This window comes from Paenibacillus sp. RRE4 (assembly GCF_031844205.1).
GTDB lineage: Bacteria > Bacillota > Bacilli > Paenibacillales > Paenibacillaceae > Paenibacillus > Paenibacillus xylanexedens_B.
This window is the reverse complement of record NZ_JAUZUT010000001.1, coordinates 1210208-1267878: the sequence shown is the minus strand read 5'-3', so window position 1 is coordinate 1267878 and position 57671 is coordinate 1210208. Positions and strand designations below refer to the sequence as shown.

At 45.3% G+C, this 57671-nt stretch carries 50 protein-coding genes, 1 tRNA gene and 1 riboswitch (1 of these 52 cut by a window edge); of the genes, 11 read left to right on the top strand and 40 right to left on the bottom strand.

What is annotated here, in order from left to right:
- Both Q9R46_RS05860 and Q9R46_RS05855 read right to left on the bottom strand, forming a co-directional pair.
- Nucleotides 1–991: the 5' portion of a response regulator transcription factor gene (locus Q9R46_RS05860; protein WP_311279282.1), read on the bottom strand. 623 nt of this gene lie to the left of the window's left edge; the window shows 991 of its 1614 coding nt (coding positions 1–991); the start codon lies at nt 989–991; its stop codon lies beyond the left edge, outside the window.
- The gene (locus Q9R46_RS05855) at nt 966–2762 is read right to left on the bottom strand and encodes a sensor histidine kinase (protein WP_311279281.1); all 1797 of its coding nucleotides are present in this window, start codon (nt 2760–2762) and stop codon (nt 966–968) included. The genes Q9R46_RS05860 and Q9R46_RS05855 overlap by 26 nt, the downstream gene beginning before the upstream one ends.
- A gap of 299 nt (nt 2763–3061) precedes the next feature.
- Between Q9R46_RS05855 and Q9R46_RS05850 the strand changes: the two genes are divergently transcribed.
- Nucleotides 3062–4477: a hypothetical protein gene (locus Q9R46_RS05850; RefSeq protein WP_311280956.1), complete on the top strand. Its 1416-nt coding sequence runs from the start codon at nt 3062–3064 to the stop codon at nt 4475–4477.
- On the opposite strand, the gene Q9R46_RS05845 is transcribed toward Q9R46_RS05850, so the two are convergent.
- From Q9R46_RS05845 to Q9R46_RS05830, 4 genes are all read right to left on the bottom strand, one after another.
- Complete coding sequence (locus Q9R46_RS05845; protein WP_311279280.1) at nt 4470–5081, bottom strand: DUF4269 domain-containing protein; 612 nt, start codon at nt 5079–5081, stop codon at nt 4470–4472. The two genes, Q9R46_RS05850 and Q9R46_RS05845, sit on opposite strands and share 8 nt — an antisense overlap.
- A complete protein-coding gene (locus tag Q9R46_RS05840; RefSeq protein ID WP_090924399.1) occupies nt 5078–5290 on the bottom strand; it encodes a YwbE family protein in 213 nt (70 codons plus the stop codon). Before Q9R46_RS05840 ends, Q9R46_RS05845 begins: the two co-directional genes overlap by 4 nt.
- A 284-nt stretch (nt 5291–5574) precedes the next feature.
- Nucleotides 5575–6366 carry a polysaccharide deacetylase family protein gene (locus Q9R46_RS05835; protein ID WP_311279279.1) on the bottom strand — a complete coding sequence of 264 codons (792 nt, stop codon included), beginning with the start codon at nt 6364–6366 and terminating at the stop codon, nt 5575–5577.
- Between the two features lie 89 nt (nt 6367–6455).
- A complete protein-coding gene (locus Q9R46_RS05830; protein ID WP_311279278.1) occupies nt 6456–8486 on the bottom strand; it encodes a Na+/H+ antiporter in 2031 nt (676 codons plus the stop codon).
- A gap of 208 nt (nt 8487–8694) precedes the next feature.
- On the opposite strand from Q9R46_RS05830, the gene Q9R46_RS05825 reads away from it, so the two are divergent.
- Nucleotides 8695–8994: a hypothetical protein gene (locus tag Q9R46_RS05825; protein WP_311279277.1), complete on the top strand. Its 300-nt coding sequence runs from the start codon at nt 8695–8697 to the stop codon at nt 8992–8994.
- Between the two features lie 95 nt (nt 8995–9089).
- On the opposite strand, the gene Q9R46_RS05820 is transcribed toward Q9R46_RS05825, so the two are convergent.
- Nucleotides 9090–9572, bottom strand: a complete 483-nt coding sequence (locus tag Q9R46_RS05820; RefSeq protein WP_145329522.1) for a MarR family winged helix-turn-helix transcriptional regulator — start codon at nt 9570–9572, stop codon at nt 9090–9092.
- A gap of 284 nt (nt 9573–9856) precedes the next feature.
- On the opposite strand from Q9R46_RS05820, the gene Q9R46_RS05815 reads away from it, so the two are divergent.
- Nucleotides 9857–10987, top strand: coding sequence for an FAD-dependent monooxygenase (locus tag Q9R46_RS05815; RefSeq protein WP_311279276.1), 1131 nt, complete (start codon nt 9857–9859; stop codon nt 10985–10987).
- A gap of 104 nt (nt 10988–11091) precedes the next feature.
- Here Q9R46_RS05815 and Q9R46_RS05810 read toward each other — a convergent pair whose 3' ends face one another.
- From Q9R46_RS05810 to Q9R46_RS05760, 11 genes are all read right to left on the bottom strand, one after another.
- Nucleotides 11092–13671, bottom strand: coding sequence for a beta-mannosidase (locus Q9R46_RS05810; protein ID WP_311279275.1), 2580 nt, complete (start codon nt 13669–13671; stop codon nt 11092–11094).
- Nucleotides 13672–13691: 20 nt separating this feature from the next.
- Nucleotides 13692–15293: a helix-turn-helix domain-containing protein gene (locus tag Q9R46_RS05805; RefSeq protein ID WP_311279274.1), complete on the bottom strand. Its 1602-nt coding sequence runs from the start codon at nt 15291–15293 to the stop codon at nt 13692–13694.
- A complete protein-coding gene (locus Q9R46_RS05800) occupies nt 15290–17107 on the bottom strand; it encodes a sensor histidine kinase (protein ID WP_311279273.1) in 1818 nt (605 codons plus the stop codon). The genes Q9R46_RS05805 and Q9R46_RS05800 overlap by 4 nt, the downstream gene beginning before the upstream one ends.
- Before the next feature lie 30 nt (nt 17108–17137).
- The gene (locus tag Q9R46_RS05795; protein ID WP_311279272.1) at nt 17138–18013 is read right to left on the bottom strand and encodes a carbohydrate ABC transporter permease; all 876 of its coding nucleotides are present in this window, start codon (nt 18011–18013) and stop codon (nt 17138–17140) included.
- 15 nt (nt 18014–18028) lie between these two features.
- A complete protein-coding gene (locus Q9R46_RS05790) occupies nt 18029–18910 on the bottom strand; it encodes a carbohydrate ABC transporter permease (RefSeq protein ID WP_311279271.1) in 882 nt (293 codons plus the stop codon).
- Between the two features lie 147 nt (nt 18911–19057).
- A complete protein-coding gene (locus Q9R46_RS05785) occupies nt 19058–20371 on the bottom strand; it encodes an extracellular solute-binding protein (RefSeq protein WP_311279270.1) in 1314 nt (437 codons plus the stop codon).
- A 303-nt stretch (nt 20372–20674) separates the two neighbouring features.
- Nucleotides 20675–22771 carry an acyltransferase family protein gene (locus tag Q9R46_RS05780; protein ID WP_311279269.1) on the bottom strand — a complete coding sequence of 699 codons (2097 nt, stop codon included), beginning with the start codon at nt 22769–22771 and terminating at the stop codon, nt 20675–20677.
- Nucleotides 22772–23264: 493 nt separating this feature from the next.
- Nucleotides 23265–23981: a hypothetical protein gene (locus Q9R46_RS05775; RefSeq protein ID WP_311279268.1), complete on the bottom strand. Its 717-nt coding sequence runs from the start codon at nt 23979–23981 to the stop codon at nt 23265–23267.
- On the bottom strand, nt 23978–24829 hold the full coding sequence (locus Q9R46_RS05770) for an ABC transporter ATP-binding protein (RefSeq protein ID WP_311279267.1): 852 nt from the start codon (nt 24827–24829) through the stop codon (nt 23978–23980). Before Q9R46_RS05770 ends, Q9R46_RS05775 begins: the two co-directional genes overlap by 4 nt.
- A gap of 23 nt (nt 24830–24852) precedes the next feature.
- Entirely contained in the window at nt 24853–25029 is a 177-nt protein-coding gene (locus Q9R46_RS05765) for a hypothetical protein (protein ID WP_311279266.1), read from the bottom strand.
- A gap of 314 nt (nt 25030–25343) precedes the next feature.
- Complete coding sequence (locus Q9R46_RS05760) at nt 25344–27980, bottom strand: adenosylcobalamin-dependent ribonucleoside-diphosphate reductase (RefSeq protein WP_311279265.1); 2637 nt, start codon at nt 27978–27980, stop codon at nt 25344–25346.
- Nucleotides 27981–28207: 227 nt separating this feature from the next.
- Between Q9R46_RS05760 and Q9R46_RS05755 the strand changes: the two genes are divergently transcribed.
- The 3 genes from Q9R46_RS05755 (at nt 28208) to Q9R46_RS05745 (ending at nt 32185) form a co-directional block, all read left to right on the top strand.
- Nucleotides 28208–29968, top strand: coding sequence for a DEAD/DEAH box helicase (locus Q9R46_RS05755; RefSeq protein WP_311279264.1), 1761 nt, complete (start codon nt 28208–28210; stop codon nt 29966–29968).
- Between the two features lie 3 nt (nt 29969–29971).
- Nucleotides 29972–31102 (top strand): YqhG family protein, encoded by a 1131-nt coding sequence (locus Q9R46_RS05750; protein ID WP_311279263.1) that lies wholly within the window; start codon nt 29972–29974, stop codon nt 31100–31102.
- Nucleotides 31103–31294: 192 nt separating this feature from the next.
- Complete coding sequence (locus tag Q9R46_RS05745) at nt 31295–32185, top strand: hypothetical protein (protein ID WP_311279262.1); 891 nt, start codon at nt 31295–31297, stop codon at nt 32183–32185.
- Nucleotides 32186–32388: 203 nt separating this feature from the next.
- Here Q9R46_RS05745 and Q9R46_RS05740 read toward each other — a convergent pair whose 3' ends face one another.
- Nucleotides 32389–32586, bottom strand: a complete 198-nt coding sequence (locus tag Q9R46_RS05740; protein ID WP_090924381.1) for a YqzE family protein — start codon at nt 32584–32586, stop codon at nt 32389–32391.
- Nucleotides 32587–32779: 193 nt separating this feature from the next.
- Here Q9R46_RS05740 and Q9R46_RS05735 point away from each other — a divergent pair, with 193 nt between their 5' ends.
- Nucleotides 32780–33529: an N-acetylmuramoyl-L-alanine amidase family protein gene (locus Q9R46_RS05735; protein WP_311279261.1), complete on the top strand. Its 750-nt coding sequence runs from the start codon at nt 32780–32782 to the stop codon at nt 33527–33529.
- Here the strand turns inward: Q9R46_RS05735 and Q9R46_RS05730 are convergent.
- The 6 genes from Q9R46_RS05730 to Q9R46_RS05705 form a co-directional block, all read right to left on the bottom strand.
- On the bottom strand, nt 33504–34376 hold the full coding sequence (locus Q9R46_RS05730) for a divergent polysaccharide deacetylase family protein (RefSeq protein WP_311279260.1): 873 nt from the start codon (nt 34374–34376) through the stop codon (nt 33504–33506). The two genes, Q9R46_RS05735 and Q9R46_RS05730, sit on opposite strands and share 26 nt — an antisense overlap.
- 198 nt (nt 34377–34574) lie before the next feature.
- On the bottom strand, nt 34575–35546 hold the full coding sequence (locus Q9R46_RS05725) for an alpha/beta hydrolase (protein ID WP_311279259.1): 972 nt from the start codon (nt 35544–35546) through the stop codon (nt 34575–34577).
- A 192-nt stretch (nt 35547–35738) separates the two neighbouring features.
- The gene (locus Q9R46_RS05720; RefSeq protein WP_311279258.1) at nt 35739–36731 is read right to left on the bottom strand and encodes a LacI family DNA-binding transcriptional regulator; all 993 of its coding nucleotides are present in this window, start codon (nt 36729–36731) and stop codon (nt 35739–35741) included.
- Between the two features lie 97 nt (nt 36732–36828).
- Nucleotides 36829–37653: a carbohydrate ABC transporter permease gene (locus Q9R46_RS05715; protein ID WP_154983989.1), complete on the bottom strand. Its 825-nt coding sequence runs from the start codon at nt 37651–37653 to the stop codon at nt 36829–36831.
- Nucleotides 37653–38534, bottom strand: a complete 882-nt coding sequence (locus Q9R46_RS05710; protein ID WP_090924368.1) for a carbohydrate ABC transporter permease — start codon at nt 38532–38534, stop codon at nt 37653–37655. The genes Q9R46_RS05715 and Q9R46_RS05710 overlap by 1 nt, the downstream gene beginning before the upstream one ends.
- A gap of 116 nt (nt 38535–38650) precedes the next feature.
- Nucleotides 38651–39997: an ABC transporter substrate-binding protein gene (locus Q9R46_RS05705; RefSeq protein WP_311279257.1), complete on the bottom strand. Its 1347-nt coding sequence runs from the start codon at nt 39995–39997 to the stop codon at nt 38651–38653.
- Between the two features lie 367 nt (nt 39998–40364).
- On the opposite strand from Q9R46_RS05705, the gene xynC reads away from it, so the two are divergent.
- Nucleotides 40365–41765, top strand: a complete 1401-nt coding sequence (gene xynC / locus Q9R46_RS05700) for a glucuronoarabinoxylan endo-1,4-beta-xylanase XynC (RefSeq protein WP_311280955.1) — start codon at nt 40365–40367, stop codon at nt 41763–41765.
- A 91-nt stretch (nt 41766–41856) separates the two neighbouring features.
- On the opposite strand, the gene Q9R46_RS05695 is transcribed toward xynC, so the two are convergent.
- From Q9R46_RS05695 to Q9R46_RS05675, 5 genes are all read right to left on the bottom strand, one after another.
- A tRNA-Leu gene (locus Q9R46_RS05695) sits at nt 41857–41941 on the bottom strand.
- Nucleotides 41942–42143: 202 nt separating this feature from the next.
- Nucleotides 42144–43097 carry a pectate lyase gene (gene pelA / locus Q9R46_RS05690; RefSeq protein WP_311279256.1) on the bottom strand — a complete coding sequence of 318 codons (954 nt, stop codon included), beginning with the start codon at nt 43095–43097 and terminating at the stop codon, nt 42144–42146.
- Nucleotides 43098–43265: 168 nt separating this feature from the next.
- The gene (locus Q9R46_RS05685; protein ID WP_311279255.1) at nt 43266–43661 is read right to left on the bottom strand and encodes a hypothetical protein; all 396 of its coding nucleotides are present in this window, start codon (nt 43659–43661) and stop codon (nt 43266–43268) included.
- A gap of 132 nt (nt 43662–43793) precedes the next feature.
- Nucleotides 43794–44969 carry a hypothetical protein gene (locus Q9R46_RS05680; protein WP_311279254.1) on the bottom strand — a complete coding sequence of 392 codons (1176 nt, stop codon included), beginning with the start codon at nt 44967–44969 and terminating at the stop codon, nt 43794–43796.
- A 196-nt stretch (nt 44970–45165) separates the two neighbouring features.
- Nucleotides 45166–45729, bottom strand: a complete 564-nt coding sequence (locus Q9R46_RS05675) for an RNA polymerase sigma factor (protein WP_311279253.1) — start codon at nt 45727–45729, stop codon at nt 45166–45168.
- Nucleotides 45730–46028: 299 nt separating this feature from the next.
- Nucleotides 46029–46160: riboswitch (cyclic di-AMP (ydaO/yuaA leader) on the top strand.
- Between the two features lie 5 nt (nt 46161–46165).
- On the opposite strand from Q9R46_RS05675, the gene Q9R46_RS05670 reads away from it, so the two are divergent.
- Complete coding sequence (locus tag Q9R46_RS05670; RefSeq protein ID WP_145329456.1) at nt 46166–46630, top strand: C40 family peptidase; 465 nt, start codon at nt 46166–46168, stop codon at nt 46628–46630.
- Between the two features lie 135 nt (nt 46631–46765).
- Here Q9R46_RS05670 and Q9R46_RS05665 read toward each other — a convergent pair whose 3' ends face one another.
- The 4 genes from Q9R46_RS05665 to Q9R46_RS05650 form a co-directional block, all read right to left on the bottom strand.
- Nucleotides 46766–47095: a carboxymuconolactone decarboxylase family protein gene (locus tag Q9R46_RS05665; RefSeq protein WP_090924755.1), complete on the bottom strand. Its 330-nt coding sequence runs from the start codon at nt 47093–47095 to the stop codon at nt 46766–46768.
- A 182-nt stretch (nt 47096–47277) separates the two neighbouring features.
- The gene (locus Q9R46_RS05660) at nt 47278–47496 is read right to left on the bottom strand and encodes a hypothetical protein (RefSeq protein ID WP_090924754.1); all 219 of its coding nucleotides are present in this window, start codon (nt 47494–47496) and stop codon (nt 47278–47280) included.
- A gap of 118 nt (nt 47497–47614) precedes the next feature.
- A complete protein-coding gene (locus Q9R46_RS05655) occupies nt 47615–47944 on the bottom strand; it encodes a hypothetical protein (protein WP_110893402.1) in 330 nt (109 codons plus the stop codon).
- Between the two features lie 98 nt (nt 47945–48042).
- Complete coding sequence (locus Q9R46_RS05650) at nt 48043–48624, bottom strand: xanthine phosphoribosyltransferase (protein ID WP_090924753.1); 582 nt, start codon at nt 48622–48624, stop codon at nt 48043–48045.
- Nucleotides 48625–48828: 204 nt separating this feature from the next.
- On the opposite strand from Q9R46_RS05650, the gene Q9R46_RS05645 reads away from it, so the two are divergent.
- Together Q9R46_RS05645 and catA are read left to right on the top strand one after the other, a co-directional pair.
- Nucleotides 48829–49887: a YkvI family membrane protein gene (locus tag Q9R46_RS05645; RefSeq protein ID WP_311279252.1), complete on the top strand. Its 1059-nt coding sequence runs from the start codon at nt 48829–48831 to the stop codon at nt 49885–49887.
- A gap of 148 nt (nt 49888–50035) precedes the next feature.
- Nucleotides 50036–50686, top strand: a complete 651-nt coding sequence (catA, locus tag Q9R46_RS05640; protein ID WP_311279251.1) for a type A chloramphenicol O-acetyltransferase — start codon at nt 50036–50038, stop codon at nt 50684–50686.
- 71 nt (nt 50687–50757) lie between these two features.
- On the opposite strand, the gene Q9R46_RS05635 is transcribed toward catA, so the two are convergent.
- The 6 genes from Q9R46_RS05635 to Q9R46_RS05610 all read right to left on the bottom strand — a co-directional run bounded on the left by Q9R46_RS05635 (nt 50758) and on the right by Q9R46_RS05610 (nt 57507).
- Complete coding sequence (locus Q9R46_RS05635; RefSeq protein ID WP_311279250.1) at nt 50758–51882, bottom strand: glycosyltransferase family 4 protein; 1125 nt, start codon at nt 51880–51882, stop codon at nt 50758–50760.
- Between the two features lie 371 nt (nt 51883–52253).
- A complete protein-coding gene (locus tag Q9R46_RS05630; RefSeq protein WP_311279249.1) occupies nt 52254–52802 on the bottom strand; it encodes a GNAT family N-acetyltransferase in 549 nt (182 codons plus the stop codon).
- A 201-nt stretch (nt 52803–53003) separates the two neighbouring features.
- On the bottom strand, nt 53004–54098 hold the full coding sequence (locus Q9R46_RS05625; protein ID WP_311279248.1) for a hypothetical protein: 1095 nt from the start codon (nt 54096–54098) through the stop codon (nt 53004–53006).
- Between the two features lie 130 nt (nt 54099–54228).
- Nucleotides 54229–55032 (bottom strand): Cof-type HAD-IIB family hydrolase, encoded by an 804-nt coding sequence (locus tag Q9R46_RS05620; protein WP_311279247.1) that lies wholly within the window; start codon nt 55030–55032, stop codon nt 54229–54231.
- 22 nt (nt 55033–55054) lie between these two features.
- Nucleotides 55055–55816, bottom strand: coding sequence for a pseudouridine synthase (locus Q9R46_RS05615; protein WP_311279246.1), 762 nt, complete (start codon nt 55814–55816; stop codon nt 55055–55057).
- Nucleotides 55813–57507: an RsmB/NOP family class I SAM-dependent RNA methyltransferase gene (locus Q9R46_RS05610; protein WP_311279245.1), complete on the bottom strand. Its 1695-nt coding sequence runs from the start codon at nt 57505–57507 to the stop codon at nt 55813–55815. Before Q9R46_RS05610 ends, Q9R46_RS05615 begins: the two co-directional genes overlap by 4 nt.
- Nucleotides 57508–57671 lie beyond the last annotated feature (164 nt).

Sequence of the window (57671 nt, the reverse complement as noted above, 5' to 3'; positions counted from 1 at the left end):
ATAGCTCCGGGAACCATGGGATAGGCAAAAACCGATCCTCCTGATCCCGATTCCGCTCATCATACACAAAAACCTCTTCCAGCTCTTTAATGTTGCGGCGCTCCATGTCCATAAGTTCATTCAACATGCCTTGCAATTCGGTTACAGCTACCGGTGCGCCAACATAACAGGATAACCGGCAGTAGAAGTATGTGCCGCACTCTTGAATGTAGCGCTGACATCGCTGCTCTGCTTCATCGGTTGCAAGGATAACTCCATCTTGTTCGTAGGCAAGCACAATATTTAAGCCACTATGATCTTGGAACACTTCACCCGGTTTGTCTCCAAGCAATATTTCTCTGGCTGCGTTACGCAGAGCGTATTCCAGTACCTCTTCATCGCGCAGGTTAAATTCACGTACCCACTCTTCAACGGAGATCACAATAGGAAGAACACGCACTGCGGGATCAATCTCTGCACCATATAGCTCAGCAAGTTGCTGCAACCGTTGTGGCGTAAGTGTACTTCGCTGAGACACAGCATCCTTCCAAAAACGTTCTGTCAGGAGTGGTTTATGGGTTTTCCACCGTTTGTATACGGTCTCGTAAACTTCATTCGTTCGGGTGCGCTGCTCTCCGTCCCTGATCTTCTCCAATGCCCGTGTAACGACTTTAAGCAGCTGGTCTGCAGGAGCAGGTTTTAACAAATAATCAAAGCTGTTCAGTTTGATAGCCGTCTGTGCATAATCGAACAACGCATGACCTGTCAGAAAAATCGTCAGGATGCCAGGGTCATGCTTCAATACCCAGCTCTGCAGGTCAAGCCCCGTTTCCCCAGGCATCTCGATGTCGCAAATCAGAATGTCGATAGCATGGGCTCGAATGACCTGCCTTGCTTCCTCCACATCACAAGCGCCGAATACCTGGTCAATTCCGGCTGCATTCCAGTCCACCCCCTCCAGCATCGCTTGCAGGGCATACACTTCATCATCCACGATCAACAGGTTCCGCATGAGTTCCTCCTTCTTGCTCCTCGGTCTGAGCAGGCAGATAAATGCTTACTGCAGCGCCTCCGTCTATCCTATTTTCAAACGTTAACCCGGCCTCAGGGCCATACTTGACCAATAGCCGATGTGCAACATTCCATATTCCAATGTGTTGTCCTCCAGGATCTTTGGCATATTCTCCCCTTTTCAGTTGCTCTAACAAAACGGGTTCGAATCCGACCCCGTTGTCCATAATCTGAAGCTGGAGCATCCCCTCTCCTCCGGACTGAATACCGGATGCTTCGGTCAGGCGAGCAGTAATCCGAATCACGAACGAATGCATTCTTCGTTGAAAACCATGGATAATTGCATTTTCGACAAAAGGCTGAATCGTCAGCGGCGGAAGCACAACATGCCCTACCTCCGGATCAATATCAAGTTCGAAATCCAGCTTGCTCGGGAACCTTAACTTCTGAATTTCAAGATAATGCCGAATGTGCTCCATCTCTTCGTTTAGCGTGATCACTCGTTTGCCAGCCCTTAAGCTGGATCTGAAATAATCAGCCAGATGACCAGCCATCTGTTGCACCAGTTCATGTTTTTGCAAGGAAGCCAGGCTATGAATAATATTCAAGGAGTTGAGATAAAAGTGAGGATTAATCTGCATCTGCAATTGCTTGAATTCTGCCTCTCGCGTACGTAGCTGCTCCTCATACACATCAATCTTCAAATGTTGAATTTCCTGTATCATCTGATTGAAACTACGTGTCACAAACTCCAGTTCAGACGAAGACGGTGCTTCCAGCGTTACATCGAGTTCCCCTCGGCTAACCCTTCTCATTCCCCGAATAAGCGCATTCATTGGACGGAACAGAAGCTGTCTTAGGAAGAAAAGTGCTGTGATCAAAATAACGGCCGCCCCGATCGGAAGTAGCCTGATGATCTGTTGGAAAAACGGCAAATTACGCATCATATCTTCCTCTGGCAACAAGACGATATAATTCATATCCGACATGGCTGAGGGAATGCCCACCATTAGATACTGACGAGCAGTGTTACCCGGCTCCGAGATGACCTGATACGGGCTTTCCAAATCGGTCAAATGATCAGCGACCAGCTTGATCTGCCCCTTATTTAACGTAGAATCAGATAATGCTCTGCCATCAGGTGTAACGATCACCGCTCCACCTCTGTCACCTGATTCAGTAAACTGTTGTGTGTCATTCAGCGCATTCATATCGACCAGTGCACCAGCATAGAACTGCTGATTAATACGTACCGTTTTCACAAGTGCATTAAATGATCCTCCGCGGACGATGCTCCATTCCGGCCTTTGGATATCCCCTTCGAGCTGACGCAACTGTGCAGGCATATTACGTTGTACCACCGATTTTTTAATATCATAATTGCCCGCGGTTGCCAGCAACAGGTCATCATTCACCGCATCATACAAATAAAAAGAATCGATAAGATTATAGAAACCGATATCGGTCATAAACTTGTTCATGATTCGCTGCTTGGCAATGATGTAATCTCCACTTCCGTATTCCAGAAAAAACAGCGAGATAATATCAGGGTCACGTTCGCCCAAACTGTATAAATATCGATTGGTTTCCTGTAATACACGCTCATTTTGTTCCACGTTTTTGGCCAAATGATTCATATTGGTGAGGGATACCTTATCACGTACGACCTTCATGGCATACACATTGTTATAGTACAACAGCATAAACAGCGGCAACATGATTAACGTAAGTCCCACAATAAATTTAAAGCGTAATGAACGGATCAAGTTCATACATTAACGTCCTTTTGATTCAGGCTCGCTGAATTTTTTCTAATTTCTACCTGAAGATGGCATGTATATTGTAATCACCTCGGTTTGACGTTGTCTATCAGGTTCGATGACCCGCAGATGTGTGTTATCGTGACTTGGTATAGTCATAGTCCCTGTCGTGTGTTTGCTCGTTTCACTCATATAATTCTCTGGATGTAAAAAAAATCCTGCTGCCACCTCCACGAACACCTAGGCTTGACATGCATAGGATATAGCACTCCCAGGATCGATGACCAGGGATGCAGGAGGCTGTCATCATGATGAATATTCAACTTATCCCATTGCATTATGTGTATTTGGCATTTATTGTCCTGATTATCGCTGTTATGGTTCGGCGCAAAGATACAACCATGATCTGTGTCGCAGGCATTATGACCATTGGACTGCTGGCAACTGAAACATTAAGTGGCTCCGTCACCGGGGTTTTTAACAGTTTTATCTACGCAACGAAGGAATTGTTAAGTACAATCTTTATCATCTCAATAATCGTGGCGATGAGCCGTGTTCTGATCCGCACAGGTATTAATGAAATCATGGTCACACCGCTCACCCGATTTATTCGCACGCCTCATGCCGCATACTGGGGCATTGGACTTATTATGATGGTCGTATCTTTATTTTTTTGGCCATCTCCTGCAGTAGCCTTGATTGGAGCAGTACTTTTGCCGGTAGCTGTCCGCGTAGGTTTACCTCCGATTGGAGCCGCCATTGCAATGAACTTGTTTGGGCACGGCATTGCCTTGTCAGGGGATTACATTATTCAAGGTGCTCCCAAACTTACTGCAGACGCAGCAGGTCTTCCTGTTACGTCAGTGATGGTTGCCAGTGTTCCTCTCGTCGTAGTCATGGGCATGGTATCTACGCTTACCGCCTTCTGGATGCTTCGCAAAGAAATGAACACCACCAAACGGAAGGAACAGGAGTTTGCCCCACAGCAGCAGTCAGCGCCTGAGCCACAGTCAGAACCAAATGAGTCTACACCGGTTCCCACATTGCCTCTTCGTCTGAGAAAAACTTTCGCCCTTTTTATTCCGTTGTTATTCGCACTTGACGTTGTGCTAATGTTTGTTCTAAATCTGCAGGGCGGAGATGCAACAGCGCTGATTGGCGGAACCGCAATCGTTATTCTGATAGCCGTTTCCCTTGCAACACACCGTCACAGCGGCTCAGAAGAAACGACCGGTTATTTAATTGAAGGATTCCAGTTCGGCTTCAAAGTATTTGGTCCAGTCATTCCGATTGCCGCATTCTTTTATCTCGGTGACGCTGCGATAACGGAGTTATTTATGAATCCACTTCCTGAAGGGTCACACGGGATCGTCAATGATCTTGGCGTTGCACTTGCGGGGATTGTGCCTATGAACGGAACCGTCGGGGCGATTACGATGACCGTCACTGGAGCTGTAACCGGTCTGGATGGCTCTGGCTTTTCGGGAATTTCCCTCGTAGGTTCGATTGCTACCATGTTTGCAGGTACGACTAACTCGGCTCCGGTACTTACCGCACTGGGCCAAGTAGCCGCAATCTGGGTTGGCGGCGGAACGTTAATTCCGTGGGCGTTAATTCCGGCTGCCGCAATTTGCGGGGTCAGCCCGTTTGAACTTGCGAGGCGTAATCTGAAACCGGTTATCATCGGATTAACAGTAACTACAGTTGTAGCGATCTTTCTCATTTAAATGTGACGCGTGATCTGGCAAAATCCCATAGCTCCGGCTCCTGCAGGCTGGCTAGTTCTCGCATCACTATGTAAGGATCACCCTCTAACCCTAGTACACGGGCGAAGGCAGGCTCTGTTTTCCACCCTGCTTGCTTCAGTCTGCGAATCTCGCGTTGTCCTGCCTCTCCCCATAACTGCAACAAACTCCATTCGACCTGCATATGTAAGTAGGCATTCTGCTGATCGACAGGAGTTGCTTGGGCAAATATTTCAACAGGCCATAATTCCAATCTCAGTTTACATGTAATGTATGCGTTCTGACCTAAGGCATTATCTCCGAACGTCCACTCTGTACTTCCGTTCACCGCAATGCTCTCTAGTTGACTAGAAGTCTCGACTTGGAAAGCGTTCAGATCTTCTGAATAACACAGGATGTCCAGATCACTATCAGGTAGATACACGTCAATCGGTACCGTCCCCGCGGGGTACGCAGCGTGGGCAGAAAGCGTGAGAAGCAGTCTGCTCTCGTGCAAAACACGGTAAGCATCTTGTTGCTGTTGATCGCCAACCGACAGGTGCTTCATTACTTTTTCGGTCGTATCCAGCCTTCCGCTCACACTCATTGCGGATGATTACCTGCAGAAATTACTTGTTTCACTCGCCCCACTTGACCGTTTGTCAATCTCACCTTGATCCCATGAGGATGTGAAGGAGACTTGGTTAACAGATCCTTGACGATGCCTCTCGTCAGTTTGCCACTGGATTGATCCTGTTTCAGTACGATATCCACCTCTAAACCAGGTCTGATGTCAGCTCTCTTTTGTCCATTCAACTTGTTCACCTTCTCTATTAACATAATAGGGTCTTATATAAAGACTTTATCTATTGTAGACGTTTCGATTGTAAAACAAAAGCCTAGGACTTATTTCCGAACAATTTGCGGCATACCCGCCAAACCGAGGTTCAATGAATAACTTCACGACAAACAGCCGCAATCAAGCTTCAATGGTTCAGCTTGATTGCGGCTGTGATTAGCTTAGACTTACTAATGAAATCTCGCTTCCAACACAATCTAGGTCCAGCTGGTTTTGCTGATAAATCTTTCAATCGCCTGCACTAGGGTTGCTTTCGTGGTAATGAAGACGACACCCCACCCTTGGCAGCTTCACGAGCTTTCACGGCAAGAAGTTCAGATACGGTAACAAATTGATAGCCCTGTTCCTGCAGTTTGGGCAAAATCGTTCGCAGGGCATCAATCGTATGGGATTTGCTTTCCACTTTGTCATGAAACAAAACGATGTCCCCATTACGGGCATTATTTAAAACTTTGTTTGTAATCGCGGATACACCAGGTAGAGCCCAGTCTCGAGTATCCTGATGCCAAGACCATAATACGATCGTGTAGCCCTTCTGCTTCGCCACCTGAATCACCATATCGTTGTAATACCCCCCAGGAGGTCTGAACAACAGTGGACGCTCCGCACCTGCATTTACAATCGAAGCTTCTGCCGCTTGCATGTCTTTCAAGTATTTGTCCGCTGTTGTTGAGCGAACGGCATACGTGTGTGCAAACGTATGATTAGCAATCTCGTGTCCTTCTAACTGCTCCTGCCTGACGATATCAGGAAATTTTTCTGCCCATTTGCCGAGTACAAAAAAAGTACCCTTTGCATGATACTGTTTGAGCAAAGCTAAAATCTGCGGTGTCTGAACAGGGTCTGGCCCATCATCAAAAGTCAGAGCGATCAGTTTGTCCTGCGTGGGGACTTCCCATACGATCTCTCCCCGTTCTTCATAATACTGACGATTCTTCTGCACTGGCTTGGCATATGCCGAGCTTGTCGAACTGCCAAGGATCACTCCAGTTAGCATGAACAATGCGATGAATCGGGTAGCTTTCAGGTTCATGTCGTATCCTCACTTTGAATTTCATACGTCAAACTCTCCGTTAGCATTGCCCGATTCATGCGAACTCATGAATGATCGATTAATAATGATTAATCGTTTTTCAGAGCTGTTGCCTCTACATCATTGATATAACGACGTAATCTGGCTGCAACATCGCGTGTAATCTCTCCGTTCTCATACAGCTGTTGTATTGTATTGCGTTGCTCCTGAATGGCGACCATCTGAAGTTCCAGTTTATCCTGATTGAACGGATCTTCAGTCGTCTTATCCTGATTCCACCCACGTAACTTTGCGATCACCCGCTCATATTTGGAAATAACCGCGAGAGCCGCCACACGATTGGAGTCATTCATATGTGCCCGGATGGCTTTGATTGCTGCCTGAGAGGTGCGAAGCTTCACCTTCCGGAACAGTTCAGCATTTTCAAGCATAAAGGGCTGATCTGGTTTGCCGGAACGGTTTGTGAACATTTGACCCAGCATTCGTCCAATCTCATTGAGCGACGAGAGCAGTTGAGTGTTCGTCCGGTTTGAAAGCATCATCTCCTTACGATCCAGCCAGTTATCACATTTGAAAGCCGCTTCGGGCCCAAGGGCATTTTCATCCATCATCACTTCAATCTCTTTACGCTCCGCCCGGGTAGCAATCAGATTGATCGCTGTTTCCTGCTTCTGCAATGCTTTACGATTATCTGCTGTAAACTGCCCTGTCGCCTGTTTAATATATTTGGACAGGTCAGACACAACGGCTAGTGCGGCAGCTTTATTTTCATCGTTCATTTCAGACTTGACTGCTCGAATAGCGGCATTCAGCATAATGTCCTGTGCTCTGCGTTCAGATTTCTGTGGTGTATTTTCATCGGAGGATTTCCCCTCTTCCTTGGCTAACACAGGTAACAACGCGCTCGCCGCAATCAGAGAAAACAAAATAACACCAGCCGCCAGAAAAATAATTAAATCACGCTCGGGAAAAGGCGACCCGTCCTGAAGCACAAATGGAATCGAAAATGCTCCAGCCAGCGTCACTGCACCTCTTACTCCCGATAGAGAGAGAATAGTAATCTCCTTAAAACGCGGTTTGCCACTAGCGGACTTCGCACGTAGCCATTCATTGACTTGCCAGAACAAATATATCCACATGAAACGTAACAACACAAGTAGTACGGAGATGATCAGTACATAACCCAGCACCTCGAAGTTATTGAATGATACGTTGACAAAGATCTTACTAAGCACATCGGGAACCTGCACACCGAGAATGACAAACACCAGACCATTCAATATAAATAAAATAACAGACCATGTGCTCGCAGACACCACTTGCATCTTAATCTGAACCGATTCTGCCCGGTCACGCTCAATCGCATGAATGATCCCGCCTGCAACCACGGCCAGAATGCCGGAGACCCCGATCTCTTCACTCACGAGGTAGATGACGAATGGAGTCAGAATCTGAATCAACATATGAATCGTTACATCTTCCATGCCCAGTCTGCGAATCCATACCCCGAGCCGAATAAACAAAAAAGACATGAGCGCACCAGCAAGCAGACCTCCTACGGCAATGATAATGAAACTGAATGTGGCTTGAGTGAGTGAGAAAACACCCGTAACCGTAGCTGCGATAGCAAATTTAAATGCAACCAGGCCCGAAGCATCATTCATTAATGCTTCTCCTTCAAGAAGTCTATGTATGCTTTTGGGCAGATGTACACGTCCGGCCATGGCACCTACAGCCACTGCATCAGTCGGGGAAAGAATGGCCGCAAGCGCAAATGCGGCAGGAAGTGGAATGGTCGGAATCAGCCAGTGTATGGCATATCCGGCAACAGCAACCGTAACGAACACCAGTCCTAGTGCAAGCAAAAGAATCGGAGCACGCAGGTTCCAAAGTTCGTTCCTTGGCGTTCTTTTTCCATCGTTATACAATAAGGGCGCAATAAAAAGCACAAAAAACAATTCCGGATTCAATGGTAGATGTACACCTGCTGGCAAGAGGGCTACAGCTACCCCCAGAGCAATCTGAATAAGCGGAACGGGAATAAAAGGCACAAACCGGTTCAACACGTTAGATAAACCGATCAGTCCAAGCAATGCAAGTACCGCAATGAATAGTTCCATGATGACATCCCTTTCCGCTACATAAGTCATGAATCGTTTGTGATGCCTTTATTTTAACAAAAGCATAGACGTTTATAACAAAGTTTTCATATTCATTTACCCATTTCTTTGTAGCTGATACGCATCGTGCTGAAACATTTTGATTGAGTTCATATATAAGATGTACAATATGTTAAGGACATACTCTGTCGGAAAGGAACGTTCAACTATGGCTTTTGGGATTAAACGGGAAGAACTTGCAGCATGGAAAGAACAAGTCACACGCGGTGAGATCGCTTATCTCACTCATTTCTGGATCGATTCCAGATTCCCCGGCATAACCAGTGTCACCAAAGTGGGCTGTGCAGACCTTCATCGCCTGGAACAATGGTGTCGTGAACACGGGTTAGACCCGCGATATATTCATCGGAGGCAGCCCTTCCCTCATTTTGACTTAATGGGCAGCCGGCAGAAAGATATTCTTATACAGGAAGGCTTGAACGATCATGTATCTCGCTTTCATCTGTAGCTCTGTTATAATGCACAAAACGCCAGTCTTCACATATTCATACCCGTTGCCGGGCAGGAATGCATGAGGACTGACGTCTTCAGGTGTCATATGCATTAACGATAAGTCTGCTCAAAAGATTTCATGTCTTCCAGCAGCTTCATTTCTATTTTTTTGAGCATGCCCAGCATTAACTGCTGTTCCTCCTCCGTAAGCGCTTGTAACAGCTCCCATGTCATACGGCCACGGTTAACATTCAACGTTCTGGCTAACTGTTCGCCCTCTTCCGTTAAGGACAACCAAACGATTCTGCGATCTTCCTCGCTGCGTTCCCGTTGAATCAAGTTCTCACTTTCAAGTTGATTAAGCACAATCGTCGTAGCTCCAGAGGACAGACTAAGCTGACGCGCAACATCAACAGCCATACAGCGCTTTTCACGTAAAATCATGCCCAATATATGGCTTTTTGTTGGATTCAGCCTGCAGTTTGTTTCTGACTTTTGCTGTTGATCCAATACTTTATTTTTATATCTGAAGAAGGCCTCCAACAATTGATCAACGTTTGCCAATTGCGAGTTTCGCTCCGTATTCGGGCTCATATCCGTTCCTCCTGCCTTTCATTGTAACCTGCCTTATATTGTAACATATTTACACACATTTGGTTGTGAAAAAATAAGGCTGCCTAGTGAGCAAAATGGGCGCATCCCTTTATGTGATAAAAAATTTGAATTTGGCCTATTGTATATCAGGAATACTTTGATTATAATAACGTATATCCAATAGGTTACTTTTAGTTACTTAATAATTTAAATAAATTTGTTTTCATAAAGTAAACAGTTGTCCACACTAGATTTTACCATCATATAGCAAGGGAATAATGTACATGAAATCAATGAATACTCAAACGAGCGTTGTCAGTGATACAGATGTCTGTATCGTCGGGGCAGGGCCTGGAGGCGCCTTGCTTTCGTACCTGCTGAACCAGAAAGGCATCTCTACATTACTTATTGAGCGACAGCCACATCTCCATAAATCGTTCCGCGGAGAACTGCTGAATGCAGATGGCGAAGCTATTTTGAACAAGCATGGGTTATATTCACACATTCAAGAGCACGGGGTATTACCATTGGAACAGATTCAATATTGGGAAGAAGGCAACATCCTGCACACGATCAATCCTGATCCAACCAAAGGGGAGCACCATGTTGGCGTGCATGTACCACAAGATCACCTTCTTGAAGCGATCACAACCCAGATCGAAGCGCTAAACCCGATGCATCAGGTTCGCTTCAACACCGTTATGACCGGGTTGCTTCGAGACAAAAACGGACGGGTTGCTGGCATTAACGTGCGTCAAAACGGTGTTCCTGCCTCCATTAGAGCTTCGGTCGTTATTGGCGCAGACGGCAGATATTCTGCAGTACGCAAACATGCCGGCCTTGTTCCCGAGATTCGCAAACACGGCTACGATCTGTTATGGGCACGCATCCCTGCACCTCCAGGATGGGAACCTGCGGTCCGCATGGCAAGTATGGACGGTCAGCAGCTCGCATTATTTTCACAATACGGCGGTTATGTACAGATTGGGTGGAACATTCCCGAAGGAGGCTTTGCCAAGCTGCGTGAACAGCCCTTTGCTCCTTTTGTAGGCAAGCTGGTAGCCGCCTTCCCTTGTCTTACGGATTCTGTCGCTGCGCATATCAAAAACTGGAGTGATTTTGTGCTGCTCTCTGTAGAGAGCAGTTATAGCTCCAGGTGGGCGGATGACAATGTCGCGCTAATTGGTGATGCTGCTCATACGATGACACCCACAGGAGCATTCGGCTTGAATGCTGCGCTTGAGGATGCCGACGTTCTTGCCGAACTGCTCATACAGATGGCAGATCATGATTTCAGTTCTTCCGATGTGCTGCAGCAACTGCAGGCCATTCGTGGCTCCAAAGTACAGCAACAATTGGCACGCCAAGTGGAGATGGAGTCTTCTTTTCAGCAGCGGTATGAATCCTTTCGCTAATTGCGAATCCACGATACACAGCATCAGCGGATTTCTTTTTTCGTCTTAACTTTTCGGACCAATCCAAAAAACCTCCACGCCAATGGAGGTTTTTTGGGGTTAAATCAAGCTTCACTTGCATTCATTGCACTTACTCGCAGTTCTGTGAATGGCAAAACTTGCATCTCTGGATGCTGTAGCGTTACTGTGCGGCTCTCTCCTGGCAATAGATCAAAATAGTTATCACTGAATCGAACCCGGCCAACCGGCAACTCCAGCTTCACCATACGTGCAATTGCAGTACTCGCATGAACGGTTACGGATTGTTCTTCCTCGTTTACATGAACGCTGAGCCGTGATTGCGGTAACATCACATCTTTGGGATCACGCAAAAAGTAACGATTCATGGGTGCAACAAACCCTTCGGCTTGCAATTCCACCATCACTTCTTCCGCCCTTTTGATCCCAAGTACTTCGGCTTCCTCCACTGCAACAATCTGCAGTGATGATTGAGCTGGCACCTTCACTTCATATGTAGAGTTATACAGCCGCTCTCCATGTAAGTCATAAACAATGAGTCGAAGTTGTCCTCCTATTTCATCCTGTGTATCATTAACTACCCATACGTTAAGCGAATGTCCTGGCTCATGCTCGAGCGACAATAGTACAGGATGAAAGAACGTTTTGGCATAATAAAAGGAAGCCTTCGGCAGCAGCTCATAATCGATCATCGACCAGCTTGTTCCCGGCCAGCTATCATTCAGCTGCCATACCAGCGCACCGCTGTTACGGTCATTGATTCGTCTGAAATGTTCTATCCCATAGCGTAGACCCTCTGCTTGTGTCAGCATGGAAAAGTCCATATATTCCTCTATATTCTGCGGAATGCCCGTGTACCCTTCCATCAGCAAAATACCTTTCTGATGATTCGTATCCTTATTGCGATAGGCCATTTCGGGACTCCCCCAGTAAAACTGGCCGGCAGGTATATTTTTCTCCAGCGTATACCGATTAGCTGAAGCATGCATGCCAAATTCACTGCTGAACAGTGCTTGATCCTTTTTATAATTTTTGAACGTGACTCCTTCAATGCTATAGTCCAGCACAGGTACTTCTCCCTGTTTCCTCGGGTATACAGAACCGTGCCACACTTGCCAGTTGTGCCGATCTCCGGTATCCGGGTCATTCGCATCCTGTCCATGATCTGCGCCATAAGGTGAAGAAGGCCAGTACGGCCTGGATGGATCAAGCCGCTCCAATGCCTCAGGAATCAGTTCATGGTAAATCTGTTCGCCGTAGAACGGACTTATGATATCACCGCTAGCTGTTTTCATGTCATACAGCCAGTCAATTTCATTATTGCCACACCAGATCGCCAGCGAAGCCCGGTTACGTAAACGAAGTACGTTATTCTCGACCTCTTGCTGTACATTTTGCATGAAGTCACGATTGAAATCCGGAAATAAGGCGTTGGCAAAGGCAAAATCCTGCCAGATGAGTATCCCTTGCCGATCACATTCGTCGTAAAAGACTTCTTTCTCATAGATGCCGCCTGCCCACACACGCAGCATGTTCATATGTGCTTCAACAGCCAGTTCCACAAGCTCGCGGTACCGTGACTTCGGAATCGTTCCAATCAGCTGATCGGCAGGTATCCAGTTTGCTCCCTTGGCGTAGATTTTGACCCCGTTCAGGATAAAAGCAAACCGGCTCTCTCCCTGCTCATTATGCAGAGCTAGCTCAATCGTCCGTATGCCATATGACTGACAGTACCGATCCACTGCCACATCATCTGCATACAGCGTAACTTCAAGTGTGTACAGGTAGGGTTCCCCCAGATCATGAGTCCACCATAAGCAGGGATGAGCCACATCTAACGTTACATCTGCTCTTCCCTGTTCCACAGGCAAAGAAATAACGCTGGCTACTACCTCTCCGTGCTGATCCAGAAGACGGATATCACAATTGGTCACAACTGGTTGTGTCCGTTTTTGCTTGCTACGCAAAGATAAAACAGATTGTACCTCTACAGTGACTTGTACTTGAGCCTGTTCCTTGCTTACAGCGTTGGTTCGGGCATACACATGTTGCAGTTTGGCAATCGTGCTGCGCTCCAGACGAACCGCTCCCCAGATCCCTACGGTAACGATGCGTGGCCCCCAGTCCCAGCCAAAATTCATAGCCGCTTTACGCAGCCACGGGCGTTCTTTCGTATACGAAGACCAATCAAACGTCTCCTTGTCACGATGATGAAGATGAAGCGGGTCAAAGAGTACCGCAATCGCATTCCAGCCGCTTCGCACTAGACCTGTCACATCAAATGTATGAGACATCAGCATATTAGCGGTTTGTCCAACCTCATGTCCATTGATGTATACCGTTGCAAACGTGTCCAAGCCTTCAAACACAAGTTCAATACGTTCCTCGGAAGATGCACCCGCGTCCAAATTAAAGGTGGTGCGATACCACCACTCCTTCTGCTCGATCCAGCGACTCTTGACATCGTTATGTCCAAAATAAATCGCATCTATAATGCCTCGCTCTGCAAGTGCCCCATGAACATCACCAGGCACGGTTGCCCCGATCCAGAATCGGTCATCCAGCGTTGCAGCGGCAACATCCATTGCTCGCTTTTCTCCAACCTCGTAATGTTGTATCTTCCACTGTCCTGATAAATCCTGACTTGTACGACAAACGTTGACCATTGTACTCCTGCTCCTCCCGTCTAGCTGCCTGAAGATTTAAATGCAAGTGCCTGCTCCCGGTATTCACTCGGTGTTTTGCCTGTATGCTTTTTGAACAGTCTGCTGAAATACTTCACATCCTCATAACCGCTAATTGCTGCAATTTCACTGACCTTTGCCGGAGACACAACGAGCATATCCATTGCCCGCCTGATCCTCATATCTGTAACAAAGTCACCAAAGGTTACACCCATTTCTTTTTTAAACAATTCACTAAGATGTCCTGGATGCAAATGAACCTGTCCGGCCACCTGCTGCAAGCTAATATCCTGTGCCAGTGCATTCTCAATATAACCTATCGCTTTCTGCACATGTGCGGCCTGCCCTAGTCCCATACGACTGTGATATGCCTGCATCACATCATATAAATGGTGGAACAATTCATCCCCGATCTCTGCCGGTTTCTTGTCGGTTTCAGGGGTCCAAGGCTCAAGCCTGGAGGGTTGTTCCCTTCCAATCGCGTGAAGTGTTCGCGCCAGCCAGCGGTGTCCTGCAATGATCACCGAATGTAGACAAGCTCCATATGATCCCGGTGTGACATCAGGTTCTGCAATCAACCTCGTAATCAGTTCACGTATCCATGTTGTAAGCGTGACTGGATCATTGTCCATGAGCAACGTACCGAGGGTGGTCTCCTCCTCATGTGTCAACACCGTTTTGCCACCTCGCCTGCCCTTGACCTCTTCATACCGCCACACTTTGGTATCCAGCAGTCCACGATACTGTAAAGCGATTAAAGCCGTTTGATAACTATGGTGCAATTCAGAAGCGTGATGAACAGGTTCACCAAGCACAGCACAAATTGAACATTTCAACCATGATTCCATACGATCTATGCCTTCCTTGATCCTGTATACGCTTACTTCATTTTCGGAAGCCACAGGTAGAACACAGACAATATATTGTTTGTCAACCTGAGCAATCGTTCCTGGGAGCACTTCTTCAATCATATTCTGCACTGCAAACCGGAGCAGCGCATCCGAAGAGCGGCCCCAACCCTCTGCCTCAATCACAACAACTTGCCTGCTCACAGGCCGTTTGTTGCCACTAACTTGCTCTATGGATTGAACGGGGAGCGCATGTTCCTCATCAAATGCGAGAAAGGATGGGCAACTCCCCGAATTCGTATGACCTTCGATCACCCATCTGGCAAACTTCCTCTCCCGGTTCTCACGTAACAATTGTCCCTCACGGGACTTCTCTGCCCATCGTTCTGTAATTCTTCCTTTGGCCTGCAGCACCGTTTTGATGATCTCTTCCGGTTTGCTCGTTTTCAAGAGATAGTCTGTGACTCCATTACGGATCGCTTGCTGGGCGTAAGAGAAATCATCGTAACCCGATAAAATAATGACCTCCAGCTCCGGAAGCAGATGCTGTGCTTCTTCCGCTAGCTCCAGCCCCGACTTGCCGTTCATTCGAATATCGGTCATCAAAATATGCGGGTATTCCTCCGCTAGTCGAGTTATAGCCTCCTCGGCAGAAGCAGCTGGCGGAAGAATCTCAATGCCAAGTTCATGCCAGGCGATCACACTCGCGAGCCCTGTGCGAATGATGACTTCGTCGTCCACAATCAATAATCTCATGGCGATTCCTCCAGAATTGGAATGGAGAACGAAATTCGGGTGCCCCCACCCTTTTTGCTGTGTATTTCAAGTAACGCATCCGTCCCATAGTGAAGAAACAGTCTTTCGTTTACATTACGGAGACCATACCCTCCATCGGACAACGACTGCCCCAGTTGCTTCCCTTGGGAATGACTGCCCTGCGGCAACATATTACTCCCATCCGCGGGGATAATACTGGCCCGCAATTGCTCCAATTGCTCCAGTTCCATGCCCGCACCGTCGTCCAGTACCAAAATGTTCATGCGCTCAACCGCGGAATCCTTCTGAATCATAATCGTTATCGTGCCTTGGTTTCCTGCCTGTTGAATCCCGTGAATCATCGCATTCTCCACCAGTGGCTGTAGCAGAAGCTTTAACATCATTCGTTGCTCCAATGCAGGATCAACAATATAATGCAGCACGAATTGATCCGGAAAACGAATCGACTGTACCCTCACATAATGACGGATATGGGCAATCTCCTGGGCAACCGGGCAGTAATCCTGTCCCTTATTCAAACTGATTCGTAGAAAATCACTTAGTCCCTCTACCATATCCGCGATCCGGTTTTCTTTGGACATCAGCGCGATCCAATGAATGGAGGAGAGCGTGTTATACAGAAAATGAGGATTAATCTGAGCCTGGAGTACACGTAGATCTGCTTCTTTTTTGCGAGCTTCCCCACGAATGATCTCTTCCTTAAGCCATTCAATATGTGCACCAAGCAGATTGTAACTTTCCCCAAGCTTGCCAATCTCGTCATCGCTTTCTGCTTGGAATAACGGCAAGGGACGCTTCGGATCAATTCGAGACAAATGTCTGGTTAACACAAGCAGCGGCCTCGTAACCCTGCGAACCGTGAACCAGACCAAACCACCGCTGATTAACGCTGACAAGGCAACCGCAATTGCTGTCAAAATGATAATGTAACTATTCTCTGAACGGTATTGCTCATAAGGAACCATACCAACCAGCGTCCACCCCGTCAGTTCCTCAGGGTAATAAAGTACCGTACGTTTTCTTTCTTCCTCACCATACGTAGTCGTCCTACTATGCCCCTTCTGAATGCGCGTAATCAGTCCCGGTTCGAGATCAGATACATGTAGCCCAAGCCTGGATTTATCCATGGAGGACAGAACCTCTCCTGTGTTGCCAATCAGTTCAAGGCTACCTTCCCCTCTACCCAGTCCAAACGCCGGCCACCCTTTAGAGATCGCATTTTCATTTAAACTGATGCTAAGCCAGCCGATGGGACGATAATTGTGGATGCTGCGAATTGGCCTGATCAACGTAATGACATTTTGAATTCCGGCATAATTGCGAATGGGATATACACCCGTCCACCTTTTATCCGCGTTTCCACTAGGAAGAGATGGGGAAAACAGACTACCTCCGTCCGGTTCATACCAAGTGGCCGTGGACAACGCAGCATCAAAGCGCCCAGGATAAATGGCAATGTTCGCAATGTACTTTTTGGATGCAGCCAGATTGGTCATTCGGCCCACAATATCCAAGCGATCGGCTTCATGATCCTCATCGCGGCTTAAATATTGCTGAATATCCCGTTCTCCAATGAGGAAAATTGATAAATTCTCCGCATCCTGGAGCATATAACGAAGATTCGCTTCCACTTGCTTGAGCGTATCCATCCCCGATAGCTTCGTTTTTTCCTCCGTGATGCGTGAGGCAAACAGGAAAGCAAATAGTCCAAGCGCTACAAGTGGCACAATCATCGAAGCTGTGACAACGACGGACAGCTTCCGTTGCAGTGAAGATGTAAGCCAGCGAACCAACTCTGTTCCTCCTTTGGATGCGCCCCTCGCTTACCCTTTGACTGCACCTGCTGTCATGCCCTTCATCACCTGTTCCTGAAAGATTAAATAGACAATGATGGTAGGAATAACGGACAGGGTCATGGCAGCAAGCGTTAGACCATAATCGGTCTGATATCCATCTGCAAAGTTTGCAATGGCAAGCGGTAACGTTTTCAGTCCCGTTTTATTAATGAATACAAGGGCAAAGGAAAAGTCGTTCCACGCATGTAAAAAACTCAAAATGGTCACCGTAGACAGTGCAGGAAGCGACATGGGAAGCATGATCCGGGTAAAAAGTCCCCAAAGTCCGGTTCCATCCATAAAAGCTGCCTCTTCAATATCGCGCGGAATGCTGACCAGATAAGCTGTCAACACAAAGATTGCTGTTGGCAAGGCAAACGCAGTATACGGCAGGATCAAAGCCCAATACGTATTGAGCAAGGACATCTGTTTCATCAAAATAAACAACGGAACGAGTGTGCTATGAATCGGGATGAGCATGCCTACAACGAAAAACGTCATAATCAGCCCTTTCCAGCGAAACTGGAATCGCGCCAGAATGAATGAAGCCAGTGCCGCGATAAACAGCGTCAGGATCAGCGAGCCAATCGATACGGTTAGTGAATTGCCGAAGGCTGTTCCGAGCTTCGAACTTTCCCAGGCATTTGTAAAATTGACCACATTCCAGTGTGCCGGTAGACCAAAGGGTCTGCTGTAGAAATCCTCATTCGTTTTGAACGCACTAATCACAAGCCAATAAAACGGATACAATGTTAAAATACCATAGACCGTCAGCAGCGTCCAAAGGATTCCTTTGCGAATCTGCCGAATGGAATGCCCTGCATGGCCTTGCGGTGTTGGAATAGTCACAGGTGTTGTACGCATAAATGTGCCTCCTCTCTATCGGTTTTCGTTACGCTTCCGACTGGTCACCCACTGGCTTGTTCCGATGAGCAGCAAGGAAATCAGAACAATCGTTGTGGAGATCGCACTACCGAAACCATATCGGTACGTTGTAAACGTAGAGTTATACATATACGTAGCGAGCAACTCCGTTGCGTGAGCCGGCCCACCTTTTGTCATGATATAGACCAGATCGAACGATTTCAGACTGCCTGAAATACATAAGATAATCGCAACTTGTACCGTGCCCCAAATCATCGGCAGAGAAATGGAAACCAGTTTGCGTATTCCAGATGCGCCATCTATTTTGGCCGCGTCATGGATCTCCCCCGGAATGTTCTGCAGAGCAGAGATGAAAATAATCAGATACAGTCCAACAAAACTCCAGAGCAAGGGCGGCACTAGAGAAAATATCGCGATCTTCGCATCGGACAGCCATTGCAGCTTCCAGCTTTCAAGCCCTATCGCATCCAGCAGGAAATTCAAGATACCGATCTGTGGATGGTAGATATACTGCCAGATCATGCCGATCACAACCGTTGACAATACCATCGGCAGAAATACGGCCGAGCGCAGAAAACGCTGGAGCGGGTTGCTTTTGTGTAACATCACTGCCAACATAAGTGCTAATGGAATCTGGCCAAATACCGAAGCTAGCACAAAAATGACATTATTTTTCAAAGCCCGCCAAAAGATCGCGTCATTCCAGATTTCCACATAGTTGCTCAGGCCAATGTACGTCGATGCCCCAATGCCAGACCAGTTAAAAAAACCGTAATATGCAGACCATACAACAGGCACAAACACAAACAATGCATAGATAATGACTGCCGGAGCAAGCCCCAGCATAATAAAACGCCGATTTTGTAATGCGTTCAATGGCTTCACTTCCCCTCGTATTGCCTTTCTATTGCCTATCTAATCTGTCCGGTATCGGACTGTATCTCTTACCTAAAAACCCCTCCCCTGCCGGGAAGGGGAATGACTTATCCTTAGGTTAATCAGCCTCCAGAAGCAGGAAACAACCTATTGTTTCATCGCATTCGCTTGAGCTGCTTGAATTCGGCCTGCAATATCTTCCGCTTTGCCGCCCATCAGCAGCTCCTGTAACCCGTTATTAATCACCTCAACCGTAGCCGATCCCAGTTTGGAATCGTATACCGGCGTAATCTTCACTTCCTGCATTAGATCGTACAATTCTACAAACAACGGATGAGCTTTGGACTTATCCAGATCAATGTTGTAGCTGACGAGTGTACTGCTATCCAGCGTAGCTTTTTGACCGTCCGGACCAGCCAGTGCATAGAACAGCTCCATCGCTGCGTCTTTTTGAGCACCACTCAGCTTTTTGCTGACACCAAGACCCGTTCCAACGACTCCTGATGTTGTTCTTGGTTCACCCTTGCCGCCCTCCACAGGAGGCAGAATCGTAATATGTGTATTTTTTAACACGTCTTCCGGTGCATTGTTAACGAGGTTGGCGAGCGCCCACCCGCCGTTCATGACCATCGCAGTTTTCCCTTGAAAATATAGTTGCATCATCTGGGTTTCATCAATACTGTTGAATCCGTCCTGAAATGCCTTCATGTTCCCAAGCTCCTGCATTTTCTTCAGCGCTTCAACAAATTGCGGATCAGTGAAACTTGCACCATCCTGAGCTACGGCTTTCAAAAACCAGTCTGTACCCGTCACCCGATCAGCCAGCGTACTGAAAATGGTAGACTGGGCAACCCAGTTCGTTTTGTTACCGAGAGCCATCGGAATGATTCCTTTTTCGTTAAACGAAGCAACCGCCTGTTCCAATTCAGCCCACGTTTCAGGAACCTTTACGTTATTCTCTTTGAAGAGTGCCTCATTGTAATAAATAAAAGAGCTGGGCGCCAGATTCATCGGAACGGAATAAATATTGCTGTCCACCGTATATCCATCCAGTGCATTTGGAATAAAATTGTCTTTCCATTCCGGCTTCGCATCCAGTTCTGCGTTGATCGGCTGCAACAGATCTCCTTTTACGAACTCCTTCGTCATTGCATCCGGCCACATCACGAACAGATCCGGCATCTCGTTGGCTGCCGCAACTGTGCGCAGTCTTGTCTTAAGTCCGTCCGTTGGCAAGCCTTCATCCACCACTTCGATGTCTGGATGCGCTGTACGGAAATCTTCGATTATTTTCCGCATCGCCACCGCTTTGGCATCCTGTCCAGTCCAGTTATGCCAGATAGTCACCGAGACTTTGTCACTGCCGCTGCCAGCTTCGGAAGAATCCCCGCTTGTGCACCCTGCCAGGATAACGGCAAACAAGGTTAGTGCGAGCATGCCTGAAAACCACTTTTTCCACATCGTTATACTCCCCCTTGAGCATTTAATATTTGTATTGTAAATGGTAACGCTATCATATTGTAAGGTGACGATTCACGGATACAGGGGTGAATAATATCGGTTCCCTGTGTACATACCAAAAAAGCCCTCCCCAAGACAATGTCATGAAGTCAAAAATAACTCCAATTACATCACTCTCAGGGAGAGACTTTGAAAATCAGTGTACACTCCATTTGAAATACTTTTAACGCGTGGTTATAAGATACAATAATTCGATAAGTTCTATAGTATATATAATATAAAGGTCTATAAGTTAATCCTCTGTTATTGAAGACTGCTTTTTACCAGCGCTGCAAAAGCTTCCGAACCTTCGACGGTCAGATGCACCCCGTCTTTTTCAAAATATTCGTCATGTCCTTCGCTTGCCTGATTCCAGTCAATAAGAGAAACATTGCTGTAACTGGAGGCTGCATCCGTCAGAGCCTTGTTCACCGTTCGCTCCCAAGGACGCGGCACACGTACCGTAACGAGGTATACCCGGGTTTTATCCTTTAAGCCGTCAAGTACAGTTTTTAAATTTTTGGAATTAAATGAACCGTTTGTTCCAAGCTCCAGCACAACCTCACTGCCCATTTGCTTGTTACGCTTCAGATCCCTCAGTACATCCCCGGCCTGCCACATCTGACGGCCGACATGGCCATCTACGTACACACCGGATATGCTCTGCTCCAGATAAGGCTTGGCGTCCAGAATAACGGAATCTCCGATAATTGTATATTGGACTTTTCCATTCTTCGTGACAGGTGTCGCAGGTTTATCCGTTGCCCCTGAATCCGTTGCATCAGTTGTGCCTTCATCTGGTTTCGAACCCGATGGGGCGGTTTCTTTGTTGCCTGAATCCGCTGAATTGGAAGCAGGATTATTGTCAGGATTAGAGGGAGAGTTGCCCTCATCCCGGCTATCGCTGGATGAATCGTCCGGCTTGGCCGATTTGGATCCATCTGCAGATGCAGTTCCAGGCTTGTGGCTCCCATCCGTTTTCCCGTCTGACGTCGACTCCGTACCTGACTGAACAGATGGATTCTTTTGCCCGGAATCCGAAGGTTTTGTTGTAACGGGTACAACGTCCTGGCCCTTTTCTTCAGCAGACTTTTCGCCATTGAACACCGTAGACAGGGACACCGAATGTGAATCTGAATTGGCTGCTACGGGCAGTACCGTCTGTGATATGGCATAACATAATAACAGGAACGTCATCAGCAGGCCTGTTCGTTTCCACCATACCTGACGGGGAACGAAAGAGGTGCGTCCTCTTCCCCACAGTTTTGACAAGGAATCCCGAAATCCGTTATAACGAATCGGGTTTTCAATATATTTTAACGACATCGATGCAAGTACAACCGTTGCAACGACTTGTAGCAACATACGTACAGGATGTGCACCGCCTGTATCTACAACAGGACTGGTCAGAACAATAATCGGATAATGCCACAGATATATTCCATACGAACGTTCACCAATCCAGCGCAATGGTTTTGCCCCAATAATCCGTGCCAGCAAAGACGAAGGATGGGCAAGTACTGCCACCAGCAGGGTTGCGGCAATCGCTTGTATCACCATGCCCCCCTGATAGAGGAACGAGTCGTATTCGCTCGTATTCAGCATCATATAGATAAGCACCGCTAAGGCAGCAACTCCCGATGCATCCAATGCAAGTCGATTCATCGCAGGCAATGTGCCGGACAGCTTGCGGCTCGGCCAGACTACAGCTAACGCGGCCCCGGCAAGCAGGGCAAATGCACGGGTATCTGTTCCATAATATACACGGCTCGGGTCCAAATCCGGGTTATACATGATGGCCATGGCGCCAGCTGAAAGTTCGGCTGCAACGACAATGGAGACGACCAGCCATCCCTTTCTTTTGAACAACACGATCCCTGCAATTAACAGAAGTGGCCAAAGCAGATAAAACTGCTCCTCAACAGCCAGTGACCAGAAATGTCCAAAAGGTGATGGCGGACCGAAACTTTCAAAATACGAAACATGGTGAAAGATATACCACCAATTACTTATGTACGTAACACCGGATAAGATATCCCCTTTGAGTGAAGCAAGCCGGGACGAGTCTGTACATAACAGCCAGAGCATCACAACCGCTGTCATGGTCAGCATGCCAGGCAACAAGCGCCTAAACCGCCTTAACCAGAAATCTCCAAGCGCAATGCGCCCATGTTCCCGCCACTGGGATAACAAAATATCGGTAATCAGATAGCCTGACAGAACAAAAAATATACCTACACCGAGCAGCCCGCCCGGAATGAAATCCAAATTTAAATGATAAGCAATTACGCCAAGTACCGCGATGGCTCGTAAGCCATCCAGTCCGTTCATATGCCTGTTTTTTTTCACTGATTGTGACATGCGCGCCCCTCCTTGTTACTGCGAGTCCACATCCATCGAGATCGGGGCATCCTCTTACACTGGCTCATTCTGGTTGTTATTAACATACGTATTGCACCTTCCATCTTTCATTTACAACATAAAGAAGACGAATTGCCTATAGATTTAGTTGTATCGATTGTCTATTTAACTTATATTTTCTCGTGCGTTCACGATTACGTTTAGCATTATACGCCTGAAAACAACTTCATAATTGACAAGAATAGTTACAAACCCGTTTAACCGATGTAACCTTTTCTGCCAGCATAATCAGCTGTAAAATCATACTCTATATTTAATGTTTAATATAGTACTTTTCATCGACTGGACATAATTACCTGAGCTTGTTCAATAGAAAAAGACCGCCGACTTGCTCAGCAGCCACTATCCATTATAAACCTAACTCAGAGCGGATTGAAAGTTTTGCTTATAATTGCTTCTTCCTTCCTAGGACTCTAGAGGTGGAACGGGAGAATCAATGCATTGCATCCAGCTTGCGTCTGTGAATCATTAAAACAAATAAACCTGCTGTAATTGCACCATATACGAGCGGTATAATTGTTACCAGTAGCTTCTTAAATAAACTTTGCGCATCATAATTAATTAACACATCTATAGTACTATTTAGAGGAGGCAACAAAAAAATCATGGCTTTAAATCCGTCTGGCAACATATTCTCTATACCTTGTATTGAAAGTGTAATAACAATGAGCACACTCAACATTAAAAAAGACATGACGCGGGAACGAATAAACTTAGAACTAAACCAACAGGCTAAAGCGACTCCCAGCCAAGATGAAACCATATGATAAATCAGGGCCATGCCTAGCTCTTCAACACTCGGATTTCGATCAAACTTTTGAAAAATGGCTGGGAAAGAAACGGCATACAGAGCGAGTGGAATGGTAAAAAGCCAGCAATACAACAATTTTGCAACATAAAGTTTTACTAAACTGCCACTATGCAATACCGTCACCGCTTCCTGATTTGTCGTTTCCATATCAATCAACGTATAACAAATGACAGCAGAAATAATAAAAATAAATGTTGTTGAAAATGCATAACTAGCCATTACTGGATTTGGAACGACACTATATACGAAAATGATCCCTATAAAAAATACAAAGGTAGCTGGACCATAACGATAAGAACGCATGAAACAAGTATGTAAATATGACAGTAATGAGATCACGAGCCTAGCTCCTTTCTGGTTAAGCTAACAATCTCGCCGCCTTTATTTATAAATTCGGTTAAAAAGCTACTATAATCTTTGTACATAAAAGTGATGAGCGTATAACCACTTTGGTTTCTTTTATATGTAATATCGGGGAAAGATTCAAGAAGATGATCAACAACGCTTAAATCTATGCTGCCTTCCAGTTCAAAATATACAACCTTCTGTTCGGAAGACGTGTTTATACTCTCCTTGCTTACTCTTCCTTGATGAATCCAATATGTGTTGCTTTCCAATTGACTTGCTAATAATGGATCGTGCACGGCTGCCAAAATCGATGTACCTTCTTCCTTAATCTTCTTCAGAGAATGAAGCAAATGCCTCGTTGATTCTTCATCCAATCCTGAGAAGGGCTCATCCAATACCAGGAGGTCTGGCGGCTTAATCATAGCTTGCATTACATTTGTTTTTTGCAACATTCCTTTTGAGAAATGACTCATCTTCAACTGATTACTTTGTTCAAGACAAAACAAATCATGCAACTCCTTGATACGTTCTTTCAGTTCTTTCTTAGTCATACCTGATATTCTGCCCATGTAAGTCAAATACTCCGTCGAAGTCATCCTTAGTTTAGATAATCGATCAGGCGTATATCCAATCACTAGATTCGTATGATCAAGTAACCTTTGTCCCGAACTTAAGGGGATTAATCCACTCACCATTCGGAGCAATGTACTTTTCCCGGATCCATTATTTCCTCTTAAAATAATACAATCTCCTCGACTAATCGTAAGCGAAATATCTGTTAAAATGTCTCGCCTACCATATTTCTTGGAAGCTTCTTTTAATGTTAACAGTGCCTTCATTGTTACTTTCTCACCCTCCCTCACTAACGATCTCGTTTTCTTTCTAATGTGATCCATGAATAGTAGAGCACCCAGAATAGCGGTGGAAATATAGCTACTGCAATATATCGATGATGATATGGGAGCGTAAAAATGGTACCTACCGAGATCGGTACGATTACAGCAAACAAAAACAAGTACTTTTTCCAATGTTGATTCATGATAGATGCTACCTCCTTCCTTCGTCCAGAACCTGTCATGAACATTAATTTGAACAGAATATGTGCCTCTTTTAACTGGATTTGTAAGAACAACGTCCTTATTTTAACATATTTAAGATTAAAGGGATGTCTAATGATCAAATAATTCAGGTGAAACTAGATTCGATGTACACTGTGACAGTTCAATTGAAGTCTAGCAACACAAAAAACGAAGTGCTGGTAAGTCAGCACTTCGTCTGAACACTTTTTAAGTTAATAATCCCTGTTCAGGCTCATTAGAGCAATAATTGATTCTGGATTTGTTCTGAAATAGCTTAATTACACTTGCTGTATCCGCAGTTACTGCATGTTTTACACCCTTCTACATTGATCAAGGATGCCGAGCCGCATGAAGGACATAAGTCGATAGATTGGATAAAAGCCTTTTGCCCATCGCCTCCCGCATCGTCCAGTTGTGAGGTCGGTGTCTGCGTGTTCAGCAGAACTCCCTTTGTATTGTTGCTGCTGTTCACACGGTTAGCACTGTTCGGATTCTTCACTCCAATCTCCTCATTCATCTGAACATGGATTTCCAACGCTTTCGCGACAGCATCCGCAATGGATTCCACACGGTTAGCTCCAAATCCAATAGCCCCTGAACCTCCGATGCCTTTCAGATGTTTGATAAGCAACTCCACCTTATGGCCATGATCGCCATATCTCAGGAATAGAGAGCATACCCGGCCCAGTGCCTCCGCCATCGCAAACACGTCTGAGCCTGCCTTGCCTACGTTGAGGAAAATTTCGCCGGGTGTTCCCTCCAGATCATTAATCGTAATATAGGCCATGCCGAACGGCGTATGCATCTTATACGTTGCTCCGCGCAATACTTCAGGGCGACGTTTATACTGTTTATCCACCACATGCGTTATCTGTTCTCCCAGAGATGGCAAGCTGTTCTCCCGCTCTGCATACGCCAAACTCGCTACCGAAACGGTGTCTTCTTTCTTCGAAGTAGAAAGTACCTGAACATCTCTACTGCCGTCCCGATAGATCGTTACCCCTTTACAACCTAGATCAAAAGCTAGCTCATACAGCTCTGCCGTATCCTGCACCGTAAAATCAGAAGGACAATTTGCCGTTTTCGAGATTGAACTGTCCACCCACTTCTGAATGGCAGCTTGCACGCGAATATGATTTTCGGCCGAAAGATCCATCGCCGTCACATAATAATCCGGTAGGAACTCACCAGGATGTTGCTCCAGCCACTCCTCGGCAATCGGCACAAACTGTTCATCATACCCAAGACGGCTCTGGCGAAAATACTTAAAAGCAAAATACGGCTCAATGCCAGTCGATGTGCCCACCATCGTTCCAGTACTTCCCGTAGGCGCCTGAGTAATCAGCGTCACGTTACGAATTCCTTTTTGACGGATCGCTTCTTCAACCTCCGGGTACGCCTCCGTCATCTGTCTCATAAATCCACTCTGTAAGTAAGGCTCTACCTCAAACGCCGGGAACGCACCCTTCTCCGCGGCAATCTCCGCTGAAGCGAGATAGGCTTCCTTTGCTATAAATCCATACAGTTTATTGAGAAAATCGAGCGATTCCAGACTGCCATAACGGATACGCAGTTTGATCATCAGCTCCGCAAGTCCCATGGTTCCTAGCCCCACCCGGCGTTCACGCTGCTGATTTAATCGATTTTCTTCAAAATGATACGGCGTCGCGTCAATCACATTGTCCAGAAATCTTGCCGAAATTCGCGTCGTTTCCGCCAGCTCTTCCCATGCCACATCGTGGTTTGTTTCATCATAGAATTTGGACAAATTGATTGCCGACAAGTTACATACGCCCCAGCCTGGAAGGCCCTGTTCCCCACAAGGATTAGTACAGATGATCGGATTAAAATACCAGCTGTTCGACATCTGATTGTAATACTCCATAAATACAACACCGGGTTCGGCTGATTTCCAGGCAGATTCAATAATCGTATGCCATATTTCACGTGCCTTCACTGTCCGGTATGGAATAACGTTATGGCCGGACTCTTTCCATTTGGTCAGATCCCCATCCCACTCCGAATCATAGTCCGGGTCACTCGTATCGGGAAAAACAAGCTCCCAATCACCGTCCTGCTTCACAGCCTCCATGAACGCATTGCTTACGCAGACCGACAGATTGGCATTGGTCACTTGCCCCATCGTTTGTTTAACCGTAATAAAATCCAGCACGTCCGGGTGCCAATCGTTCATCATCAGCATCAGCGCACCCCTGCGGCTACCGCCTTGTTCGATAAGCCCCGTCGTATAACTGAACAAACCGCCCCAGGATACCGATCCGCTGGACGAGCCGTTCACACCTTTCACCACAGCCCGCCGCGGACGAAGGGATGATAGATTGATACCCACGCCACCGCCGCGAGCCATAATTTCAGTCATTTCGGTCAACGTCTTCATGATGCCGCCCCGGCTGTCTTGCGGAGAAGGAATGACATAACAGTTAAACAGCGTCAACTCATCACTGGCCCCTGCACCAGCAGCAATACGTCCACCAGGAACCAGTTTCCAGTCATCCAGCACCAAGCGAAACTTTTTCTCCCAAACAGCCTGTTGTTCAGGTGTCGATTCAACAGCTGCCATCGCTCGGGCAAGACGATCCCACATCTCTTCCGGTGTTTTCTCTATCGTAAGTGTCAACTTTTCCACATCGGTCTCGATGATCGTATCGCTACGTGTCCGCACTTTAACTAGTTGTGCCTGCCGTTCAACAATCTCACCAACTTCCTTCACCGGAAACTTGGGATCATCTTTCGTTAATACAAGTACAACATCTCCGACTTTTGCATGATTTGAATCGGCGTCCTTCCATGCGTACCGATCCAGAAATATTTTCTCGCTGAGCCCTTCCAGCTTACGTTTATTCTCATGATGCTTCACTTGTTGGTTCGTTCCTGTATTGTTGGATGCCATGTCTGCAATCAACCTCCCCGAATAAACCGTTCATTTTAAATTCAATGCTGGCTTTGAGAATATTTTATGCCTACATACTACATATAGTGATTTATATCTATTATATTACACTATATGTTGATTTTCTATGTGATTTAGTTCATAGATCCTCTGAAACGGGTTATGAACTTGCCTTCCTTCGTCCATACTATTAGCTACGAATAACACAAGAACGGAGAGGAAGCATCATGAACCGGAAACATCCGCATCATCAGAATCAACCTGTAGCTGACTTACCTGTTCCTCTTGAGTTTGATCGAAGCTGGCTGGAACAGCTTGAATCTCGTTTGGACAAGGGCGGACCTTGGGGGGATTACCGACTCTTTCAACTCGGTATTCAGGCAGAAGAAACGAATCTCATTCCGAACTTTGACGAAATTCAATGCCTGAAACATTTGCAAGATCTGACCCCACTTCCTCACCAAATGGATACGGCACGCAAAGTATTATTCGAAATGTCAGGCCGAGCCATTCTCGCCGACGAAGTAGGTCTGGGCAAAACGATCGAAGCCGGCTTGATCTTGAAAGAATATATGGTTCGTGGACTTGTTTCTAAAGTGTTAATTCTTGTACCCGCCTCTCTTGTATTGCAATGGGTACGTGAGCTCAATTCCAAATTTGGCATCCCGGCAGTTGCACAGAAAAAGGCTTATTCCTGGCAAAATGACGTCGTTGTTGCTTCTATGGACACTGCCAAGCGAGACCCGCACAAAGATATGTTACTAAGTATGGACTATGACATGATCATCATCGATGAAGCTCATAAACTCAAAAATAAAAAAACAACCAATTATCAATTCATGCTGCAATTACGCAAAAAATACTGCCTGTTACTCACCGCTACGCCTGTTCAGAACGACATGAGCGAGCTTTTCAATCTGATTAACCTGCTGAAGCCAGGTCAGCTTGGTCGTCAGGGTGATTTTGCCGCCAACTTTGTCGTCGATAAACGTGTGCCCAAAAATCAGGAGCAGCTCAAAGATGAGCTGTCCAAAGTCATGATCCGTAACAGGCGTGGCGAAGGCCCCGTACAATTCACCAAACGCAACGTCTCTAACGTGGATCTGCAACTTTCACCCGAAGAGCAAGCGCTCTATGACGGGGTAACCTCATTTGTCAAAGATCAATACCAGGAAGCAGGAGGCAACCTTAGTAGCATGCTCTCTCTGGTCACGTTGCAACGGGAAGTCTGCAGCAGTCGGGACGCTGTATTTGTAACACTCGTGAATCTGTCCAAGAAGTTGCCGCTGGATTCCCCACTGCGGGATAAAATCTGGGAACTGGTGGCACATATCAAGGCGATTAAAGAAAATACAAAAGCCGAAAAAACGATGGAACTAATTCGAGATATGAATGAGAAAGTCATTATTTTCACGGAATATCGGGCGACGCAGGAATACCTGTTGAACTATTTTCGTAACAACGGGCTGACGGCTGTTCCCTATCGGGGCGGGATGAACCGAGGCAAAAAAGACTGGATGATGGACCTCTTCCGCGGCCGTGTACAGGCGATGATTGCAACGGAGGCCGGTGGCGAAGGCATCAACCTGCAATTCTGTCACCATATGATCAACTTTGATCTACCGTGGAACCCGATGCGGGTAGAACAGCGGATTGGCCGGGTACATCGGCTCGGTCAGCAGAATGACGTTAACATTTTCAACCTTTCAACCAAAGGCACGATTGAAGAGCATATCCTGAATCTGTTGCATGAGAAGATTAATATGTTTGAGATGGTCATCGGTGGATTGGATGTCATTCTCGAACGGCTGGAGAAAAAGGAATCCATCGAAAAAAGTCTCTACAAAATTATGCTGGAGTCGCAGAACGAAGAGGATATTCGCCGTAAAATGGACACTCTTGGACAGTCGCTGAACACAATTCAGCGCGAGGTTGCTGACGAGGTGCCTTTAATCACCAAACTTGATCTTCACAAAGGAGGCCACTGATCCATGACAATGTCACCGCATGAGATCCAGGCTTACGTCCTGACCTATCTGGAAGCTCTGGATTGTCAGATCATGGAGCGGTCACCTGCTCATGTGACGGTTAAATTATCACCTGAAGCAGACAAGGCATTAACGAACCGTCCGTATTACTGGGGATTTGTGGAACGTGTAGGGGTGGAGCCTGAGACCATGTCGTTTACTTTTGTTTTTGACCCGGAAGCTTACCAGCAGATCACCGAGGCGGCGGAAGCCAAGTCCAAAGCGTCTCAGCTTGCTCAAACTCCGCCTGAAGCGAATGCTGATGCTCCGAAAGAAACGATACTCGGACGTTATTTTGGCATCACGTCTTCCATGCCGCAGCTTGGACCCGGACGCATTCTGCGAGAAGATGTTGTATATGGCAGCCGCAGATTACAGCAGATTTTTGCCGCAGCCCGCGAAGGTGGCGCCTTCGTAAACCTGTTTGAACAAGCCGCCAAACGCCAGATCAGAGCCACATCTCCGGCTGTGTATGAACCTTGGCTAGGGGTTTGTTTTAAAGTCGAGTTTGCTTGTGACCTGAAAAGGGAGGAATTACACTTCCTCGGCATTTCACTACGATCGGGTGAAATCATCGAAAAGTTCGGCAGCAAGCTGAGCCGGCGTGATCTCAGCCCAAGACTGGCTGAAAATATGCATGCCCAAGCACCGAAAATTTCGCTAGCTGATGCAGGAGCTGCACTCGAATCACATCTCACCGCTCACTTAAGCAGGCTCGATTATAGCTGGGCGGAAAAAGCAAAAGAACGTCTGCAACTCGAACTTGATGTGGTTGATGCCTACTATGAAGCCGTACTGCGAGAAGATATGCCTGAGGTTACTGAGGATATTGAAGTTGAAACGGTTCGTCCTGTTATTAATCGGGTTCGCGGCATATTAGAACCGGTCCGAGCCGACGTGGAAATGGCCGCCGAAGCTACCATACAACCGATGCAAGATGATGCAGACCCTGAGCAAGAAAAAGCGAAACAGGCAGTCATAGATCGTGAAGCGATGAAACTGCAGTATGAAAACAGGCGAACCGAGATGATCTGGCAATATGAGCCGAAGGTGAAGGTCACTGCCATAAGTAGCGGCATGTTTCACTTAAGATAAGACGAAGACACTACTTTTCCTGCAAATGCTGGCAAAAGTAGTGTTTATTCATAACCCTTGAACCGACAGTTTGCAGCACCCTTTGCATCCCCTCTCCTCTACAATGAAGTCAGGAAGAAGGTGTTTATAATGAAAAAACGGCTCAGGTCAAAACGACGAAATATCAGGCATTGCCTATCGATATTCTTGAACATGATAATCTGCTTTGCTCTTCTCTCCATCTGGCCGACGGCTCATGCAGCGGCACCAACTGACAGGCTGGCACCCGCATCTGTAGAGCAATTCGCACAACTGCAAGTGAACGCACTCGGTACCTCCAATCCAGATTGGCTTGTAGCGAAACTTGAATATTATCCATTAGGGCCAGGTAACCATGGCTGGTTTGTGCATGCCAGCATGCAGGACAAGCCCGTTGGATATATGATTATTTCTATAAATTCGCAAGGTCAGCTTCTTCTCAGTGAGTATGGTCAGGGAGAAGAAGCACTATATAATAACGAGCTACTAGGACAGGCTCTGGAACGACAGGGTTTGGATATGAAAATATTACAAACTGCTGGTGATAAGATTACACGTCGATATGCTGCTCCTCTTTTGGCTTATTGGAAAGTGGCACGTGAAAATCATCCCGCGATGTACATCGATGCATCCAATGGAGATTTGTTGCCAGTCATTCAGTTAGAACGTATAGAGACTGGCTCTGGAACGAAATCTTTCGGCTTGAAGGAGTTGCAACAACAGCTAGCCATACCTGATACAACAAGATTTCATACGAGTCCTGTTATTCTACAGCCTGCTTTTGACCCTTTATCTCAACTAACCTGGCTGACATCCGAACCGCTACAGCCCTCTCAAGTGAAGCAACAGCTCCAGCAGAACCATAGAGAAGCCCTTGTCTTCTCAGCAGAAGAATGGAATCTGTTCTACGGTGGTCCTTTGCCAGTAAGCGGATACCAGATATGGAGTGTTGCAGGTTCAATGTCTGATCCTTACGTCGGTCTTGGTGGCCTTAACTCCACTCAACGCTTCATTTCGTTGAATAAGCTCTTGAATGATGGACATTTCTACAAGATTAATCCTTAGCACACTTCACTAATACAATATGTAAAAAATACTCTCTATTCTCACAAAAAGAACTTTGCATGTTGCCTTTTCGAATTTAGAATGTATGCATTCGTCATTATTCTTAAAGCTCAATCAAAATAATTCATAAAAAGACGCATCCTAATATAGGATTGCGTCTTCTTGGATTGGCACTTTCGTTCGTCTTTTTTGATGAATCGCTTTTAACTCTTCTCTGATCTTCGTTTCTTCTTGTCTACCCATAAGGATACCGCAAATGGAATCATGCCAAACCATTTCATGGACCAGGGTTCTTTCCTTCTGCTTTGTGCTCTCCGTTCCTTTCGCTCATCCTTCGGCGTGTCGATGTAATGTACCACACGTTGCGTAATGTATTTAACCAGTTCATCACTTTTAGCCATAAAACAGCCTCCTCTTTTTCCGCACATTCGTGATCTAACGTTATCCCTATTGTGCGCAAAACGTGATTGAACTAAACATTTTTTTGTGCCATAGCGTATGAAATGGCCTAAAATGCGCAGTCTAATGCCAAAGGTATCCATCCTGGTTCGCTATTTGCTTCAACACCTATATCCTGAGGGAGTGTGTATTTCGATGTTCAAGCTACTGCTAACGATTTCTACAGCTTTGCTGATTACGGTTTATTCTCTTTCCGGTCACTCTTCCGCCTCCAGCCTGGTTCGCCCTGATCCATCTGCTAATCAGCCGTCCATCATGCCCATCACGGAAGGCGATTCCTATCGCTCAAGCCATCATGCTTTTGCGGCACCCGTTATTCTGCTGGATGTTGGCCACGGAGGTATTGACGGAGGAACAACCGAAGCAGGTATTCTGGAAAAAGACATCAATTTAGCGATCAGCCAAAAGTTATACTTACTTCTTCGCGGCAAAGGTTACACCGTCATGATTAACCGTCTGGGTGATTACGCACTAAGCGATGAGAACCGTTGGTTAAACAGCCGCTCACGTCACATCAGGGATCTCGCACAGCGCAAAAGCCTCAGTGAGGAAGTAAGCACCGATATCGTCGTTAGCATTCATGCGAACTGGAGCCCACGGTCAGCCACGCACGGCCCTGTAGTGCTTCATCAGAAAGAGGGACGCAGCTATCTGCTGGCACAATCGATCCAGGATGCCATGAATCGCTTATGCGGAACGCATCGTGAAGTCGTCTGGGGCAAACCATTTTACATGCTGAATTATGTGAAGCATCCGGCAGTCATTGTGGAAACGGGTTTTTTAAGCAATGCAGCCGACCGGGCCAGAATCAGTGACCCCGCAGAACAAAAACGAATTGCCCAGTCGATTGCGGATGGAATTATTTATTATCTGTCGGTAGTGTAGGTGCCGCCTGCCAATGCCAAACATCCCGCACCATATCACCAATTCCTACAAATTGAACTTGATTCTGCAGACGGGAGACCGACTCCCGTATCACTGCAGAAGTATTCATGCCTGTATGACCGACATGGCCAATGACAACGCAGCTTTTCTTCTCAACCGCACGCTGAGCAGCCAGATCAAGCTGCTTGCGGATATGTGCCTTTGAATTCTGGTCATCCAAAAAAATGTCATTGCCCACAGGCGGCATGTTTTTGGCTATGGCAAGTTCGCCAACCACGGAACGAAAATTCGTACGGCTGTCCACAAAAAAGAGACCACGCTCCAAACAGACATCCAGTACAATGGACATAATGCGTTTATCCGAAGTGATTTTAGAACCCATGTGATTGTTCATGCCGATCGCATAAGGCACATCATCAATGGCCTTTTCAACCCGTTCTCGAACCTGCTCATCCGTTAGATTGGATGTAATGGCCCCTGGGCCAAGCCACTCCGGCTTGCCCTTCTTGGGTTCCATCGGCATGTGCACAATCACATCCATGCCTTTCTCATGTGCAGCAATGGCATCCTTCTTCGTTGTTGGCAAAAAAGGCATCACTGCTACAGTCAGCTTTACAGGCATATCTAGAATTTCTGCTGTACCCTTCATATCGTTGCCCACATCATCGATAATGATGGCCATTCGATTGAACTGAGATGATGATAAAGCCGGCTCCGTTAACAAGGCTGGCATGGCAGAAATTCCAGTTCCTCCTGCTCCAATAACAGCTATGATGAGACACAGGAAAATCCGCATTTGAAACCTCATTTTAACCGAGTAGCCCTGTTTCGCTTGATTACGTATCATACCCTGCAACCTCCTCTAAACTTGGTGTTCTCATTGTTTGATTTCAGACGCAGTTCTATGTAAGCTCCCTTTCCCAATTCATTCTAGGAACATCTGAACATAAAAAAAAGCTTGCTTCAAAGCAAGCTTTAGAACATGACTACGTAGCATCCCATAGCCATTAAACGATTAATACTTTCATTAAGACGATCACTTTTTTCAAAAATCAGAGGTTGCCCTCTCCGGTTCACGTTTTAACGCCTGAGCTAAACGCTCAATATACTCGGTTCGAATCAGCTGACTGCTCTCTGCCTCGGGAGCAACATGCTCTGAAGCATGATAACACCCGGGATACAGGTGGAATTCAACCTTAACTCCTGCTCTGGCCAGACGAGCCACATACTCGATGATCTCATCCCGGAACAGATCCAGCTCACCTACGCAAATATACGCAGGCGGCAGGCCTGTAAGATCGGTAGCAAGGCTGGGAGAAGCATATGCAGGAACTTCAATGTTGAATTGGTGTCCGAGATACATCTTCCAAGCCGCTATATTGTGCGCCCGATTCCATATCGAAGGATGTGTCATCTCATAGCTGGAAGATGTGCCATTCCGATGATCCAGCATCGGATACAGCGGTAGCTGAAAGCACAGTTCAGGCCCATTGCGATCTCTTGTCAAAAGGGTGATTGCTACTGCCAGCCCGCCTCCTGCACTGGCTCCCCCAACGGCGATACGCTTCAGATCTATCCTTCGTGCCTCAGCTTCTTCTGACATCCATTCAAGTGTGCTATAACAGTCCTCAAGCCCTGCAGGATAAGGATGTTCCGGTGCCAATCGATAATTCGGAGAGACAACGATGCAATCCGCTCGAATCGCAAAATCCCTACAGAGTCGGTCATCCCCCTCGGGACTTCCAAGAATCATTCCTCCCCCATGAATCCACAGCAGTGCTGGCCTCTCTTGTGTATTCTCATGTACAGGTGTATAAATGCGCAGTTGCAGTTCGTTTCCATCCGATCCTTGAATATACTGATTTACGATTTGAACTGCGTCTGAAGTCTGATCAACTTGTGATGCATTCAGATCTGCATTTGTACGTGCTCTCATCAGGTCTTCAGGCAACTGTATAACTTCAAGTCCTAACAGACCCGCCCTTAGCTCCGGTGCAACCCTGCTCATAAAATCCATTCTGTATCCCCCTGTCTCGATCTAATGTTTAATTAATGAAGCTATAGTCATGAACGATATAAGTTAAACAATCGATATATACAAGAACATTATTACGAAAAATATAATGAACAAAGATATGCTTACACCTTATATATCAACCGGTTGACATATATAGCAAACAAGAAGAGTGCTTTCTTGAAAGCACCCCTTCTATGTCGTTTCCCGCTCAATCAGCTGGACTGGGAACAGGTTTGTACCCGAAGCAATTTCTTCTCCCTGAATCTGTTGTAGAACCAAGCCGATGATTTGTTCAGCCATCTCCTGTATTGGCTGCCGTATACTACTCAGACGTGGACTGAGCAGAGAAGCGATTTTCACATCATCATAACCGATAATTCGCATATCCTCAGGGATACGTTTTCCCGCCTGGCGAGAAGCCTGCACAGCTTCAGCAGCGATGACATCACTGCTCGCAAATATACCATCAACGGCTGGATGCTGCTCCAGAAAGCCTATGATCTCCTCTTGAATCTCCTGCTCATCCCCGGCTGAAGCATCCAGTTGCAGATGAATCGGTTCAAGTCCTGCATGCTGCATCACGGCTTCATATCCTTGTGCTCGGCCATTTGCCAGCAAAGCGACATGGTGTGGCCCTCCAATCCCTCGATAGAGAAAGGCTGGCTGGCTGCAATTTTTATCAAGGAGTAGCTGCGTAGCCAGCCTGCCCCCCATCTCGTTATCCGAAGAAACGACCGGAATGTTGTCGGCCACTTCACGATCCAATGAAACAATCGGAAGATTCAGATTCAGGTAATGCTGTACATCAAGAACAGAACTGCCTGTAATGATGGCATCCACCTTGTTTTTTTTCAACATATCAATATATTTGCTTTCTTTACTAACATCTCGATTGGAGTTGCACAATAAAAGCTTATATCCAGACTTGTCCGCATAATACTCCAGATGATAAGTCATCTCACTGAAAAAAGGGTGGGATACATCTGGAATGATCAGACCAATCATATTCGATTTTTTACGAAACAAAGCTCTGGCCATCTCGTTGGGTTGATAATCAAGCTCTTTCATTACCCGATAGACCTTTTCTCGCGTTTCTTCGCTAATGTATCCTCTATTATTTAATACGCGGGACACGGTTGTAACCGATACTCCTGCTCTTTTGGCAACATCATCAATCTTGGGCATAACCGTTAACCACCTTGCTCTTTTTAATCCATTATAAGCTTAATCGTTTTCCATTTCACTCCAGTTCACTTCTTGGTACTTCAGTGTTACTTCAGTGCTATTTCAGTGCCCCCTCTGTAATCCCCTTGATAATCTGTTTTTGCAGAAGCAAATACATGATCAGTACCGGAATAATCGTCATAATCAACCCAGCCATGAGCGGCGCATAATCCACTGAATAGGACGAGAAGAAATTGTACGTAGATAGTGGTAATGTCTTGTGCTCCGGCGATAACAGCACCAGGCTTGGTAGCAAGTAGTCATTCCAGATCCATAACACATCCAGCACAATTAATGTCACAAATACCGGCCTTAACAAGGGAAGCACAATCTGGAAGAACGTCCGCATACGCGAACTCCCTTCGATAAAAGCAGATTCTTCGAGTTCATAAGGGATACCCTTGATAAATCCATGGAACGTAAATACGCCAAATGGCACGCCGAAACCCAGGTACATAAACAGCAAGGTTATTTTGGAGTCGAGCAGACTCATATTGCCGTATAACATCACCAGCGGGATCATCAAAACTTGAAACGGTAGAGCAAGTGAAGCCAGCATCGCATAGAAAAGAATGCCATTCACACGCCATTTAAAACGAACAAACAGATACCCCGTCATCGATGAGAAAAAAAGAATCAGCAACACGGAGCCGACGGTAATCAGCAACGAGTTCAGAAATCCATCCAGAAAATTCATATTCTCAAATGCACTGACATAGTTGTCCAGTTGAATTCCCGTTGGCAACGATAACGGATTTTCTACGAACTGCTGGGTCGATTTGAATGAGTTCATAATAATCAACAAAAACGGCGTGAGAAAAAGAAACAGCAACACGTATAGCAGTATTTTCTTCAACGAAGGAAGGAATTGGCGGATCGACATCAGGACTCGACCTCCAATCTCTTCAGCAGATACGATTGCGTCAACGCAATAATGGCGACTACGGCGAAGAGCACCACAGCCTCCGCTTGACCGACCCCGTACTGGTTAGACAGAAATGCCTTTTGCACGATATGATAAGTCGCGAGCTCCGTAGAGTTAAACGGCCCCCCTTTGGTCAACGCAAGGTTAATATCATAGGTCAGAAACGATCGAGAAATCGAAATAAATACACAGATCACAATGGCTGGAATGGTGAGCGGTAACATGATCCGGCGTATCGTTGCCATGCGGCTTGCACCATCGATGCTGGCAGCCTCTAGCACATCATTCGGAACCCCGGCAAAGCCGGCAATATAGATGATCATGAGATAACCAATCAACTGCCATGACGTTGTGATGACGAGCGCCCAGAAAGCTGTGTCTGTATTGGTTAACCAGGATGTTTCAAACCAGGACCAGCCATACTTTTGCCCTAAGTAAGGAAGTACTTGTGAGAACAAAGTCTGCCAAAGATATCCGAGAATGATGCCCCCAATCAGATTGGGTGTAAAAAAACCAGTGCGAAGCCATTGCTCGCCTCTCCCACCACCCGTCAGCACAAGAGCAATAAAAAAAGCAGCAGCGTTTGCGATAATGACAGTGAAAAATACATATTTAAGGGTAAACCATAATTGAGTCCAGAACACGGTATCCTGCCAAACCGCGATATAATTGGATATACCAATAAATGTGTTATCCCCGGTACGAACATCCCAATTGGTGAATGTAAGGTACAATCCAACGATAAACGGGATCACAACCACTGCGAGAAAAGCGACAACGGAAGGAGCTCCAAACAGTAAGAAGGTTCCCGCGTTTCTCATCCGTATTTTTCTATCCATGTTGACCTCCTGTGGTTCCCTTGGTAACGGCTTGACGAAAGATTTGATGAACGATTGGAACAATGGAGGATGCGCCCCCTGTATGGATGCACATCCTCTTTCGAACGTTTATAATTCTATTTTCCTGCCTGACTAGCCCAGTAAGCTTGCACTTCCTCTGCCAGTCCATTCCGATCAATTACACCTGCCAAATATTTTTGCATAGATGCACCCGTTTTTGCCCAATAATCCTGTGGTAAATAATTAATTACACTGATATTCAACACTTTACCTTGATCTACATAACTACTCACTGCTTCAGATAAAATGTTACTGCTTTTCACTTTGACGTCTTTGTATGGCAGTGCCAGCCCCATTTGTGCTACAATCGCATCCTGCCCCTCATCACTCGTCACCATCCACTGAATGAATGCTTTGGCTGCAGTCTGTTGTTCTTCCGTAGAACCTGAATTATCAATAGCAAAGAGTTTCGGTTCACTGTAAGCTACTTGAGTATTTCCGTAATCTTCAGGGTTGTTGCTAATCGGAACAGGGATAATGCCAAACTCTTTGTCGCGGCCTTCCAGATTACCTATAACAGCCCATGTCCAGTCACCCATGAAATAAAAAGCCGCATCTCCTTTGGCGAAATCTGTACTATCCTTGGTGTAATCTGCCACGAGTGGATCTTTACTGCGTGCGTTGTATTTTTTCAGCAGATCGAAGGTATCAATTAATCCGTTAAATGCAGCATTGTCCGCGAGCTTCGAAGTTCCATTTTCCAAGTCTTTTACGAACTTACGATTGTCTTCCACATTCTTAGATTGAAGAGAATAGGTCAGCCCCAGATAATGCGCTCCAAGTGACCAATCTGCACCATGAAGCATGACAGGTGCTTTGCCAGCCGCCTCTACTTTTTTGAAAACAGCTTCCAGATCGTCACGAGTTTTAATGCTGTTTGGATCAAAAGAGCCACCCATTGCCTCTTCTACAACCCGTTTATTGTATAAAAGGCCATACCCCTGTGCTGTCCAAGGGATACCCAAAAACTGACCATCCAGTAGCGCTCCATCTACCGCACCAGGCTTCGTTAACCCTTCATATGTTGACTTTTCCGAATCCAGATTGAGGAATTTGTCTTTATATTGCAAGATTGTGCCTGCATCCAGATTGGCAATTGTTGCCGGATTGCCTGAAGCAAGCAAGGATTGGAACTTTTCCAGCTGCGCTCCACCAATCGGGGTAGGAATAAGCTCAATGGTTACCTCAGGATGCAGCTCATGATACGTCTTGAACAATTTCTCAAAAACACCGTTGACTTCTGCGGAGGTATTAAAAAAGGTCAATTTCACCTCTTTTGTAGCCCCTCCAGCCTGTTTGTCAGAGCCCTCTGCTGAAGAATCCGTTGTTTTACCCGAGGAACAGGCGGTAATGACCAACATCAGTATCAATACGCCAACAAACGGTACCCATGTCTTTTTCATTTCTTAACTTCCCCCCTGATGTTTGTTATGAATGCGTTTACATTTTGAATACAGCTTTATCATAAACGCTGATGATTCAATATGTCAACCGGTTGACATAAATTTTAAACAACGCTGTTATCCTATGAAAATAGCATTCGAGTCAAAAAAACATAAAAAATTACAAACAACTGCAATATATCGGGTATTTTTTACAGGAATAATATAGTAGAATTTACAAAACAAATCCTTTTTTTTATCAAAAGATCTATCCCGATCATTTCTGAGAGGATGTGATGCCTCCCTTTTCGAAGTTATGCCGAGAGATTTATTTTCTTGTCCAGGCTTTCGCAAGTCACTTATATTGAGGAGAGTGAACACATTGAAGATGAAGTTTAAATTTAAAAAATCAGTCAACCTGTTGTTAGCCTGCTTAACTGCTTTACCATTAATGTTAACCCCAACGACCGTATCAGCAGCGAGTGATGCCAACATTAACTTATCCTCACAGAAACAAGTAATCCGTGGCTTTGGCGGTATTAACCATCCCGCTTGGATTGGTGACTTAACGGCGGCACAACGTGAAACCGCTTTCGGTAATGATCAGAATCAACTGGGATTCTCCGTGCTCCGAATCTGGGTTGACCCTGATCGGAATAACTGGTCCCGTGAATTGGCTACAGCCAAGCGTGCGATTGAAAAGGGTGCTATCGTCTTTGCATCACCTTGGAACCCTCCAAGCAGTATGGTAGAAACGTTTAATCGAAACGGTGATACCAATGCAAAACGATTACGGTATGACAAATACGCTGCTTACGCGCAGCATCTGAATGACTTTGTGACTTATATGAAAAATAACGGTGTAAACCTGTATTCCATTTCCATTCAAAATGAGCCAGATTATGCTCATGACTGGACTTGGTGGACACCGCAAGAAATCCTTCGTTTTATGAAAGAAAATGCAGGTAGCATTCAAGGCACCAAAGTCATGGCTCCTGAATCCTTCCAATACCTGAAAAACATATCTGACCCCATTTTGAATGATCCGCAAGCTCTTGCTAACATGGATATTCTGGGAGCACATTTGTATGGAACACAGTTCAGCAATTTTGCTTATCCTCTTTTCAAACAAAAGGGAGCCGGTAAAGAACTCTGGATGACTGAAGTGTATTATCCGAACAGTGACAACAATTCCGCTGACCGCTGGCCGGAAGCGCTGGACATCTCCTACCACATGCACAATGCAATGGTTGAAGGCGATTTCCAAGCCTATGTATGGTGGTATATCCGCAGATCATATGGACCAATGAAGGAAGACGGTACGATCAGCAAGCGTGGATACAATATGGCTCATTTCTCCAAATTCATTCGCCCAGGCTATGTCAGAGTAGATGCTTCCAAAAACCCGGATACAAACACTTTCGTGTCTGCTTACAAAGGCAACAACCGAGTGGTTATCGTAGCGATTAACCGCGGTACATCTGCTGTTAGTCAAAAATTTGTGTTGCAGAACGGCAATGCTTCCACCGTATCTTCTTGGGTAACAGATGCTAATCGTAACTTGGCTAGTCAATCTGCAATAAATGTCTCTAACCGTGCGTTTACCGCACAGCTTCCGGCACGAAGTGTAACCACTTTCGTAGCTAATCTTACGGGTACAAGCTTTACTGCTGATGAAAACATTGCTTCCGAGTTCGAAATTGAACTTCCATTGACAGACATGGAGACTAACGTTGAAACTGACATTACCCCAGCTGTTGAACCTGCTGTTGAAGCTGTGAATCAATAAGAAATAATCAACAAAAGAAGTCAGAAATCTACTAGGAAAATATAAAAAGGTTACCTTAGAGATTAATCTCTGAAGTAACCTTTTTATGCGATGCGGTCGAGAGGACTCGAACCTCCACGGGGGGTTAGCCCACACGGACCTGAACCGTGCGCGTCTGCCAATTCCGCCACGACCGCATATATTGTGTCTTTCCAATCATTATCGGCGACAAGAAATAATATACCACGCGTAGTTTGACATGTCAACACATCTATTTATCACCAAATAAGTGCGAAACAGATATGTATCCGATTCGCACTTATCAGGCCTGCTTCAGATTAAGCTTATATATCCGTAAGTAGTGGACTTATTAGAAAATTCGGTTAAATAAACAATTTTCTACAGCTTGGACGGCCAGTTGCCGTACCATGCATAACCGCCTCTTCTTTCCTTTTCAATATCGCTCAGCTTATATTTCACAACGCCATCTCGTCCCACAAAGATCGGTTTGTCCGTACCGAGTTCATAGAAACGTGCCCAAATCGGTGATGCACTGGAATCAGCAATAATTCGGCTATCCCCATTCGCTCTCTCATACCGATAGCCTGTAATTTTCACTTTATTAAACCAGGCTTCGGCACCTTTGATAGATGCAGTGATTCTTGAATTAGCCGGTCTCGTTTTCAGAAACTTCACAATGTTCACGCTCTCACCTGCCGTTAATGAAGGCACTTCATAGATTCTGGCTCCCGCAGGTCTAAGTGAACTAGAATCATGCTGTTGTCCCCAGGCCGTTAACTTCCCACCGGATACCACCTGGGTATTCAGAATAGCATCGACTCCTTTGGAAACTGCATTTTTACTGCGATTTGCAAGAGAACTGTCGATAAAGGAGAAGTTCCCCTTACGTCCTGCGACCTCATCAAGCATGTACATCACATTAATCATCGCATCATCATTATAGGTAATATGTTTATGATAGCCGGAACTTTGATAGACTTGAGGCCAACCGCCATTGGAGTACTGCATATTAAGCAAAAAGTTGATGCCTTTAATCGCTGCAGCAGAGTATCGCGGATCATTTGTTTTTTTGAATTCACTTGCTAGCCTTCTGATTTCTGAGTATGTAGCTTTGTTATCGATCGTTGATTTGGCCCATTCACCTGACGTCTGACTGTAATCTTTTCTCCAGCCTCCATCGGGGCGCTGATTCTTTAAGATATCGGACATACTCGCCGTTGTACCGGAAGCATCAGCTGCCGATACGGTTGGTACAGGAAGAACGGCTATTCCCGCTACGGAGAATACCATTGAACACGCCAGTACAAAGGTTACTAATTTTTTTGCTTTCACTCGACAACACTCTCCCAATTCACAAATTTGATTACCTTTATAACATATATTCCAATGAAAACAATTTAAATACAAATTATGTATTTAATAAGGTTATGATATGCAATAAATATATTTTTGTCAATATACGCAACAGGACTATATAGTTTATTTATTTAATATTTTTTTTTATTTTTGCTTTAATTTATTTGCTAAAGTATAGATATCCTCGAAGTTATTGGTTTTAAGAATCATTTTCTCTGTGTCAAAGATAAGTAATGTTGGACTTTTATCGATATCGAACATTTTCACATAATTATACTTTTGCGACGTATCCCCCATACTTATAAAATTCAGCTTGCTGAAGCGAAGGGAAGACATCACTTCATCTGTATTTACAATTCCTAATAACTGTTTGTTCAACGTATTCAAGTCTGAATCCACGTTCCAAAATACATAGCCGCTATATGTTCCCTGTTGCTGCGAACGTAATTCGTTCATTGCTGCTTCTTTGTTATCAGCTGAACAGCTCGCTGTCATTACAGCCGTAAAGACGAGTAAGAAAATAATTAGTGCTTTTCTCATCGTGATAACCTCCTCGAAATAACCAAGTCATATATAATACATTAACTTACAAGCTTTAGAGGCTGCCCTCTAGCAGCCTCTTGAACATCTCATTCTACAACCTTATTCATTTTTATTCTTGCAATATATATTTTATTCACTGACTACAGAAGCCGTAAATGAAGGAATTGAGAACGAATCCGTAAATACGACATCTTGAGCAGGAATATCACCGAAATAGTAAAGTGCACCGATCTTCACCGTGGCACTACTGGAAACAGAAGTGGTCTTTCCTGCTCCAGTGATATTCGTTGTGCCTTCCAAATAATAAGCATCCAACTCCGAACCATTTTTGTTTAGGAAGTCCGTATATTGTTTATTTAATTTCCAAGAGGCGTTGGAGCCATTGGATATTGAATTGTTAGAACCTAACGGAAACGTTACTCCTACCCCAGCGCCTTTATAGGATAATTTAATCGTTACATTTTTAGGATTATTCGGATTATCAACAATTGGATATGTGAGCCCGATTGGGCCAGATGTAAAAGAGTAGTTAGCTGAAGTCGATATGATCATACTTTGGTTTTTAATGATAGTACCTTGTTTCCCATTTGAATTTTTCCAAAAGTACAGGTTTCCCATTAGTGGAGAGAACTTTAGCTGCATGGGACTAGTTCCTGTTGCAATATAATTTGTGTTCCAGAATACACCACCATACATATAGTTGCTGTATTTATAGGATTTCACAACAGGCATTTGTGCAGAAGCCAAGGCAACTTCGCCTGCTAGAGGTCCGTAATCTGTGTAAGTATCGGAATACTGGTCATCACTTCTGATCCCATTTACCAGACTTTCCAGATTAACAGGTTCATTGACTGGTGCAAATCGAATAAGTTTGTCGGTTTCTATAATCTTGGTCTCTCCACCAATGTTAATTTTCTTGGAAGTTGTCAAAATAATGTTTCCATTTGCATTCTCTTTTTCATCAAAAACGAGCCGAATCGAAGCATGACGATTTGAATCGATATCTCCTGATGCTGAAATAAGTGTTGTTCCGGTTGATTCATTTTTGTTCACGGTATATACAGTGTTTGTCAAGCTTGTACCATCCAAATCAAAGTCCATAAGTTCATCTTTCAGCGTTACTCTAAGAGTATCATAATGTGCTTTCTTTTTATAAGAACTACTGTCATATTCATATACGTTGGTGAAAGTGAATGTTTCTTCCGTTTCTGATGTTGTTGTGACATCTGCGCTGGACGTAGCGGCTAATTGTGGAACGAGTACTACAGATAAAACTAAAAATGCAGCCAACATTTTTCGTAACATGGTTATTGCTCCCTTCTACATTTTTTCTTTTTCCAAGATTCTTCGTTCATACTTTAACGTTTTTACACAGTACACTTATTTGCATCCCTCCAAATAAAGCGCATTAAAACTCTTCTTCAAAATACAGACTACAACTATATAGACAATTCATCCCACGCAAATGCAACGTTTTTCACAAAGTATTCACAATTATCTTTTAGGTTCTTTGGTTGTTGATTGTCTCCCTAACTCTTCGTCTAGCCCTTGTCAAGTAGGATCTGACGTTTGCTTCGGGTAAACTTAAAAGATGTGCGCTTTCCTTATCAGTCAAACCAAGTAAATATTTATTACGCAGAAGTTGTTGATCACGTCCGGGCAACGACTTTAGCAATTGTTCCATCCATTTAGACTGTTCTTTTCGTTCATAGCATTGTTCAGGAATTGATGAAGCATCTGATATGTTATCCATGTCGTTCTCGTTGTTAAAAATATGTATCCATAGCCTTTTCTTTTTTTGTTTTTCTACATAATTGAGAGTTGCATTGTGGACGGTTCGCATCATATAACAATATTGTTGATCCTCGGCAAGCATAAGCAAGGTTTGCTGTTTATCAAAAAGTCTGACGAAAGATTCTTGAACTAAGTCCTCTGCAGTAAATGCATCGCGAGTGATGTAATATGCTTTTTGCTTCATACTAAGATAGTTTCTCCTATACAATTTCTCAATAATATTGCTAACGCTTTCAACATTAGGTTTTACATTTGCAAGTGAGGCAGACATGGATATTCCTCCTTCTCATCTGACTTTTATTTGTTGCAAATCCAGTTATGAAAATCATAATAATAGAATAAATTACTTTTATTGTAATATAAATTCGGATTATAATCCATCTCCTCCTTTTTTTCAAAGAAATCGTCGAAAAAATAGTTACTTTTTTGTAAACACTATTCCCGTTAAATTCGACTTAGTTCTCTATAAAACCGATAATTCCGCTAACATTGAGGCTAAATGAACACCTTTAAACAGGTTTGACAATTACGCATTTATGCAATATAGTTTCAAATAGTTACAAAAACTTAATTATTCATTTGCCGAGTTTCAGGATTGAAAACGGGGGAACCATTTTGGGTGAATTATTCTTATACATAGGAAATATAGGGAACCTTCTACCGAACCCTTAGCTAACTCCGTAGGCATCGAAGGGAGAACATTGATTTTGAAAAAACTGATTATTTCCATTTTTGGGGCTGCTGTACTATTTACATCCGGGGCAACAAGCACAGAGGCAAGCACAATTAATACGATGGTTAACAATATGACAGGTATCCCGTACAAATGGGGCGGCACAACCATGGCTGGCTTCGATTGTTCCGGGTTTATGAGATATATTTTCAACAAATATAGCATTGAGCTCCCTCGCACGTCGCAACAACAAGCGAAAGCCGGAACACCTGTCTCCAAAGCAAGCATTCGTACAGGAGATCTGGTCTTCTTCAACACAACAGGTAGAGGCATCTCACATACAGGAGTATACATCGGTGGAGGTCAATTCGCACATGCCTCCAGCAGCAAAGGTGTCAGCATCACCAAGTTGTCCAATCCGTATTTCAGTGATCGTTATGTAACCGCAAGACGGGTAACAGGTCAATTTATGTATAACAAAATGTTGGGTAAGCTTTAATTGAATTTAAAGAACGGGAAATAGCCCCTGGCTACTCCTTACAGTAAAGAATGTAAAGATGATCTATAAAAAACAGGGTAATACGCCTCTATTAAAGAGGTGTATTACCCTGTTAATTTTGTTTTACTTCATCCACTAATGGAGGGCCTTCTGCACCCTCATGGCTCCCTGTGACAGAGCATGTCCGCCGCCCACTGCACCAGCGACAGCTACCGTCTCCATGATCTCCTGATCGGTCGCTCCCTTGGACCGGGCTTCCTCCACATGATAGAACGTGCACACTTCGTTATTAGCAAACAAACCGATCCCTAGCGCAATTAACTGCTTGGTTTTGGCATCAAGCACCCCCGGCTGGAAGCACTCTCCCGTAAACTCATGATATGATTTCACCACATCCGGGAGAACGTCGCTTAATGCGCCAATCTGATCCTTATAAGCATGAACTTTATCATTCATCAATGTCATGACTTGCAACACACCCTTTCGGCTGTAAATACAGCGAATTGTTCCACTGTACCTATCTTCTCTCGCGTGCGTCGCAAATATGCCTGATCCTGATGGTAATTCCAAACATTTGGTGTAGCAGACCTTCTCTTTGAGTGATATTTCCGGTAACATGAATCCGTTAAGCTAAGCACTCATGTCATTTATTCACTTAAAACACTTTGACGAGGCTCACTGAACAGCTGATAACGGTAAGACCGATCCAGCTTCACAACACGGCGATTCTGCCTGCGAATAAGTACTTGCTCATCATCCCAGGCTACCACGATGCCCGTTACATCGTTAGACTCAAGCTCATCGCGTACCACTCTTACCTTTTCCCCTGACAAACGCAGGGCATCCAATTCTGTATCACTGATCATAATTAGACTCCTATATTCAAATTTCTTTACAAAAAGAGACCTAAATGAAAAGTCATTTAGGTCTCACGTGACTGTATTGGACTGTCATGTCATTCGAAAAAAATGTCCCGACTGAGAGTTACCGCTGCGCGTGCTCTTTGCTGTCGTTCTTCTCGAACCAAAAATCAAGCACTTTGGCGGACATCACACGTTCTTCAAGGTACTCTACTTGGTGCGGTGTAAATTGTTCTTTCCAAGAGAAGGACAACTCTTCACACAAGCCTACAATCGTCAGTAATTCTGACCAGGCAACATAGCGTTTGTACCAGAAAAATTGAGGATGTTCAATCATATAGGGATAAAGGTCATCGAATTCCGTATGTTTACAATCCAGGGCACGTTCAAAATGAACTTTCGATTCCGCCAGCTTATCAATAAAAAATTGGTCTGTTGCCGGTTGGTTCCCCATGGTGTTGCCTCCTCTCCCTAACATAACCCCATTATAAAGGAAATCTAAGGCCATGCAAAGTCATACTTCAAAAATTAGGCCCAATTTCCTTCAAAAAGTCACATTTCGTTATCGTCGAATTGCACGGTGCCATTATTCAGTGAACGAATGCGCACAAGAGCTTCTACTGGAATCCCTTGCTCACGGATGGTACGGGCACCCGCCTGGAAGCTCTTCTCCACCACAACACCAAATCCCACAAGCTCTGCGCCGGAACGCTCAATAATTTTAATTACGCCGCGGGCTGCGTCTCCGTTTGCAATAATGTCATCAATGAACAAAATGCGGTCATTTTCATGAATGTATTCGCGAGATACCATAATATCCGTTACGATTCCTTTCGTAAAGGATGGTACACGTTCGCAGTAGGCATCAGGATCGGCCAGAAGCGTTTTTTTGCGGCGGGCAAATACCAAAGGTACTCCCAGTTCATGTGCTGCGGCAAAAGCAACCGGAATCCCTGATGATTCCACCGTAATCACCCGAGTAACTCCACTCTCGCGAAAACGAGCAGCAAACTCCCGTCCCATCTCCATCGTTAATGCAGGATCAATCTGATGGTTCAAAAGACCATCCAGTTTCAATACCTGATCCGAGATGACGACACCTTCTTGTAAAATTCGTTGTTTTAATACGTCCATGATTTGACCTCCCAAGCCTATCCTATGAGGTATAAAGTATCATATATCCGGCTACAAGTTCAAGCGAAATCAACCCTAAGTCCATAGAACCTGAACATTCAGAGCCGTTATCCGATCCTGCAGTCATGACTTTCATTGGTCAAGCATAACTTGTACTATGGTACCCGCATGTCCAACAATCCCGGGACCTGAAAGGGGAAACACATGAAACAGGTATTCCGGGTGCTACAGATTGCATTCACATACATCGGAACTGTTGTCGGGGCCGGCTTTGCCACAGGACAGGAAATATTGCAGTTTTTTACCCAATATGGCAAGTGGGCCACAATCACCATTGCTTTGTCCACCATGCTCTTTGTCTGGCTCGGAACCAAAATGATGCTTATTGCTCATGATACCCGTTCGCGTTCCTATGAGGATCTTAACAAACATCTGTTTGGTCACAAAGCTGGTAAATGGATCACATGGATTACTCTTATTGTTCTGATCGGTGTAAACAGCGTCATGCTCGCCGGGGCAGGTTCTGTTTTTATGGAACATCTGGGTTTGCACTACCAAACTGGTTTGATCATCACTTTGATCGGTACATATCTACTTCTGGGACGCGGAATGCAGGCTATTCTGCAAATGAACAGTATTGTGGTGCCCATGATGCTTCTGTTGTCCCTGCTTATGATTTTCAGTACGTTACATCATCCGGGTGTCTTTCGTTTTGTCACACTGACAACAGATAGCAATCCGTTTAAGGTATGGATTTCCCCATTACTTTACACTGCATTTAACCTTGCGCTCGCTCAAGCGGTACTTGTACCTGTAGGCAACCAGATTCGTCATCGCAATACATTAAAATGGGGCGGAATTCTAGGCGGGATTGGCGTAGGTTTTATGCTGATGGCAGCCCATTTTGCAATGTCGGCCCAGATGCCAGGCATCATACAGTTTGAAATCCCTATGGGAAGTATCGCTTTTCAACTGGGATGGATAGTTCAATCTGTATATGTCTCATTGATTTTCATGGAGATATTTACAACGTTTGTTGCCGACATCTACGGCATGACTTTGCAACTTAGACAACATATCGATGTTCATCCCCGGTTGATTACACTAGTCATCATGATGCTATGTTATTCGTTTAGCCAATTCGGATTCAGCTCCCTTTTATCCGTTCTTTATCCCATTTTCGGATGCATGGCACTCTTTTGGGCGGGGAAGCTCATTAGGGATCGCTGGGGTACATTTCGTGGTCGTAATAATATGAATTGAAGACGTAGATATGAGGTTGAAGCCGTTTAAATGCATAAAGTTATGGTACAATTTAAAGCAAACATAGAAAAAGGATGGGTTCTGATGAAAAAAGCAGACAACTTGGCCTCCTAAATTCGTTTTAGATAAAATTTAGGAGGCTCAAATAATGAATTTTAACAAAATTGAGTTTAATACTTGGAATAGAACAGACATATTTCATCACTATATGAATCAAAATACTTCATTCAGCTTGACCAAAGAAATGGATATAACTGCTCTGTATCAACTCATCAAACAAAAAGAATATCGATTCTATCCTGCGTTTATTTTTTTGATCACGAGTGTGATCAATTCACATCCCGCTTTTAGAACAGGTTACAATAATGATGGAGAACTAGGTTATTGGGATACATTGGAGCCACTTTACACCATCTTTGATCATGAAGCTGAATCTTTCTCTGCTATTTGGACTCGTGTTACAAAGGACTTCCATTCGTTCCAAAATGTCTGCATTTCCGATTTAGAAAAATATAAACGTTCAGGCAAGTTGTTTCCCAAGACACCTGTACCTGAAAATATTTTTTCTCTTTCGATGATTCCTTGGACATCTTTTACTGGATTCAACTTAAATATTAATAATAACAGTCGTTACCTTCTGCCCATTATTACTGCAGGACAATTCATCAATAAAAAAAATTCAATATTTTTGCCACTGTCACTACAGGTTCATCACTCGGTTTGTGATGGTTACCATGCCGGATTGTTCATGAATGCTGTTCAGGATTTAGCAAACAATCCAGAGGATTGGCTGTTGTAAAATCCGTTAACAACACAAAAGCCGCTGTATCACACTACAGCGGCTTGTTTCATATATTTGCTCTCCCAGTTTTACGCCTGAAATTGCAAGTACATTTTTTTCAAATCATTCACTGATCTTCCCAGCGAGTAAAACGTTTTGGCTTTTTCACAAGCGGAACGAGCCAGTTCATAGCGATATGCCGGGTCCAGCATGACCTTTTCCAAGGCATCAGCCAGCGCAGATGGATCTTCAGGCGGCACAAGCAGTCCGTTCACTCCATCTTCAATCTGTTCGGGAATCCCCCCCACATCGGTGCCTACAAGCGCAAGACAGCTAAGCGCCGCTTCGGCGAACACTGAACCAAAGGCTTCTGCACGCGATGGCAGTACAAACACATCAAAGAATGGCATAAACTCTTCAGGATGTAGCGTATATCCATAAAAAATCGTTTCATTATAAATTCCCAGACGCTGTGCGAGCTCTTCCAGATCGGGACGAATCGGTCCATCTCCAATAATATGAAGTACGTAATCATGTCCCCTGTCCTTTAACTCCGAACAAGCTTTAAACAAAATATCTAGCCCTTTGGCGGGAACAAGCCGGCAGACCGTTACCAGTTGCGGGACCGCATTATCATGGGGAATCGGCTTGAACCGCTTCTCATCAAAACCATTCGGAATAATGCCGATGCGATCCGGATGTTTTACATACGGGCTCAAATATCGTCGGAACGAATCAGATACCGTTAGAAGACGCTCTGCACGATACTCAAGCTCTCCGTAGATCGCCTGCAGGAATTGATGTTCCAATCCATCAGGCTCTATACGGCCATTCAGGATAAGCTCTCTCTCATAACTGGAGTGAACGGTTTGAATGAGGGGAACCTCAGGAAACACCGACTTCATGGCCAGCCCTGCAATAGGATGATGCGCATGAATCAGATCATAGGGCTTCTGGATGCGAAGCCTGGTCCACCATAGATAGTCACGATATGTCTGAATATACTTTTGTACCACAAGACTATCCTGATAGATCGTCCAGTCAAACGTATCAAACTGTACTTCCTCTCTCCCTTTGTTACGAATACGTTTCGGCAAGGAAAAAAGGTCCATCTCCCATCTTGGGCTTGCAAATCTCTCCTGCAAATAAGGAATCATAGAGGATACACCTCCGGGCTGCTCCGGAGGAAAGAATAGAGCCTGTAGCAATTTCAACGTCATTATCCCCCTTTCCATCTTCATTTCTCTTTTTCCACATTCATTTATGATATATTAGAACATATGTTCAGTAAAGCGGCTCTTGAGCCTCCAACTCCGTTCTTTACACGAAAATGTATTTTCATGCATTTTGTTGCATACCATTTATATTTATTATGACATAGAAAAGCAAGAACATCTACCGCTCTGACAACTTAATTATTGAGTCGTATATACAACATATTCAGTCAACACCACATGCAGAAGCTTATGTTTTACATTTATCTCTTCCTCGAAGGACTAAGCTGAGTATAGAAAATTAGCCGAACAAGCTAACAGCTTCCATATCCTTCCTCATGATACTCTTAACAATTCGTGACGAATTCCTTCTAAAATTCAACCGGTTTCTCGTAAATGCTGAACCCACCATGCTTACCTGTACAGCCGAATCCATTTCCTGCATAAAAAGTGTTTAACGTGACATTGTCAGCCCCGCAATCCAATCGTACGAGAGACTTATTTTCGAACTGTATGCCACGACTCGACCATTCCAATATCGATTTCCCTAGACCTGTTCGAGCATATTTTCTTCGTATGGCAAGCCGATGTAGATAGAGCGCCCCATCTTCCGCGTGGGCCTGATCTCCCCACAGCTTGAGATCCCAAGGACTTGGCTTCTGCATGAGAATGACCATTCCAGCAATCTGCGCTTCTTTTTTGAAAACAAAGACGTCCCCTCGGCGAATGGCCGAAGGTGTATCATGAGAATCTTCCCCTTGTAGCAATGCATTCCATTGGGAAGAGCCTTTACTTTTCAACCAGGATGCCGTCTCTGCAAGCAATGAGAGCACCTCTTCCGTGTCCTCCGGCTGTGCTTGAACAGCTTGAAAGCCATCATTAATGTACTGGCTGTGAATGGTGAATGTGTGTGTCATCATGTCCCTCCTATATGCTCCGGTTTCGACTGCTCGCTTCCCTTGGTTTGGACTACGTCCAAATCCAAAAGTCGCTCCCATTCGATACCATCGCAACTGCATTAATTAAAGAACTAGTCGTAATATACCGGGAAAAGTTTTTTTCGTCAAAAAAATCAATTTAAAATGCTCAAAAAAAAAAAAAGGATAAAAGGCTTTCGCCTCCTACCCTTCCATTCTGGCTTCATCAATAATCTGATTACGGTAGAGCATCGTGAGATGTAGTGAGTCGAATTCGATCTCTTTGTTTAGCTCCCTCATTAGCACTTCTACCAGCGTTTTACGCTGTTCACTTGTGCCTGGTACATCGTAATCCATATAACCTGTCAGATCGGAATGCGACGTATCGATGGTTGCTGTACCCACTGGCAGACCTCCGCGTTCCTGGACGAAAAGATCATAGATTCTGAACTCCCGGTCCCTGTTCCTTGGCATCACATAACATGCTTCTTCCGCCTCTTCCGGCTCAATCATATCTCTGTTTGAATCCAATGCATTATACTGCTCTTCCTCTTCATCTTCCTCCAGCTCTTCGGAAAAATCACGATGTACCCATTCAAGCGTCTGCAACGCGTTCCCCTGATGCCATATCCGAATGGTAATCGTATCAATGATCTCCTCATCCAGTTCCCGTACAAGCAATTCTGCCGCAGCTTCCTGTACCGTTTCATCAGGTTCTTCGTACCAGTGAATCTCCCCCTGTGCATCGGCACCATACTGTTTCAGCGTAGCCTCGGCTACCTCTTCTCCCGCAACATTATTGAATACATAGCTAGATAAGTTACGACCGGCACTGATCATCTCCATTTCCAGCAGGTGTTCCTCGTCTTCATATGTAAACGACTCATCCCGAGATGCCGGAATGATATTTACCTCGCCCGGCAAATCATCACCATAACGGCTCTCTTCATCATACAGTTCGCCTTCCATAACCGCTGTTCCCGGAGAAGACCAAAATGCCTCCTCACTTCGTTCCACTGGTTGCAGGACGGAATGCAACGTGCCACAGCTCACCAAAACTTCATAGTAGGATGCCGCCACTGCATCCGCAAGTGCACGAACATAAGCATGTACCTTATCAATAATAACCTGCTCTACTGCCTCTTCTATAGACTCCTGTTCCAGTTGAAGGCTGCCTGACAGACGTTCCCCTTCTCTGTAGATCAGTAAAAGCGAGCCTGTATATCTGCCATCTACCATAATATCCTGCACTTCACCACTTGCTGTGCGCAGATCCGCCGTTAAATCAATCTGTACCATTGACAGTCCTCCTCATTCCTAACGTATTCTCTTAGGATGCCCTTGAAGACAGTAGTTTATGAGGCAATGTACATTTTCGAACGACGATTGGGGCGATTTTCGCAGGTCAAGTAAACAAGCAACAGAAGATTTATACGGACAAAATATACTTGTGGATCGCGTGAGCAACCCCTTCATCATTGTTGGACAAGGTCACTTCATCGGATGCGGCCTTCACCTCTTCTGGAGAGTTATCCATCGCAATCCCTTTACCAGCAAACGTCAGCATTGTAATATCATTAAAATAGTTGCCGATCGCCATGATCTCAGAAGGCGCAATGCCTTTGGAATCAGCCAGCATTTTAAGCGCCGCTCCTTTGGAAGCTTCGGGATGCATCAGATCAATGAAAAAGTCGCCGCTACGTGTCATGTAATAAGGCAAGTTCCAAGACGTCCACTCGCGCTGGACCGCATCCATCTGCTCGATGGGGCCAAAAGCTGTAAACTTCGCCAGAGGTTCAGTCATATCCGCCCACCGAGGAAGCTTAAGCGGCTCAGCCAGGAAATTATAATACATCTGCCTTACCTGTAATTCCAAACCTTCGGGTTGATCTACATATAGCCCAAAGGCCGTATTGATATCGAAATGTACACCATTTTCACGGCAGTACTTCATAATAGGCTCCAGCCCCTGGGTATCCAAAGCAAACTGATGAATGACTTCACGTGTCTCAACTTGCGCAGTAACCGCACCGTTATGCGTAATAACATAACCATCCAGCCCCATCTGTTTCATAAAAGGAATCGTGTTGGCAGGGCCTCGGCCTGAACAAAGCACAATCTCTGCTCCTTGGCGCGAAGCCTGAATCAGTGTTTCTTGTGTCCATTCAGTCAATTCATGATCATCATTTAATAAAGTTCCGTCAACATCCAGTGCAATCAATTTGTACGTCATATGCTCTTCATCCCATCTGTGTTTAGTTGGCTGCATTATTGTTTCGTAAACAAGTCAGCTCTTCTGCGGTTAACTCGCGGTAACTCCCAATCGCCAAATCGGAAGCCAGCTTCAGTTCTCCCATGGCTACACGTTTCAGGTAAATGACACGTTTGTCCACTGCCTGGAACATGCGTTTGACCTGATGAAACTTCCCTTCATGGATAATAAGCGAAATAAGCGATACGATGCCTTCATCTGTTTCCTCATATCCCAGCACAGTCAGCTCAGCCGGCATGGTCTCATACCCGTCATCGAGTTGAACGCCAGTTGCAAAACGCTGCACATCCTCTTCCTCCACTTTCCCGAGCACCCGTGCTTCGTACGTTTTGGGTACATGTTTTCGAGGGGATAACAGATCATGGGCAAGAGGGCCATCGTTTGTCAAAATAAGGAGTCCCTCCGTATCTTTGTCCAGCCTCCCTACCGGGAATGGTTGAAAAACACGATCTTCCTTGCGTAGCAGATCCAGCACCGTCTTATCCCGAGCATCTTCCGTCGCAGATACGACACCCGGCGGTTTATGAAGCATCAAATAGATCATTTCACGGTAGACAATCCGCTCACCATCCGCTTCAATGATGTTTATTGCCGGATCAACCTGCATGCCGCTGTCCTTTACCGCTTTGCCATCCACATGAATACGTCCCTGCTTTACCATTTTTTTAATCTCACTGCGTGTACCTATACCCATATGACTTAAAATCTTATCCAATCGCTGCGTTTGTTTGCCTTTCCCACTCATACCGATGTCCACCTCCATCCTGCTGGGTATTCATTTTTCAATACACCATCCAGCCATTTGCCCCAACCGGCCGCATATCCATCCACGCATACGAGCACATAACCCTTAGGCGCTGTTCCTTCCAGAAGGTTAAGCCGTCCTTGTTCTACGTTCAGCGTTTCCCCTTTCAAGTACCTCACTGCTTCTCCATCTTCAGAGGACAGATGCACACTTCGATGTGCCTCGGATGCACGCAAAGCGCACGCTAGCGGATGCGAAGGAACGAATCTCCCGTTTTTAACCGTGCCCATAAACCATCCGGGGCGAATCACTTTCAACCCTTCCAGACGGGCAGCACCTACCGCTGACTGATAGACACGATCCCCGTAACATACCGTTTCACCTTCGAGCGTTATAACCAGATTCTCATTTACAAACTGAGCGTAGACCGCTAATGGATCAACGGAGCTGGAATCCGCACCTCTTCCTTGCCCTCGCTCAGACTTGCGACCACCTGCCTCTTTCCCTTTCTTGCCTGGTTTAACGGTGTGTTTACCGCCTCGTGTACTTTTGTCGTTGCTTTCTCTGGATTCAACCCGTAACAAACGTTCCTTTTTACGATCGGCTTTGGTCATAGGAAGCGAAGCCGATCGTAAAAAGGAACGATCCTCACTCGGTTCATGCAACAATCCGGACTCAGGCACACGTTGTTCAGCACCACGTTGTTTTTCATGTAACTCTTGGTCTAACTCTAGATTAGATTCATCAGAGTGTTTTATCACAGCAACATAATGTCCCTCTCCTTCTAACAAGTGAGGCCATAATCGGGCTGTGCCACACGTCTGATCCAGCACTTCTTCTGTCTCCGCTGCCTGCTCCGGCAACATCTCACGCACCCAATCCGGGCGCCCTGGGGCAAATCCAGCGGTGTCAGCAATATGAACTACTGAAAAATCACGATTCAAGTTCAAAAACTCGGCGATCATCGCTTCGTTTTCCTCCGGCGCAAAGGTACAGGTGGAATAAACAATCGTACCTCCCGGAGCCAATAACCGTGCTGCCGTTTCAAGAATATCGCGTTGCATCAGCACACACTTCTCGACAGAATGATGTTCCCATGATTTCACCATGTCTTCATCCTTACGGAACATGCCTTCGCCTGAGCACGGTGCATCGATCAGCACTTTATCAAAATAATGAGGAAACACATCCGCAATGCGCTCAGGTGACTCATTCAGCACAACGGCATTTCTTACACCGTACAGCTCCACGTTTTTGGCAAGTGCTTTGGTTCGCTCTGCATGAATGTCATTCGTGACAAGCACCCCTTTACCTTGCAACTTGGCAGCAATCTGGGTTGATTTCCCCCCGGGAGCAGCACACAAGTCGAGCACGCGATCTCCAGGCTGTACGTTCAATTGTTCCACGGGAGCCATTGCACTCGGTTCCTGAATATAATAGAGACCCGCGTGGTAATAAGGATGCAGGCCAGGCTTCACCCCATGAGGCACGTAAAAACCCGTTTCGCACCATGGAACAGGTCTTAAGTCAAACGGGGCAATCTCTTTAAATTGTTCCATTGATATTTTAAGCGTGTTTACGCGAAGACCGGCATGCGGGGATTGTTCATACGATTTCATAAAAGATTCAAATTCATCGCCAAGCAAACGTTTCATTCGCTCTGCGAAGTCCAAGGGCAACTGTACGGCCATAGTTCCACTCATCCTATCCTGTTAAAATGACATATTGCTCTATGTTATCATATCCTGATTTTCCTTGCCTATCCTATCATGTGTATTCCACTACAGCGTGTAATGTAGTATAATGCTAATAGATTGTTTGATCAGCAAAAATTCGGTTGTTTATGAATATTATC

Bases quoted from the DNA above. Each gene is read 5' to 3' on its own strand.
- Q9R46_RS05855 (WP_311279281.1), bottom strand. From the start codon at position 2,762: ATGAACTTGATCCGTTCATTACGCTTTAAATTTATTGTGGGACTTACG.
- Q9R46_RS05850 (WP_311280956.1), top strand. From the start codon at position 3,062: ATGAATATTCAACTTATCCCATTGCATTATGTGTATTTGGCATTTATT.
- Q9R46_RS05845 (WP_311279280.1), bottom strand. From the start codon at position 5,081: ATGAGTGTGAGCGGAAGGCTGGATACGACCGAAAAAGTAATGAAGCAC.
- Q9R46_RS05835 (WP_311279279.1), bottom strand. From the start codon at position 6,366: ATGAACCTGAAAGCTACCCGATTCATCGCATTGTTCATGCTAACTGGA.
- Q9R46_RS05830 (WP_311279278.1), bottom strand. From the start codon at position 8,486: ATGGAACTATTCATTGCGGTACTTGCATTGCTTGGACTGATCGGTTTA.
- Q9R46_RS05825 (WP_311279277.1), top strand. From the start codon at position 8,695: ATGGCTTTTGGGATTAAACGGGAAGAACTTGCAGCATGGAAAGAACAA.
- Q9R46_RS05820 (WP_145329522.1), bottom strand. From the start codon at position 9,572: ATGAGCCCGAATACGGAGCGAAACTCGCAATTGGCAAACGTTGATCAA.
- Q9R46_RS05815 (WP_311279276.1), top strand. From the start codon at position 9,857: ATGAAATCAATGAATACTCAAACGAGCGTTGTCAGTGATACAGATGTC.
- Q9R46_RS05810 (WP_311279275.1), bottom strand. From the start codon at position 13,671: ATGGTCAACGTTTGTCGTACAAGTCAGGATTTATCAGGACAGTGGAAG.
- Q9R46_RS05805 (WP_311279274.1), bottom strand. From the start codon at position 15,293: ATGAGATTATTGATTGTGGACGACGAAGTCATCATTCGCACAGGGCTC.
- Q9R46_RS05795 (WP_311279272.1), bottom strand. From the start codon at position 18,013: ATGCGTACAACACCTGTGACTATTCCAACACCGCAAGGCCATGCAGGG.
- Q9R46_RS05785 (WP_311279270.1), bottom strand. From the start codon at position 20,371: ATGTGGAAAAAGTGGTTTTCAGGCATGCTCGCACTAACCTTGTTTGCC.
- Q9R46_RS05780 (WP_311279269.1), bottom strand. From the start codon at position 22,771: ATGTCACAATCAGTGAAAAAAAACAGGCATATGAACGGACTGGATGGC.
- Q9R46_RS05770 (WP_311279267.1), bottom strand. From the start codon at position 24,829: ATGAAGGCACTGTTAACATTAAAAGAAGCTTCCAAGAAATATGGTAGG.
- Q9R46_RS05765 (WP_311279266.1), bottom strand. From the start codon at position 25,029: ATGAATCAACATTGGAAAAAGTACTTGTTTTTGTTTGCTGTAATCGTA.
- Q9R46_RS05760 (WP_311279265.1), bottom strand. From the start codon at position 27,980: ATGGCATCCAACAATACAGGAACGAACCAACAAGTGAAGCATCATGAG.
- Q9R46_RS05755 (WP_311279264.1), top strand. From the start codon at position 28,208: ATGAACCGGAAACATCCGCATCATCAGAATCAACCTGTAGCTGACTTA.
- Q9R46_RS05750 (WP_311279263.1), top strand. From the start codon at position 29,972: ATGACAATGTCACCGCATGAGATCCAGGCTTACGTCCTGACCTATCTG.
- Q9R46_RS05745 (WP_311279262.1), top strand. From the start codon at position 31,295: ATGATAATCTGCTTTGCTCTTCTCTCCATCTGGCCGACGGCTCATGCA.
- Q9R46_RS05740 (WP_090924381.1), bottom strand. From the start codon at position 32,586: ATGGCTAAAAGTGATGAACTGGTTAAATACATTACGCAACGTGTGGTA.
- Q9R46_RS05735 (WP_311279261.1), top strand. From the start codon at position 32,780: ATGTTCAAGCTACTGCTAACGATTTCTACAGCTTTGCTGATTACGGTT.
- Q9R46_RS05730 (WP_311279260.1), bottom strand. From the start codon at position 34,376: ATGATACGTAATCAAGCGAAACAGGGCTACTCGGTTAAAATGAGGTTT.
- Q9R46_RS05725 (WP_311279259.1), bottom strand. From the start codon at position 35,546: ATGGATTTTATGAGCAGGGTTGCACCGGAGCTAAGGGCGGGTCTGTTA.
- Q9R46_RS05720 (WP_311279258.1), bottom strand. From the start codon at position 36,731: ATGCCCAAGATTGATGATGTTGCCAAAAGAGCAGGAGTATCGGTTACA.
- Q9R46_RS05715 (WP_154983989.1), bottom strand. From the start codon at position 37,653: ATGTCGATCCGCCAATTCCTTCCTTCGTTGAAGAAAATACTGCTATAC.
- Q9R46_RS05710 (WP_090924368.1), bottom strand. From the start codon at position 38,534: ATGGATAGAAAAATACGGATGAGAAACGCGGGAACCTTCTTACTGTTT.
- Q9R46_RS05705 (WP_311279257.1), bottom strand. From the start codon at position 39,997: ATGAAAAAGACATGGGTACCGTTTGTTGGCGTATTGATACTGATGTTG.
- xynC (WP_311280955.1), top strand. From the start codon at position 40,365: ATGAAGTTTAAATTTAAAAAATCAGTCAACCTGTTGTTAGCCTGCTTA.
- Q9R46_RS05685 (WP_311279255.1), bottom strand. From the start codon at position 43,661: ATGAGAAAAGCACTAATTATTTTCTTACTCGTCTTTACGGCTGTAATG.
- Q9R46_RS05680 (WP_311279254.1), bottom strand. From the start codon at position 44,969: ATGTTACGAAAAATGTTGGCTGCATTTTTAGTTTTATCTGTAGTACTC.
- Q9R46_RS05675 (WP_311279253.1), bottom strand. From the start codon at position 45,729: ATGTCTGCCTCACTTGCAAATGTAAAACCTAATGTTGAAAGCGTTAGC.
- Q9R46_RS05665 (WP_090924755.1), bottom strand. From the start codon at position 47,095: ATGACATTGATGAATGATAAAGTTCATGCTTATAAGGATCAGATTGGC.
- Q9R46_RS05660 (WP_090924754.1), bottom strand. From the start codon at position 47,496: ATGATCAGTGATACAGAATTGGATGCCCTGCGTTTGTCAGGGGAAAAG.
- Q9R46_RS05655 (WP_110893402.1), bottom strand. From the start codon at position 47,944: ATGGGGAACCAACCGGCAACAGACCAATTTTTTATTGATAAGCTGGCG.
- Q9R46_RS05650 (WP_090924753.1), bottom strand. From the start codon at position 48,624: ATGGACGTATTAAAACAACGAATTTTACAAGAAGGTGTCGTCATCTCG.
- Q9R46_RS05645 (WP_311279252.1), top strand. From the start codon at position 48,829: ATGAAACAGGTATTCCGGGTGCTACAGATTGCATTCACATACATCGGA.
- catA (WP_311279251.1), top strand. From the start codon at position 50,036: ATGAATTTTAACAAAATTGAGTTTAATACTTGGAATAGAACAGACATA.
- Q9R46_RS05630 (WP_311279249.1), bottom strand. From the start codon at position 52,802: ATGATGACACACACATTCACCATTCACAGCCAGTACATTAATGATGGC.
- Q9R46_RS05625 (WP_311279248.1), bottom strand. From the start codon at position 54,098: ATGGTACAGATTGATTTAACGGCGGATCTGCGCACAGCAAGTGGTGAA.
- Q9R46_RS05620 (WP_311279247.1), bottom strand. From the start codon at position 55,032: ATGACGTACAAATTGATTGCACTGGATGTTGACGGAACTTTATTAAAT.
- Q9R46_RS05615 (WP_311279246.1), bottom strand. From the start codon at position 55,816: ATGAGTGGGAAAGGCAAACAAACGCAGCGATTGGATAAGATTTTAAGT.
- Q9R46_RS05610 (WP_311279245.1), bottom strand. From the start codon at position 57,507: ATGGCCGTACAGTTGCCCTTGGACTTCGCAGAGCGAATGAAACGTTTG.